The sequence below is a fragment of the Virgisporangium aurantiacum genome (assembly GCF_016863635.1).
Taxonomy (GTDB): domain Bacteria; phylum Actinomycetota; class Actinomycetes; order Mycobacteriales; family Micromonosporaceae; genus Virgisporangium; species Virgisporangium aurantiacum.
Window position 1 is genome coordinate 1 of sequence record NZ_BOPG01000029.1, and the last position, 57671, is coordinate 57671.

52 protein-coding genes (1 of these 52 running past the window's edge) are annotated in these 57671 nt (G+C 72.0%); 34 read left to right on the top strand and 18 right to left on the bottom strand.

The window, feature by feature from the left end; all coding sequences use genetic code 11:
• Positions 1-823 precede the first annotated feature (823 nt).
• From Vau01_RS23025 to Vau01_RS23055, 7 genes are all read left to right on the top strand, one after another.
• Positions 824-1054 (top strand): hypothetical protein, encoded by a 231-nt coding sequence (locus Vau01_RS23025; RefSeq protein ID WP_203996215.1) that lies wholly within the window; start codon positions 824-826, stop codon positions 1052-1054.
• A complete protein-coding gene (gene lanKC / locus Vau01_RS23030; RefSeq protein ID WP_203996220.1) occupies positions 1051-3681 on the top strand; it encodes a class III lanthionine synthetase LanKC in 2631 nt (876 codons plus the stop codon). The genes Vau01_RS23025 and lanKC overlap by 4 nt, the downstream gene beginning before the upstream one ends.
• Before the next feature lie 6 nt (positions 3682-3687).
• Positions 3688-3816 (top strand): SapB/AmfS family lanthipeptide, encoded by a 129-nt coding sequence (locus Vau01_RS23035; RefSeq protein WP_203996222.1) that lies wholly within the window; start codon positions 3688-3690, stop codon positions 3814-3816.
• Positions 3817-3895: 79 nt separating this feature from the next.
• Complete coding sequence (locus tag Vau01_RS23040) at positions 3896-4024, top strand: SapB/AmfS family lanthipeptide (protein WP_203996226.1); 129 nt, start codon at positions 3896-3898, stop codon at positions 4022-4024.
• A 165-nt stretch (positions 4025-4189) separates the two neighbouring features.
• Positions 4190-6265: a prolyl oligopeptidase family serine peptidase gene (locus Vau01_RS23045; protein ID WP_203996227.1), complete on the top strand. Its 2076-nt coding sequence runs from the start codon at positions 4190-4192 to the stop codon at positions 6263-6265.
• A complete protein-coding gene (locus Vau01_RS23050) occupies positions 6262-7941 on the top strand; it encodes an ABC transporter ATP-binding protein (protein WP_203996229.1) in 1680 nt (559 codons plus the stop codon). The genes Vau01_RS23045 and Vau01_RS23050 overlap by 4 nt, the downstream gene beginning before the upstream one ends.
• Positions 7938-9713, top strand: a complete 1776-nt coding sequence (locus Vau01_RS23055; protein ID WP_203996231.1) for an ATP-binding cassette domain-containing protein — start codon at positions 7938-7940, stop codon at positions 9711-9713. Before Vau01_RS23050 ends, Vau01_RS23055 begins: the two co-directional genes overlap by 4 nt.
• Before the next feature lie 46 nt (positions 9714-9759).
• Here Vau01_RS23055 and Vau01_RS23060 read toward each other — a convergent pair whose 3' ends face one another.
• A complete protein-coding gene (locus Vau01_RS23060) occupies positions 9760-10362 on the bottom strand; it encodes a response regulator transcription factor (protein WP_203996232.1) in 603 nt (200 codons plus the stop codon).
• Positions 10363-10539: 177 nt separating this feature from the next.
• The gene (locus Vau01_RS23065) at positions 10540-12018 is read right to left on the bottom strand and encodes a pyridoxal phosphate-dependent decarboxylase family protein (protein ID WP_203996234.1); all 1479 of its coding nucleotides are present in this window, start codon (positions 12016-12018) and stop codon (positions 10540-10542) included.
• Between the two features lie 73 nt (positions 12019-12091).
• Here Vau01_RS23065 and Vau01_RS23070 point away from each other — a divergent pair, with 73 nt between their 5' ends.
• The 3 genes from Vau01_RS23070 (at position 12092) to Vau01_RS23080 (ending at position 14232) form a co-directional block, all read left to right on the top strand.
• A complete protein-coding gene (locus Vau01_RS23070; RefSeq protein ID WP_203996236.1) occupies positions 12092-12991 on the top strand; it encodes a LysR family transcriptional regulator in 900 nt (299 codons plus the stop codon).
• On the top strand, positions 12988-13545 hold the full coding sequence (locus tag Vau01_RS23075; RefSeq protein ID WP_203996237.1) for a hypothetical protein: 558 nt from the start codon (positions 12988-12990) through the stop codon (positions 13543-13545). Before Vau01_RS23070 ends, Vau01_RS23075 begins: the two co-directional genes overlap by 4 nt.
• Positions 13546-13623: 78 nt before the next feature.
• The gene (locus Vau01_RS23080; RefSeq protein ID WP_203996238.1) at positions 13624-14232 is read left to right on the top strand and encodes a hypothetical protein; all 609 of its coding nucleotides are present in this window, start codon (positions 13624-13626) and stop codon (positions 14230-14232) included.
• A gap of 9 nt (positions 14233-14241) precedes the next feature.
• Here the strand turns inward: Vau01_RS23080 and Vau01_RS23085 are convergent, their stop codons facing one another.
• Complete coding sequence (locus Vau01_RS23085; protein ID WP_203996239.1) at positions 14242-15807, bottom strand: hypothetical protein; 1566 nt, start codon at positions 15805-15807, stop codon at positions 14242-14244.
• 136 nt (positions 15808-15943) lie between these two features.
• Here Vau01_RS23085 and Vau01_RS23090 point away from each other — a divergent pair, with 136 nt between their 5' ends.
• A complete protein-coding gene (locus Vau01_RS23090) occupies positions 15944-17749 on the top strand; it encodes an ABC transporter substrate-binding protein (RefSeq protein WP_203996240.1) in 1806 nt (601 codons plus the stop codon).
• 14 nt (positions 17750-17763) lie between these two features.
• Here Vau01_RS23090 and Vau01_RS23095 read toward each other — a convergent pair whose 3' ends face one another.
• Positions 17764-18852, bottom strand: a complete 1089-nt coding sequence (locus tag Vau01_RS23095) for a peptidoglycan recognition protein family protein (protein ID WP_203996243.1) — start codon at positions 18850-18852, stop codon at positions 17764-17766.
• A gap of 186 nt (positions 18853-19038) precedes the next feature.
• Here Vau01_RS23095 and Vau01_RS23100 point away from each other — a divergent pair, with 186 nt between their 5' ends.
• From Vau01_RS23100 to Vau01_RS23120, 5 genes are all read left to right on the top strand, one after another.
• Entirely contained in the window at positions 19039-20244 is a 1206-nt protein-coding gene (locus tag Vau01_RS23100; protein WP_203996244.1) for an FAD-dependent oxidoreductase, read from the top strand.
• Between the two features lie 76 nt (positions 20245-20320).
• Positions 20321-21604 carry an NAD(P)/FAD-dependent oxidoreductase gene (locus Vau01_RS23105; RefSeq protein ID WP_203996245.1) on the top strand — a complete coding sequence of 428 codons (1284 nt, stop codon included), beginning with the start codon at positions 20321-20323 and terminating at the stop codon, positions 21602-21604.
• On the top strand, positions 21601-22350 hold the full coding sequence (locus tag Vau01_RS23110; protein WP_203996246.1) for a DUF1365 domain-containing protein: 750 nt from the start codon (positions 21601-21603) through the stop codon (positions 22348-22350). The genes Vau01_RS23105 and Vau01_RS23110 overlap by 4 nt, the downstream gene beginning before the upstream one ends.
• On the top strand, positions 22337-23614 hold the full coding sequence (locus tag Vau01_RS23115; protein ID WP_203996247.1) for an SAM-dependent methyltransferase: 1278 nt from the start codon (positions 22337-22339) through the stop codon (positions 23612-23614). Before Vau01_RS23110 ends, Vau01_RS23115 begins: the two co-directional genes overlap by 14 nt.
• A complete protein-coding gene (locus tag Vau01_RS23120; RefSeq protein WP_239151791.1) occupies positions 23611-24930 on the top strand; it encodes a class I SAM-dependent methyltransferase in 1320 nt (439 codons plus the stop codon). Before Vau01_RS23115 ends, Vau01_RS23120 begins: the two co-directional genes overlap by 4 nt.
• A 73-nt stretch (positions 24931-25003) precedes the next feature.
• Here the strand turns inward: Vau01_RS23120 and Vau01_RS23125 are convergent, their stop codons facing one another.
• Entirely contained in the window at positions 25004-25411 is a 408-nt protein-coding gene (locus Vau01_RS23125) for a DUF2690 domain-containing protein (protein WP_203996248.1), read from the bottom strand.
• A gap of 161 nt (positions 25412-25572) precedes the next feature.
• Here Vau01_RS23125 and Vau01_RS23130 point away from each other — a divergent pair, with 161 nt between their 5' ends.
• Complete coding sequence (locus Vau01_RS23130; RefSeq protein WP_203996249.1) at positions 25573-27228, top strand: helix-turn-helix transcriptional regulator; 1656 nt, start codon at positions 25573-25575, stop codon at positions 27226-27228.
• Positions 27229-27250: 22 nt separating this feature from the next.
• On the opposite strand, the gene Vau01_RS23135 is transcribed toward Vau01_RS23130, so the two are convergent.
• Together Vau01_RS23135 and Vau01_RS23140 are read right to left on the bottom strand one after the other, a co-directional pair.
• Positions 27251-27913, bottom strand: a complete 663-nt coding sequence (locus Vau01_RS23135) for a hypothetical protein (RefSeq protein ID WP_203996251.1) — start codon at positions 27911-27913, stop codon at positions 27251-27253.
• 10 nt (positions 27914-27923) lie between these two features.
• Complete coding sequence (locus Vau01_RS23140) at positions 27924-30080, bottom strand: glycoside hydrolase domain-containing protein (protein ID WP_203996252.1); 2157 nt, start codon at positions 30078-30080, stop codon at positions 27924-27926.
• Between the two features lie 195 nt (positions 30081-30275).
• Here Vau01_RS23140 and Vau01_RS23145 point away from each other — a divergent pair, with 195 nt between their 5' ends.
• Together Vau01_RS23145 and Vau01_RS23150 are read left to right on the top strand one after the other, a co-directional pair.
• Positions 30276-30740 carry a hypothetical protein gene (locus Vau01_RS23145; protein ID WP_203996254.1) on the top strand — a complete coding sequence of 155 codons (465 nt, stop codon included), beginning with the start codon at positions 30276-30278 and terminating at the stop codon, positions 30738-30740.
• Between the two features lie 10 nt (positions 30741-30750).
• Positions 30751-31185: a DUF2690 domain-containing protein gene (locus Vau01_RS23150; RefSeq protein WP_203996256.1), complete on the top strand. Its 435-nt coding sequence runs from the start codon at positions 30751-30753 to the stop codon at positions 31183-31185.
• Positions 31186-31259: 74 nt separating this feature from the next.
• On the opposite strand, the gene Vau01_RS23155 is transcribed toward Vau01_RS23150, so the two are convergent.
• Positions 31260-31925: a Tat pathway signal sequence domain protein gene (locus Vau01_RS23155; RefSeq protein ID WP_203996257.1), complete on the bottom strand. Its 666-nt coding sequence runs from the start codon at positions 31923-31925 to the stop codon at positions 31260-31262.
• 277 nt (positions 31926-32202) lie between these two features.
• On the opposite strand from Vau01_RS23155, the gene Vau01_RS23160 reads away from it, so the two are divergent.
• Complete coding sequence (locus Vau01_RS23160) at positions 32203-32928, top strand: TetR/AcrR family transcriptional regulator (protein ID WP_203996258.1); 726 nt, start codon at positions 32203-32205, stop codon at positions 32926-32928.
• 93 nt (positions 32929-33021) lie between these two features.
• Here the strand turns inward: Vau01_RS23160 and Vau01_RS23165 are convergent, their stop codons facing one another.
• The 4 genes from Vau01_RS23165 to Vau01_RS23180 form a co-directional block, all read right to left on the bottom strand.
• Positions 33022-34269: an ATP-grasp domain-containing protein gene (locus Vau01_RS23165; protein ID WP_203996259.1), complete on the bottom strand. Its 1248-nt coding sequence runs from the start codon at positions 34267-34269 to the stop codon at positions 33022-33024.
• 64 nt (positions 34270-34333) lie between these two features.
• Positions 34334-35584: an MFS transporter gene (locus Vau01_RS23170; RefSeq protein ID WP_203996260.1), complete on the bottom strand. Its 1251-nt coding sequence runs from the start codon at positions 35582-35584 to the stop codon at positions 34334-34336.
• Positions 35581-37056, bottom strand: a complete 1476-nt coding sequence (locus Vau01_RS23175) for an AMP-binding protein (RefSeq protein ID WP_203996261.1) — start codon at positions 37054-37056, stop codon at positions 35581-35583. Before Vau01_RS23175 ends, Vau01_RS23170 begins: the two co-directional genes overlap by 4 nt.
• 6 nt (positions 37057-37062) lie before the next feature.
• Positions 37063-37632, bottom strand: coding sequence for an acyl carrier protein (locus Vau01_RS23180; RefSeq protein ID WP_203996262.1), 570 nt, complete (start codon positions 37630-37632; stop codon positions 37063-37065).
• 352 nt (positions 37633-37984) lie between these two features.
• Between Vau01_RS23180 and Vau01_RS23185 the strand changes: the two genes are divergently transcribed.
• Genes Vau01_RS23185 through Vau01_RS23215 form a run of 7 tightly spaced genes read left to right on the top strand, consistent with a single transcriptional unit; the run spans position 37985 to position 45429 of the window.
• Positions 37985-38797: a DUF6282 family protein gene (locus tag Vau01_RS23185; RefSeq protein ID WP_275423953.1), complete on the top strand. Its 813-nt coding sequence runs from the start codon at positions 37985-37987 to the stop codon at positions 38795-38797.
• An 11-nt stretch (positions 38798-38808) separates the two neighbouring features.
• On the top strand, positions 38809-40080 hold the full coding sequence (locus Vau01_RS23190) for a KamA family radical SAM protein (RefSeq protein WP_203996265.1): 1272 nt from the start codon (positions 38809-38811) through the stop codon (positions 40078-40080).
• The gene (locus Vau01_RS23195) at positions 40077-40400 is read left to right on the top strand and encodes a cupin domain-containing protein (protein WP_203996267.1); all 324 of its coding nucleotides are present in this window, start codon (positions 40077-40079) and stop codon (positions 40398-40400) included. Before Vau01_RS23190 ends, Vau01_RS23195 begins: the two co-directional genes overlap by 4 nt.
• On the top strand, positions 40397-41479 hold the full coding sequence (locus tag Vau01_RS23200; RefSeq protein ID WP_239151792.1) for a MupA/Atu3671 family FMN-dependent luciferase-like monooxygenase: 1083 nt from the start codon (positions 40397-40399) through the stop codon (positions 41477-41479). The genes Vau01_RS23195 and Vau01_RS23200 overlap by 4 nt, the downstream gene beginning before the upstream one ends.
• Entirely contained in the window at positions 41476-42819 is a 1344-nt protein-coding gene (locus tag Vau01_RS23205) for a lysine N(6)-hydroxylase/L-ornithine N(5)-oxygenase family protein (RefSeq protein WP_203996268.1), read from the top strand. The genes Vau01_RS23200 and Vau01_RS23205 overlap by 4 nt, the downstream gene beginning before the upstream one ends.
• On the top strand, positions 42816-44261 hold the full coding sequence (locus Vau01_RS23210; RefSeq protein ID WP_203996269.1) for a class I tRNA ligase family protein: 1446 nt from the start codon (positions 42816-42818) through the stop codon (positions 44259-44261). Before Vau01_RS23205 ends, Vau01_RS23210 begins: the two co-directional genes overlap by 4 nt.
• Entirely contained in the window at positions 44254-45429 is a 1176-nt protein-coding gene (locus Vau01_RS23215) for a saccharopine dehydrogenase family protein (protein WP_203996272.1), read from the top strand. The genes Vau01_RS23210 and Vau01_RS23215 overlap by 8 nt, the downstream gene beginning before the upstream one ends.
• On the opposite strand, the gene Vau01_RS23220 is transcribed toward Vau01_RS23215, so the two are convergent.
• Positions 45367-46044, bottom strand: a complete 678-nt coding sequence (locus tag Vau01_RS23220) for a thioesterase II family protein (RefSeq protein WP_203996274.1) — start codon at positions 46042-46044, stop codon at positions 45367-45369. The two genes, Vau01_RS23215 and Vau01_RS23220, sit on opposite strands and share 63 nt — an antisense overlap.
• 30 nt (positions 46045-46074) lie before the next feature.
• On the opposite strand from Vau01_RS23220, the gene Vau01_RS23225 reads away from it, so the two are divergent.
• The 4 genes from Vau01_RS23225 (at position 46075) to Vau01_RS23240 (ending at position 49979) form a co-directional block, all read left to right on the top strand.
• Positions 46075-47313, top strand: coding sequence for an ATP-grasp domain-containing protein (locus Vau01_RS23225; protein WP_203996276.1), 1239 nt, complete (start codon positions 46075-46077; stop codon positions 47311-47313).
• Between the two features lies 1 nt (position 47314).
• On the top strand, positions 47315-48520 hold the full coding sequence (locus Vau01_RS23230; protein WP_203996277.1) for a GNAT family N-acetyltransferase: 1206 nt from the start codon (positions 47315-47317) through the stop codon (positions 48518-48520).
• 71 nt (positions 48521-48591) lie between these two features.
• The gene (locus Vau01_RS23235) at positions 48592-49305 is read left to right on the top strand and encodes an SDR family oxidoreductase (RefSeq protein ID WP_203996279.1); all 714 of its coding nucleotides are present in this window, start codon (positions 48592-48594) and stop codon (positions 49303-49305) included.
• Positions 49287-49979 (top strand): hypothetical protein, encoded by a 693-nt coding sequence (locus tag Vau01_RS23240; RefSeq protein WP_203996280.1) that lies wholly within the window; start codon positions 49287-49289, stop codon positions 49977-49979. Before Vau01_RS23235 ends, Vau01_RS23240 begins: the two co-directional genes overlap by 19 nt.
• A gap of 24 nt (positions 49980-50003) precedes the next feature.
• Here the strand turns inward: Vau01_RS23240 and Vau01_RS23245 are convergent, their stop codons facing one another.
• Genes Vau01_RS23245 through Vau01_RS23260 form a run of 4 tightly spaced genes read right to left on the bottom strand, consistent with a single transcriptional unit; the run spans position 50004 to position 53037 of the window.
• Positions 50004-50813: an IclR family transcriptional regulator gene (locus Vau01_RS23245; protein ID WP_239151794.1), complete on the bottom strand. Its 810-nt coding sequence runs from the start codon at positions 50811-50813 to the stop codon at positions 50004-50006.
• A complete protein-coding gene (locus Vau01_RS23250) occupies positions 50768-51721 on the bottom strand; it encodes a PDR/VanB family oxidoreductase (protein ID WP_203996281.1) in 954 nt (317 codons plus the stop codon). Before Vau01_RS23250 ends, Vau01_RS23245 begins: the two co-directional genes overlap by 46 nt.
• A gap of 21 nt (positions 51722-51742) precedes the next feature.
• Positions 51743-51982: a hypothetical protein gene (locus Vau01_RS23255; protein ID WP_203996282.1), complete on the bottom strand. Its 240-nt coding sequence runs from the start codon at positions 51980-51982 to the stop codon at positions 51743-51745.
• Positions 51979-53037: a Rieske 2Fe-2S domain-containing protein gene (locus Vau01_RS23260; protein WP_203996283.1), complete on the bottom strand. Its 1059-nt coding sequence runs from the start codon at positions 53035-53037 to the stop codon at positions 51979-51981. The genes Vau01_RS23255 and Vau01_RS23260 overlap by 4 nt, the downstream gene beginning before the upstream one ends.
• Positions 53038-53138: 101 nt before the next feature.
• On the opposite strand from Vau01_RS23260, the gene Vau01_RS23265 reads away from it, so the two are divergent.
• Together Vau01_RS23265 and Vau01_RS23270 are read left to right on the top strand one after the other, a co-directional pair.
• Positions 53139-53840 carry a DUF6928 family protein gene (locus Vau01_RS23265; protein WP_203996284.1) on the top strand — a complete coding sequence of 234 codons (702 nt, stop codon included), beginning with the start codon at positions 53139-53141 and terminating at the stop codon, positions 53838-53840.
• A gap of 184 nt (positions 53841-54024) precedes the next feature.
• Positions 54025-55131, top strand: coding sequence for a serine hydrolase domain-containing protein (locus Vau01_RS23270; protein WP_203996285.1), 1107 nt, complete (start codon positions 54025-54027; stop codon positions 55129-55131).
• 23 nt (positions 55132-55154) lie between these two features.
• Here the strand turns inward: Vau01_RS23270 and Vau01_RS23275 are convergent, their stop codons facing one another.
• Entirely contained in the window at positions 55155-56447 is a 1293-nt protein-coding gene (locus Vau01_RS23275; RefSeq protein WP_203996286.1) for an MFS transporter, read from the bottom strand.
• Positions 56448-56759: 312 nt separating this feature from the next.
• On the opposite strand from Vau01_RS23275, the gene Vau01_RS23280 reads away from it, so the two are divergent.
• A protein-coding gene (locus Vau01_RS23280; protein ID WP_239151795.1) for a family 43 glycosylhydrolase crosses the window boundary here: on the top strand, positions 56760-57671 show its 5' portion. 597 nt of this gene lie beyond the right edge of the window; the window shows 912 of its 1509 coding nt (coding positions 1-912); its start codon is at positions 56760-56762; the stop codon falls past the right edge of the window.

The following is a 57671-nucleotide window of genomic DNA, read 5'->3' on the forward strand; positions in this document are numbered from 1 at the left end:
TCGGCAGGGGCAGTGGTGCGCGCGGTGTTTGCCGACGGCGCTCGAACAGTGCCCGCCGGCGTCGGCTGTCGGGTGGGTCCTGCTGGGCCGACCACCTGGTCGACGTCGACGGGAACCGTTGCGGGGACGGCTGTGGGTGGCGTCGATGGCCGCGGCTGGGCCGGGCCTGCTCGCGCATCGTCGTCGAGTCCGCTCAATGCCAGGTAGACCGCGAGGGCCGCACCGATCAGGACGGCAACGCGAGCGACAAGCCGGACCGCACGATCACGTAATTCGGTTCCGCCCGCGTGATATGCAGCGGGACGGGCGCGAAGTCGCGGTTCCGGACACACCACTCCGTGGCGACCTTTCTCGAGGATGTCCGTTTGTGGGGCGCCCCCCGTCGCCATGCTCTCTGCGCCGGGACCGACCCTAACACCGCCATTAAAAGATCGCAGAAATGAGCGCGCGTCGCCTCGGGTGGCGGTAATCGGAAATGAATCAAGTACCGCGTGTCGGCCTGTCTCGTAAGTCGATCTTTCCGGACTTACCTTCACGAGCATGTCAATCGAGATGCCTACGAAAAGCATCCAAACCAGCCACATCCCGGCACCACAACTGCAAGATCGGCGCCGGCGTGTGGAACACGCATGGCGAAACTTTCTGCTCGCGGGTGTGCTGACCCAGAGGCTCGGACGCGCGCGTTGCCCATCGACCCAGGTGTTCAAACAACGCTCTTGTCATCAGTTTCGGATGACAGTCATGAACCGTGATGTGACATTGACGTCTGTCGTGACTGGGGTGACCGGCCCACGATGAATCCAGCCAATCGAGGGGGGAGACCGTGGACCAGTACGAAGACGTTCTACGCACAGCCGACCGGCTGTTCTTCTCGCCCTTCTGCGACCTGTGGCCGCGCGGCGACGCGCACTCCGGACGTCATTCCGGCGCCCCTCGCTGGGAGCCGGCCTTCTGCGTCCTGCCCGACGGCGCGGCACCTGACGGCGCACCCGACGGCGCGGTACCGGGGCGCAACGGCCGGCACGCCGAGCCCGTCGACGGAGGTCTGTGGTGATCGAGCGCTACGAGGTCTACTGCCTCGCCGACCGGGTCTTCTACGACACGCTGGACCGCAGCCGTGAGCACGTCGATTTCGCCCAGTGCGGCCGGCCGGTACCGGACGGATGGGTGCGCGAGACCGACGAGACGTGGACGCACCTCGCGCCGCGCGACGCCGGCGTGCCCGTTCAGGGATGGAAGGTCCACCTGTCGGCGCGGAGCGAGGACATCGAGCGGGTGCTCGGCACGGTCTGGGACTACTGCGTTCCGCGAAGTATCGCGTTCAAGTTCCTGCGCAGCCGACCGGTCGCGGTCACGTACAACGCGAAGTCGGCCTTCCGCGGGTCCAGCGGCAAGCTCGTGACCATCTACCCGACCGGCGAGGACCAGCTCGAGCTCGTACTCAAGGACCTCGACGCACTGCTCGCCGACGTTCGCGGACCCTACATCCTCAGCGATCTCCGGTACGGCGACGGCCCGGTCTTCGTCCGCTACGGCGCCTTCGTGCCGTTGCACTGCATCGCCGACAGCGGCAAGCGGGTGCTCGCCCTCCAGGACGCGGAGGGGCGGCTGGTACCGGACGTCCGTGGGCCGACGTTCACGTTGCCGCCCTGGGTCACGCTGCCCGTGTTCCTCGAGTCGCACCTGGCGGCCCGCAACTCCGTCACGGTCACCGATCTGCCCTACGAGATCGAGAGCGTGCTGCACTTCTCCAACGGCGGCGGCGTGTACCTGGGCCGCGACCGGCGTACCGGCGAGCGGGTCGTGCTCAAGGAGGGTCGGCCGTACGCCGGGCTCGACGTGGCCGACCGCGACGCGGTGACCCGTCTGCGGCACGAACGCGATCTGCTGGACCGGCTCCGCGGCCTGGACGCCGTGCCGCGCCTGGTCGACTACTTCACCCTGGGCGACCACGAGTTCCTGGTGCAGGAGTTCGTCGATGGCAACCCCCTGCAGCGGATGCTGGTCCACCGCTATCCACTGACCAAGGCCGACTGCACCGCCGACACGCGCGCGGAGTACACGGCGTGGGCGCTCGACATGCTCGACCGGGTCGACCGGGCCGTCGAAACGCTGCACCGGCGCGGTGTCGTCTTCGGCGACCTGCACCCCGACAACATCCTGGTCACCGCCGACGGTCGGGTCGTGCTGATCGACTTCGAGGTGTCGACGCTGGCCGCGGACCGGGCCCGGTCGGCGCTGGCCCACCCCGGCTTCGCGGCGCCGGCCGACCGCCACGGCGTCGACGTGGACCGGTACGCGCTCGCCTGCCTGCGGTTGAACCTGTTCGCGCCGCACACGACGGTGCTGCTCCCGCTCAACCGGGCCAAGGCGGTTCACCTCGGCCGGCTCATCACGGCCGAGTTCCCCGTCCCGGACCCGGTCGTGGACGCCGCGGTCGCGACCATTCTCGGCGTCGGTCCGGAGCAGGACGCCGCGGTGCGGATGTTCGACGACATTCCGCCGCTGCGCGCGGAACCCGATGCGTGGCCGCGGATCCGTGCCGCGATCCGGCGCGCGATCCTGGCCGGTGCGACGCCGGACCGCGACGACCGGTTGTTCCCCGGTGACATCGCCCAGTTCGAGCCGGGCGGCGCGGTCAACCTCGCGCACGGTGCCGCCGGCGTGCTCTTCGCGCTCGCGGCGACCGGCGCGGAGATCGTCCCCGAGCACGTGCACTGGTTGCGCGTCCGCGCCCTGGACCGCACCCGCGCCGCAAATCCGGGTTTCTACGACGGTCTGCACGGCGTGGCGTACGTCCTGGACCGGCTCGGGCACCGGCAGGACGCCCTGGACATCGTCGCCCGGTGCGGCGGGCAGCAATGGGACGCGCTGGAGTCCGGCCTGTTCGCCGGCCTCGCCGGCATCGGGCTCAACCTGCTGCACCTCGGCGCGGTCGCGGCCGAGCCGGAGCTGACGGCGTTGGCCGGCCGGATCGTCGACCGGTGCGCCGACCGGCTCGGCGGGCCGGACGACGTCCCCGAGATCAGTGGCGGCGACCATCCCCGCGCCGGTCTGATGTACGGCTCGTCCGGGACGGCCCTGCTGTTCCTGACCGCGTACGAGCACACCGGCGACGCCGCGCTGCTCGACCTGGCCGCCGTCGCCCTGCGGCAGGACCTGCGCCGGTGCGTCCCCGGCGGCGACGGCACGCTGCAGGTCGACCAGGGTTGGCGGACGTTGCCGTACCTCGACGAGGGCTCGGCCGGCATCGGGCTGGTGCTCGCCCGCTACCTGGCGCACCGCGACGACGAGACGTTCGCCGACGCGCTGCGCGCCATCGCCCGCGTCACCACGGCCGGCTACTACGTGCAGTCCGGCCTCTTCACCGGCCGCGCCGGCATGCTCGCCGCGGTGGGCATGGGGCTGGGCACGAAAGCGGCCGCACACGTGCGGCGGCTGGCCTGGCACGCGATTCCGTACGGCGGTGGGCTCGCCTTCTCCGGCGACCAGCTCCTGCGGTTGTCGATGGACTTCGCCACCGGGACCGCCGGCGTCCTGTTCGCGCTGGGAACGGCGCTGCACGACGTCCCCGTGTCCCTTCCGTTCTTCCCGCCGGGCGGGGTGACGGGCGTCGCGACCGCGACGACCGCCGCCGCCGCGACGGGCGGGACCGTTCCGACAGCCAGCGAAAGGAGGTGACAAGCAATGGCACTTCTGGACCTTCAGGGCATGGAGGCTCCCACCGGCGGGCACGGCGGTGGCGGTAGCACCCTGACCGTGGCGACGTGTGCGTCGATCACGCCGAGCAACCTGAGTGTGGCGCTCTGCCACTGATCCACCCGGTCGGACGCCGATCGGCGCCGGCATCCCATCCATCCGTGTAACGGCTTCAGCAAGGAAGGACGTGACCATCATGGCGCTTCTGGATCTCCAGGGCCTCGAGGCTCCCACCGGCGGGCACGGCGGTGGCGGCAGCACCCTCACCGTGGCGACCTGTGCCTCGGTGACCCCGAGCAACCTCAGCGTGGCGCTCTGCCACTGATCTGCGCGGACCGGTGAAACGGCCGAATTCCGCCCGCCCCACCACGGTGTCGGTGGCGGGGACCGAGCGGTGGCCCGGCGGTTCCACCCGCAGCAAGTGATCCCAGGGTCCCGGACGGCGTATCGACCGCCGTCCGGGACCCGCTCCACGGAAGGGCGGCAGGCGATGAGGTACCCGGAGGCGGTACGCGAACCGGTCGTCGACGATCTGCACGGCCACCTCGTGCCCGATCCGTACCGCTGGCTGGAGGACGCCGACGCCGCACCGACGCGCGCCTGGCTGGACGCGCAGGCGGACCTCTGGCGGACCTACGCAGACCGGCTGGCGGACCGGGAGGCGTTCCACCGCCGGGTCGCGGAACTGGCCGACGTCGGGCTCGTGTGCGCACCGGTCTGGCGCGGGAACCGGCGGTTCTGGTTGGGCCAGCGGCCCGGGCAGGAACACGCGGTCGTCCGCGTGGCCGGTGCCGGCATCGCCGACGCGGCCGGGGCGACCCTGCTCGACCCGATGGCCCTCGACCCGACCGGACTCACCACCCTGGACGCCTGGCACCCGGACCGCACCGGCGAGCGGGTGGCCTACCAGGTGTCGCGGCACGGCGCCGAGCGGGCCGAGTTGCACGTGCTCGACGTGGCCACCGGCCGCCGGCTCGACGGTCCGATCGACCGGTGCCGGTACTCGCCCGTCGTGTGGCAACCCGGTGGCGGGAGCTTCTTCTACGTCCGGTCGCTGCCCGGGCATTCGGCCCGGCACCGGCGGGTCTACCTGCACCGCGTCGGCAGTCCCGCCGGCAGCGACACGCTGGTGTTCGGCGCCGGCCACGACGAGACGACCCGGTTCGGGCTGGGCGGTAGCGACGACGGGCGGTGGCTGGTGATCTCGGCCGCCGTCGGTTCCGCGAGCGGCAACGAGTTGTGGCTCGTCGACGTGTCCACCGGTGGTCTGCGCCTCGTCCACCGTCATCCGGACGCCCGCGCGGTCGGCCACGTCGACCGGAACGGGCGTCTCTACGTGCTGACCAACCTCGACGCGCCGCAGGGCCGGCTGTGCGTGGCCGATGCCGCCGACCCGCGCCCGGCCGGCTGGCGCGATCTGATCCCGGCCGACCCGGACGCGGCGCTCTCCGACTTCGTCGTCCTCGACGGTCCGCGGCTGGACCGCCCGGTCCTCCTCATAGCGCGGATCCGCCGGGGGGCCGCCGAGCTGACCGTCCACGATCTCGCCGACGGCCGACTCCGGGAGCCGGTGCGGCTGCCCGGCGCCGGCCACGTCGGCCAGGTGACCGCCCGCCCGGACGGGCACGAGGCGTGGTTCACCTACACCGACAGCGTGACGCCGCCGACCGTGTACCGCGTCGACGCCCGCACCGGCGCGTCCGGCGTGTGGGCCGCCCCGCCGGGGACGGCCGACCTACCGGCCGTCGAGACCAACGAGCTGACCTGCGCCTCGACCGACGGGACGCCGGTGCCGGTGACCGTGATCTCCCGCGCGGGCGGCACGGGTCCCCGGCCGACGATCCTCTACGGGTACGGCGGATTCGGCGCGCCGACCACGCCGACCTACTCGGCGTACGTGCTGGCCTGGGTGGCGGCCGGCGGCGTGTTCGCGCTGGCCCACCTGCGCGGCGGCGGCGGCCACGGCGCGCACTGGCACCGCGACGGCCGGCTCGATCGCAAGCAGAACGTCGTCGACGACTTCGTGGCCGTCGCCGAGGGGTTGATCCGGACCGGGTGGACGACGGCCGGGCTGCTCGGCGCGTGCGGCGAGTCCAACGGCGGGCTGGTCGTCGGTGCGGCGATCACCCAACGACCGGAACTGTTCGCCGCCGCCGTGTGTTCGGCCCCGCTCCTGGACATGGTGCGCTATGAGCGGTCCGGCATGGGGACGGCGTGGCGGGCCGAGTACGGGTCCGCCGCGGACCCCGATCAGCTCGGCCGGCTGCTGGCCTACTCGCCGTACCACCGGGTCCGGGAGCGCGTCGGCTATCCGGCGGTGCTGTTCACCGTGTTCGACGGCGACACCCGGGTGGACCCCATGCACGCGCGCAAGATGTGCGCGGCCCTGCAATGGGCGACGAAACGCACCGCTCCCGTGCTGCTGCGTACGGAGGGCGGGGTCGGGCACGGTGCCCGGGGCGCCGGCCGCGCGGTCGGTCTCGCCGCCGACATTCTCGCGTTCACCGCCGCTCAGACCGGCCTCACACTGGCCGGCGAAGCCGGGAAAGCCGGGGACGCGTCGTGACCACGTTCGGCGCGATCGCGCGACGGGGCGGCGGGTGGCTGCCCGTGCTCGGCGCCGCGACGCTCGCGGGAACGCTCGCCACCCTCGGGCTGCCCACCGTACTCGGCCGTACGGTCGACGCGCTGGTCGCCGGTGCGCCCAGCGGCGGGTGGATCGCGCTGGTCGCCGGGTTGATCGCCGTGGGCATCGCGTCCGATCTCGCCGAGACGTACGCGTCGGCCGTGTCCGTCGCCGGAACCACCGCGTGGCTCCGCGAACGGTTGGTGCGGCACGTGCTGGCGGTCAGCCCCGACGCCAGCCGCCGGTTCGGCGCCGGTGACCTGGTGAGCCGGGTCTCCGGCAACGCCGCCGAGGCCGCACAGGCGGGCGTCGGGGTGGTGAGCGCCGTCGCGTCCGTGCTCCCACCGCTGGGCAGCCTGCTGCTCCTCGCCTACATCGACCCGCGGCTGGCCGTGGCGTTCCTCGCCGGAGCGGCGCTGTGCGGCGTCGTGCTGCGGGCCTTCGCCCGGCGCACCGCCGCGGTCGTCACCGACTACCAGCGGACCCAGGGCCTCATCGCCGGCCGGCTCGCCGAGTCGCTGTCCGGCCGGCGCACCGTCGCGGCCGCCGGCACGCTCGACCGCGAGCGGAACCGGGTCCTCGAACCGCTGGCGGACCTGCACGCACAGGGTCGGCGGATGTGGGCCGTGCTGGCCCGATCGGTCGCCGAGGCGACCGTGGCCGGCCCGTTGGTGCTCGTCAGCGTGCTGGCCACCGGCGGGCTGCTCCTGGTGGACCGGCAGATCAGCGCCGGGGAGCTGTTCGCGGCCGGCCAGTACGCGGTCATCGGCGCGGGTCTCGGCAGCCTCACCGGGATCTTCGCCCGGTTGGCCCGGGCCCGCGCCGGCAGCCGCCGGGTGGGGGAGGTGTTCGCCGTCGGGCCGGTCCGGTACGGCGTCCGCGATCTCCCGGACGGCCCGGGCCGGCTGGAGTTCCGCGGCGTCACGGTCCGTGCCGGCGACACGGTGCTGCTCGCCGCCGTCGACCTGGACCTGCCCGGCGGCGCGGCCGTGGCGGTCGTGGGCCGGTCCGGCGCCGGCAAGTCGGTGCTGGCCGGGCTCGCCGCCCGGCTTCGCGATCCCGACCACGGCACGGTGCGGCTCGACGGAACACCCCTCACCGACCTGTCCCACGCCGCCCTGCGACGCGCGGTCGGCTGCGCGTTCGAGCGGCCGGTTCTGGTGGGCACGGCGGTCGCCGACGCGATCGGCCCGGCGGTCGACCGGCGACGGGTGCGCGCGGCGGCCCGGGCCACGCACGCGCACGAGTTCGTCAGCCGCCTGCCGCTGGGCTACGACACGCCGCTGACGGAGGTGCCGCTGTCCGGTGGCGAACTCCAGCGCCTCGGGCTGGCCCGGGCCTGGCCCGCCGACCGGCTGCTGGTTCTCGACGACGCCACGTCCAGCCTCGACATGGTGACCGAGATGCAGATCGGGCACACCCTCACCGACGACCACCGCGGCCGCACCCGGCTGATCGTCACGCACCGCGCGGCCACCGCAGCCCGGGCCGACCTCGTCGTGTGGCTGTGCGACGGACGCGTCCGGGCGGTCGGTCCGCACGCCGAGCTCTGGCGCCGGCCCGCGTACCGCGCGGTCTTCGCGGCGGCCGAGCCGTCGGGGGAGAGTGTCCCGTGAGGCGCGAGATCGGGTACGGCGTGGCGGCGCTGCGGCGCCGTCCCCTCTGCGCCCTCCTCGCGTGGTCGGTTCCCGAAGCGGTGCCCGCGGCCGTGTCCGGGCTGGTCGTGGCCCGTGCGGTGGACGCCGGGTTCCTCGCCGGCCGCCCGGTGGTCGGGCTCGGCTGGTTGGCCGTCACGCTGCTCGCGGCCGGTGTGGGCGCCGTCGGCTCGCGTCAGGTGTACCGGCGGCTGGGCGACCTCGTCGAACCCTTCCGCGACGGCCTGGTCCGCCGCGTGGTGACCGGCGCGTTGCGCGCCGGTGTGGCCGGCCGGCCGGACGACGGGGCGCTGGCGCGGCTCACCCGCCAGGTCGAGATCGTCCGGGACACGTACGCGGGGTTGCTCGTCGTCCTCCGGGGCTTCGTGGTGACGGTCGTCGCCGTGGTCGCCGGCCTGCTCAGCGTCGCGCCGGTCGTGGCGCTGCTCGTGCTGCCGCCGTTCGTCGTCGGTGTGGGGCTGTTCGTGGCGACGCTCGGCGTGGCCGCGACCCGCCAGCGCGCCGCGGTGCACGCCGACGAGCGGCTGGCCACCGCCGCCGGCGCGGTGTTCGCCGGTGTCCGCGACGTGGTCGCCGCCGGCACCGAGGAGCACGCCGCGGGTCTGGTGACCGGACCGGTCCGGGCCCAGGCCGACGCCGAGCGGGCGCTGGCCACGGCGACGGCGTTGCGCACCCTGTGCTTCGCGGTCGGTGGCTGGCTGCCGCTCGTCGTCCTGCTCGCGGCCGGCCCGTGGCTGATCGCCCGCGGCACGACGGCCGGGCAACTGCTGGGCGGGCTGACCTACGTCCTGGTGGCCCTGCACCCGGTGCTGGGCACGCTCATGTCCGGCCTGGGCGGCAGCGGCCTCCGGTACGTGGTGACGCTGGGCCGCATTCTGGACGCGTCCGGCGAACCCGCGCCTCACCGCGATCCGGCCCGGCCCGGCTCCGGGTTGTCGGCGCCCGGCCTTTCGGCGGACGGCCTTTCGGTGGACGGGCTCAGCTTCGCCTACGGACCGCACGCGGAACCGGTACTGCGCGACTTCACGCTCACCGTGCCCCGGGGCGACCACCTCACGATCGTGGGCCCCAGCGGCATCGGCAAATCCACCCTCGCCGGGCTGCTCTGCGGCCTGCTGCGCCCCGACACCGGCACCGTGTGCCTCGACGGGACGCCGGTGACCGCGCTGACCCCCGCCGACCTGGCGGACCGGCGGGTCCTGATCCCGCAGGAGGCGTACGTCTTCACCGGGACGGTGTGGGACAACCTCGTCTACCTGCGTCCCGACGCCCACCCGGTGGCCGTGCTCGACGCGATCGACGCGCTGGGCGCCGACGCGCTGGTCGCCCGGCTGGGTGGGCTGGGTGCCGAGGTGCATCCGGGTGACCTGTCGGCCGGCGAGCGGCAGATCCTCGCGCTGGTGCGGGCGTACCTGTCGCCCGCGCCGCTGGTGGTGCTCGACGAGGCGACCTGCCACCTCGACCCGGCGGCGGAGCGTCGGGCGGAGGAGGCGTTCGCCACCCGGGGCGGAACGCTGGTGGTGATCGCGCACCGGATCAGTTCGGCGCTGCGCGCGTCACGTGTTCTTGTTCTCGACGGAAACACCGCGACCTGCGGTGACCACGCCGCCGTGACCGCGGCCTCGCCGCTCTACCGGGAGCTGCTTGGCCACTGGGACGCCCGGCCCGAACAAGCGACGATCCCGGGCGGGTGTCGGTCGTCCGGGATCGCGCTGGTACCTCCAGGATACTGAGCGATGCCCCGGGGCCGGCTCGTCCGATCAGGTGGTCCCCATCGACTCAGATCCATCCGTCCCGGCGGGCCCGGTTGATCGCCTGGAGGCGGTTGCGCGCTCCGGTCTTGACGTTGATGCGCGACAGGCAGTTGCGGACGGTCCCGACCGCCAGGAACAGCCGGTTCGCGATCTCCCGCGCCCCGGCACCCTCGGCGGCGAGCGCGAGCACGGCCCGCTCGCGGTGGGTGAGCGGGTTTCCCGGTTCGGTGAGAACCGACAGCACGAGTTCCGGGTCGATCACCGGATGTCCGTTGGCGAGGCTCCGCACCGCCGAGAGCAGATGTTCGGGGGACGCCTTGCGGGTCACGAATCCCACCGAGCACAGCACTTCTCTGTCGGCTTTCGCCAGCAGGTCGCACCGGGCGTTCTCGAGCACGATGAGCGAACGGCAGTTCGGCAGCGTCCGGCACAGGTTGATCGCGTCCTGCAGCGGGTCCGCGTCGGGTCCGGTGTCCGGCGCCGTGCCGGCTGTGGCGCCCGGTTCGGGACGCAGCACCGCGAGATCGAGCACGTTCACGTCGGGACGGCGTGAACGTGCCGTGCGCACGACAGCCCGCCGGTCGGACACCTCCGCGATCACCTCGATGTCCGCTTCGCGCTGCAACAACGCTGCGATTGCACCGCAGAACAGGGGCGTGTCCTGTGCGACGAGTACGTGTATCACGACGTTTCCTCGGCGGTGATCGGGGTATTTCTCGGCCAGAGTGTGTTTCGTGCCCGCACGTACCCCAACCACGCTCCGCCCATCCGTCCTGGAATTCCCGCGTGACGCGCATCCCGGCAATCACCCTGCGAAGCCGATATCGGACGCGTGTGCGGCCGTGCCTTCTTCCTGGAGCAGGACGAGGAGTTCGTCGATGTGTTCGGCGCGGGTCAGCACGCTGTTGACGTTGATCCGCAGGACCCGCCGACCGTCCAGCACGGTGGTGGCCAGCCAGGCTCGACCGCCGCGTTCGATCCGCTGCTGCAGCCGTTGCTGGAGTTCGTCCTGCACCGGACCGGGGGCGTCGCGCAGGCGGCCGGGAAGGAACCGCGCGCAGCACACCGCGGTCTGCACCGCACCGAGCACCTCGAAGTCCGCCATGGCGGACAGGCGGGTGGCGAGGCGACGGGTCAGCGAGACCTGCCGGTCGATGATCTCGGCGTAGCCGCGCCGGCCGAGCCGCGACAGGGCGGCCGACAGTTTCAGCGCGTTGCCCCGGCGCGTGCCGAGCTGGCCGTAGCGGAAGAAGTCGAGGCCGCCGTCGTCGTCATCGCGCCGCTCGTCCAGATACTCGGGCGTGCAGTCGAACGCGGAGCGCAGGCCGGCTCTGCCGTGCCGGGTGAGCAGGGCGCCGCAGGAGAACGGCACGAACAACCATTTGTGCGGATCGAGGGTGACCGAGTCGGCCCGCTCGATCCCGTGGAGGAGCGCACCGTGCATCGCCGAGAACGCCAGCGCGCCTCCGTAGGCCGCGTCGACGTGGTACCACAGGCCGTACTCGGCGGCGAGGTCGGCAAGGCCGTCGAGCGGGTCGATCGCGCCGGTCGAGGTCGATCCGGCGATGCCCACGATCGCGGCCGGACGGTGACCGCGCGCGAGGTCGGCCTCGATCGCCGCGCGCAGCTCGTCGAGACGGATCCGGAAGGACGTGTCGGTGTCGACGGTGTGCAGGTTGTCCCGGCCGATGCCGAGGATGTCCACGCCGCGCCGCAGTGAGTAGTGCCCCTGTTCGGAGGCGTACACCCGGATCGGCGCACCGGACCCGGCGAGACCGGCGTGCGCGGCACGTCGCACCGCCCGGTCCCGGGCGCACTTCAGCGCGATCAGGTTCGCCTCCGAGCCGCCGCTGGTCAACGTGCCGAAGCCGCCCTCGGGCTGGCCGATCACCTCGCCGAGCCACCCGAGCACCACCGACTCCAGCGCGCTGACCGACGGCGACTGGCGCCATGCCGCACCGTTCTGGTTCAGCGCCGCGCACAGCGCGTCCACCCACACCGCGACCGGCAGCGGCGCCGGATTGAACAGCCCGAAATACCGTGGACTGGAGATGGTCATGGCGTGCGGCACGACCTTCCGCCGCAACGCGTCCAGTACGTCCATCGGATCGCTGCCCTCGACCGGCATCGCGGCGCCCAGCAATGTGGTCAACTCTGCCGGCGTCGCCGGCGGACACACGGGTGCCTCGTCGAGGCCACGCACGTAGTCGCTGATCATTCCGGTCATCGCGGCGCCGAGGTCGGCGTGCTCGTCGGCCATGGCCGAGGCGCTGAACTCCACCATGCCGCCCAGCCTCGCCGCGACCACGACCATCGGGTAGCGGGCAGCTGCCGATGCCCGGCCATAGGATCCTCCGATGGGTGTGTCTCTGGAGGACCTGCGGGTGTTCCGCTCGGTGGCGGCGGCCGGCAGCTTCGGCCAGGGCGCGGCCCGGCTGCACCTGAGCCAACCCACGGTCAGCGACCGGATGGCCCGGCTGGAACGCGACCTCGGCGTCCGGTTGTTCCTGCGCGGCAGCCGGGGCGTGCGGCTGACCCGGGCCGGCGTGCGGTTGCTTCCCTACGCGCAGCGCTGCCTCGCGCTCGCCGACGAGGCGGTCGCCGCGGTCCGGGCCGAGGACGCGCCACCCGCGGTCCGGGTAGCCATGCACGCCAGCTTCACAGCCGGCCTGCTCCCGGTGGTGCTGGCCGCGCTGGCACCACTCGAACGCGCGATCAGCAGCACCGACGCGCACAGCGAGGAGATCATCGACCGGCTCACCGACGGAACCCTCGACGCCGGAATCGTCGTGCCCGTCGCACACCCGAGCACGATCGCCGTCGTACCGTTCCGCACCGACCCGATGATCTGCGTCGCGCACCCCGACCATCCACTCGCCGGCCACAGCGAGCTGACCGTCGCCGACCTCGCCCGGACCACGATCGCCCTGACGGCCTGGGGCCACGGCGCCGAACGGTTCCTCACCCTGTTGCGTACCGTGCCCATTCCCGCGCATCACCTGCACACCGTCTCGACGGCCGAGGCCGCGGCCGCGCTGGCCCGCCGCCGCTCGCACGTCGGCGTGCTGCCGCGCGTCACCATCGCCCCCGACCTGGCCGCCGGCACCCTGGTCGAAGTCCCAGTGGGCGACCTGCCGGACTGGCCGGTCACCCTCGCACTGGCCTACCGCGCGGCCGAGGCATCGAACCCACCGATCCACGCACTGCGCACCCACCTGTTGCCCATCGACGTCGGTAAGATTGCGGAGTGTCGATGAAGCGCGTGTTTTCCGTTGCCGCGATGGCTGTTCTCCTGCTGACTTTCGCCGGGCCGGCGTCAGCTGCGCCGATCGCCCGAGAGAGCTTCGAAGCCGGCTTCGGCCCGTGGGTACCGGACACCGACGGGCGGGCGCCCACGTCCAGCGTCACGCTCTCGACCGACCAGGCATACGACGGCGTTCGCAGCGTCCGGATCTTCATGGACGGCCGGAAGGACGACGGCACGAGCTGGGTGGAGGCGCAGTTCGTCGGCCCGCCGATGAGGCAGGTCCGGGTCAACCTCTCGTTCCAGTTGTGGAGTCCCGGCTCCGGCGCGGCGGGTGGGTGGCTGGTGGTGGGCTTCGCCGGAACCGGCGATCCGGAGGTCGAGACCGACTTCACCCGGATCGGCTACACCGACGTCGTGGCCGGCTGGCGGCCGTACCAGGCGGGCTGGACATTCCGCACCGACGCCACCGGGCGGTTCCGGGTGGCGCTCGGCACGTCGGTGATCTGGGAAGTGCAGAAGGCACACCACATCGACGCCGTCAGGGTGGACCTCGTGACCGTGTGAACGGCACGGTGCAATCGGTCTGCAATCACCGCTCGTAGCCTTCGACCGACCGTAGCAGCGGCGAGTCGAGGAGGCCGGGTGTCCAGGTACAGGTCCGCGATGCTCATTCTGGGTGCGTTCGTCAGTGCGGTGCTGTCCGCGCCGGCCACGGCCGCCGTGTCGGCTCCGCCGGCCGCCGTGCCGGTTGCCGCAGTCGCGGTGCCGGAGAGTTTCGAGACCGGCTTCGGCGGCTGGGTGCCCGACACCGACGGCCTGGCTCCGGCCTGGAGCATCAAACGGTCGACCGATCAGGCCCACGACGGCGCCTACAGCCTCCGCTTCTTCACCGACGGCCGACAGGACGACGGAACGACGTGGGCGGAACGCAAGTTCGCGGTGACGCCGGGAACCACCGTGCGGGTGACGGTCACCTTCTGGCTCTGGAGCGAACACCGGGCGGACTTCAACAACTGGAAGGTCGTCGCGTCGGCCGGCGTCCGTGATCCCGAGATCGAACGCGACTTCGTGCAGATCGGTCTCACCGACCAGGTTGCCGGCTGGAGCCCCTACCGCATGACCAGCACGGTGACCGCCGACGCCAGCGGAACGATCTGGGTCGCGGTCGGCACCAGCGTCCTGTGGGAGTCGGTCCGCCAGTACTTCGTGGATTTCGTCGGCGTCGAGATCCTGTCAGTCGGCGTGTCGTGACCGCGACGGTCACGAATGGATCATGTCCCTCTGCAGCAACCAGGCCGCGGTCCGGCGCGCCGAGACGGGCATCTCGAGCGAATCGCGGATCTGGGTCAGGATCTGCCGGTGCCCGTCCGTGCCGATGCCGTAGGTGAGCCCCTGGATGATGCCCTCGCCGAGATCGGTCCGGGTCTGTCGCCAGGTGGCGAGCTGAGTGTTGACGATCTCGAGCCAGTCCTTCGCGGGGTAGCGCCCGGGCATATGGGGCGTGGCCCACGCCGCATCGTGCCGGATATTCGCGTTGAACCCGGGTTCGGCGAGGATGTGGTGGATCAGCGGCCGATGGATGTCGACGTTGAGCTGCGTCAGATTGCGCAGTGCGGCGGTCGTCGGATAGTTCCGACCCCGCCGGGTCAGATCCGCCTTCGTCTCGTCGAGCAGCACCCGGGCGACCGGGAGCTGGTATGGCGACGCCGCGATCAACATGCTCGCGACCATCCGCTGGTCCGGGTTGGCGAGGAACAGCGACTCCTCGACGAGGGTCGCGAGGATCTCGTCGGTCCCCGGCTCCTCGCAGGTCAGTTGGCTCTGCGCGCGGTTGGCGATACGCCGGCTGACCGACCGGGCGGCGGTCGGTTCGGAGGTCCGCCGGACCGTCCAGATCAGCCGAGCGACCGAGCTGGCCGGCAGCGCGCGCCGGAGCTTGTCGGCGTGTGACGGCACACCCGTCAACCGGTGCGCCAGGTCGACGACCAACGGAAGCAGCGTGTGGCTGAACTCGAAGTCGGTCATCGCCGCACCGACGCAGCGAACCAGTTCGCCCCACTCCTCGTCGCGGAAATGCGCCTGGCCGACCTTGCGCACCGCGGCCAACAACGCCCCGTACATCGCCCGCTCGTTGTGCGGGCGGGTGAGCTGGTCCAGCACGTACCGGTTGGCGTCCGGATGGGCCGTCACATCGAGCAGGGACAACGGCTCGATGACGGCCGGCGCCGTCTGGTCGTCCGCGAGCGCGACGCACGCCGCGACGGCGTGCCGCTGCGCGGCCGGGTGCTCCAGCAGCCGGCTCATCGCTTCCTGCCGCTGTAGCCAGGCCGTGTTCACCGCGATCACCAGTTCGGCCAGCAGCCGGTCGGCCAGCTCCCGCCAGAGGCGGGGCGGATACAGCTCGAGCTGCGGGCGGGCCGCGACCAGTTCGGTGAGCCGGCCCCAGTCCCCGCCGGAGAGAACCCCGTCGCCGGTGGCGCGGTCGAGCAGTTCGTACAGCTGATTCCGGTCGACGTCCGGATCGCCGCGCCCGGTGTCCGGGGTCGCGACGTCGAGCAGCTCGGAGCGCCGCACGGCGTCGTGGACCGTCACCAGCGAGTCCGCCGGCAGTCCCAGCAGATGCTCGTACCGGCGGATGGTGGCGCGGCTGGCGGCCAGCGTGCCGTTCTCCCAGCGGGTGATGTGCGACGGCGCGAGCGACGCCATCCCGTCGCAGCGGAACGCGGCGGCGAACGTCCGACCCGAACGCAGCGCCTCGTTGCCGCCCAGCCGCCGGTTGACCCGCAGCAGCCAGCCCACGTACTGCGTAGCCCTCGTGGCGGCCATGCGCCCCACGGTCCGGCAATCGTCGAGATCAAATCAACGTGCCCCCGCCGGCATGACCGAAATCGGATAGTGGCAGGAGCGTCGGTGACCGATACATTCGGTGCGCATTCGTGTTCGCACCGTGAATAGGGGGCCTATGAGAGCCCGCCGTCGCGTTGTCCGCCTCGCCGCCGCACTCGTCGTCCACGCGGTCGTGCTCCTGCCGGCGTCCCGGGCTCCGGCCCGCGCTCCCGCCGAACCGCGGGTGGTCACCGTGGCCACCACCGGCACCGTCGACTCGCTGAGTCCGTTCCTCGCGCAGCGGGTGCTGCCGACCAGCACGCACCGGTTGATCTACGACTTCCTGACCAACTACAGCGCCGCCGACAGCACGCCGATCGGCGGCATGGCGACCTCCTGGACCACGTCTCCGGACAAACTCACCTGGACGTTCACCATCCGGTCCGGCATGACCTGGTCCGACGGGCGCCCGGCCACGGCGCGCGACATCGCCTGGACCTACCGGCTCCTGATGACCAACGCCGACGCGGCCACCGCCAACGGCAACTTCGTCGCGAACTTCCGCGAGGTCACCGCCCCGGACGAGGCCACACTGGTGATCCGGCTCGCGACACCTCAGGCCACCATGCTGGCGCTGGACATCCCTATCGTCCCCGAGCACGTCTGGCGCGCCCGGGAGGCCGAGATCGGCACCTTCCACAACGACACCGCCCTGCCTGTCGTCAGCAACGGGCCCTTCGTCCTCACCGGGTACCGGCGGGACCAGTACGTCGAGCTGTCCGCCAACGAGCGCTACTGGCGTGGTCGTCCCAAGTTCGACAAGGTCGTGTTCCGGATGTACCGCGACCTCGATGGGGCCGTCACCGCGTTGCGCAAGGGCGAGGTGGATTTCGTCAGCGGCCTGACCGGCGCCCAGTTCGACGCATTGGCGGGAGAGCGCGGGATCACCCGCAACAAGGCCCAGGGTAAGGGGTTCTACGCGCTGAACATCAACCCGGGCGCGACCACGACCGACGGTCGGCGGTTCGGCGACGGCCATCCCGCCCTGCGTGACCGCCGCGTCCGTCAGGCGATTCTGCACGCCATCGACACCCAGGTCATCGTGCGCAAGGTGCTCGACGGCCACGCCGAGGTCGGCTCGGGCTACCTGCCACCGATCTTTCCCGCCAACGACTGGACGCCGGACCCGGCGACGACCTACGGCCACGACCCGGCGCGGGCCAACCAGCTACTCGACGACGCGGGCTACCGGCGTGGCGCCGACGGGGTGCGCCGGGCGGCCGACGGTCGCCCGCTCACGCTGCGGCTGGCCGGCATGACGCGTCGGGCCGCCGACGCGCCGAACGCCACGTACGTCTCCGAATGGTTGGCGGCAGTGGGTGTGCGGGTCACCACGAGCGTCGTCGAGGAGGGCGCGCTGGCCGACCTGGTCGCCTCGGGGAACTACGACCTCGTGTTCGACAGCTGGCTGACGAACCCGGACCCGGACTACGTCCTGTACATCCAGACCTGCCGGACCCGGCCGACGGCACCCGGGCAGCCCTTTCCCGGGGCCAACTTCATGTGCGACGCCGAGTACGACGCGCTCTACGCGAGGCAGCTGGCCGAGTACGACCGGACCGCCAGGTCGGAACTGATCAAGGCGATGCAGCGGCGGCTGTACCAGGACGCGTACGTCAACGTGCTGTATTACCCGAACGTTCTGGAGGCGTACCGCGGCGACGCCATCGCGTCGATGCTCAAACAGCCGCAGCCCAACGGCATGTACAGCAACCAGGATGGCTACTGGAGCTGGTGGTCGGCGGTCCCGGCGACGTCGCGACCGGTGTCGAAGGGTCCGCCGGTCGCGGTTCTGCTCGGGGTCGCGGTTGCGGTGGCGGCGGTCGTGCTGGTGGTGGTCGTGGTCCTGCGCCGGCGCGCCACCGCGGGCGACCGGGAATAGGCCGCGTGGACCCGCTACCGCAGCAGGCGGGCGACGTCCCGACGCAGTGACGGCAACTGCGGGTAAAAGCGGTTGCCCGGACACTCGGTCGCGAGCCAGTCGCGGTGCCCGGAGATCGTGTCGACGGTGGCGGTCGCGCCGCTGATCGGATTGACGTAACGGGTCGTCCCCGACGGGTTCAGCCGCTCGACGCCGGCCAGCACCGCGAGCAGGGCGGCCAGCGACCGGCGCGCCGCCGTGGTGGGCAACCGGTCGGTGAGGTCGCCGAGGATCGCCACGCCGATGTTGCCGGCGTTGTACCCGCCGACGTGACCGGCGTTGACCATCGGTGGACGACCGTCCGGTCCCACGTCGACGCCCAGCGCCGGCACCGGGTCCGGACCGGACCAGCGGCCCTCGTACACCCGCCCGGCCTCGTCGATCAGCAGGTGGTATCCGACGTCTCCCCAGCCCAGCGTCACGGCGTGGTAGTAGTAGATCGCGCGCATCGTGGCCGCGGGATCGGGATCGTCGTTGGTCGTCGCGGTGTGGTGCACGGTCAGCGTCTGCACCGGGAAGTACTCCGCGGGCCAGGTCTCGCTGCCGTCCGAGCCGAAGCGCAGCGACTCGTCGGCTCGCCAGGCGGCCCGGTTCAGGTACCGGACGCCGCCCGGATCCCGGCCCGCCACCCGCAGCGGCTCGGCGGTGGGGTTGATCGGCCCCGTACCCGCGTTCAGCTCGACGACCGCTGTCGTCCCGGATCCCGGCGCCGAGGCGATGTCGTAGCCGACGGCACCGGGCGCCGCGAGGAGAGCCGACCCCGTCGCGTCGGCCTTGTCGTCGCGGCCCGCGCCGCACGACCGGACCGCCGTCCAGTCGCCCCATCCCGACGCGAACCGGGCCCGGAACGCCGGGCGGTCCGGCCCGCGCCACTGCACCGTCAGGTGGCTCAGCGGAAACGCCGTGGCGTCCACACGCACGCCGGCGGCCGACACCGCGCGCCGCCGGGCGAGGACACGCGGGCCCACGGTCGGGCCGCGCCCGGCCGCGGCGGACGGTTGCGCCAGGGGAAGGCCGGCGGCAACGGCGCCCGCAGCGGCTAGGACGGTTCGTCTGGTGATCACGGCAGCTCCTCGGTTCGCCAATTCGTGCACGGGCGGTCCCGCCCGACTTCACGATCGCCGATGGCCGGGACGGCCCGGGTCGCTGTTGCACCGGCGGTCGCCGCGTGCAATCGATCCGCATCGGTTCCGGATCCGGTTCTAGCGTCGTGCCGCACGGTACAGCCGCGGACGACTTCGGAGGGACGCGTGAACGACACCGCACGGGTCTGCATCGTCGGCAGCGGGATGTCGGGACTGAGCGCCGCGTTCCTCCTGTCCCGCCACCGCGACGTCGAGATCACCGTCTACGAACGCGACGGCGTCTTCGGTGGCCGGGCGAACGTGGACGCCGGGGGCGAGCACTGCCCGCGCGTCTTCCTCGGCGACTACGTCCTGCTGTTCGACATGCTGCGGGCCATTCCCGACGGCGACGGTCGAACCCTGTTCGACGCCCTCCACCGGCCACGGCGATATTTCCGCACCGCGCGCCACGGCTGGCGCGAAATCTCGCACATGTACGCCCTGCTGTCCAAGGAGCTGCCACTGAGCGAGAAGCTCAGGATCGTGCGGCGGGTCCGGCGCTCGCCACTGGTCGCCGAGCAGGGGACGCGCGCCAACACCAACAGGTACGGCTCGATGCGCAACTACTCGTTCCGGTCGCTGACGCGGTTGTCGGCCAGCGTGTTCCGATCACGGCGGGCGTACGTTCTCGACGGGCCGACCGATACGTGCCTGACCGGGCCGTGGGTCGACCATCTGGCCGACCGGGGCGTCACGTTGCACCGCGACGCCCCGGTCGAGGCCATCCACCCGGCGGCCGACGGGGTCCGGGTGCGCGTGGGCGGGCGCTGGGAGCACTTCGACGCCGTCGTCGTCGCGGCGTTCGTGTCCGACACGGCCGACCTGCTGACCGCGTCCGGGATCGGGCACCGGCTGCGGCGCCTGGAACACATCCACTGCAAGAGCTTCACACTGACACTGGACCCGGCGGAGAAGATCCTGACGACGGCCGACCGGCCGGCGGTCTACTGCTACGAGGGCGTCAATCTGCTCCTCCAGCCGCGCCAGCGCCGGTGCGTGGTCCTGTGCATCAGGTCCGCGAGCACCGCCGAGGACTACGTGCTCGGCCAGGTGCGTGAGCATCTGGGTCTGGAACACGACCTGGTCGACGTGCACGTGCGGGACAACCAGAAACCGCGGGAGGCCGTGTACTCCGCCGACTACGTCGATCGGAACCGGATCCTGCGGCACGCGCACCCGCGCCTGTACTTCGCCGGCTCATACCTGCGCAACAGCTACCCCGTCGACTCGGCCGAGGCCGCCGCCCGCAGCGCGTTCGACGCGGTCCGGCAGCTCCGGCACGACCTCGCGCTGGCGGACACGTCGACCGACCGGAAGGCGGCGCGGCCATGACCGAGCACTTGTGCGAGGGCATCAGTAAGCAGAGCCCGCCCGGTCAGGGCGGGTCACCACGAAGTGGGGACCCGGCATGACCGCGGGCCGTCGGCGGGTGGCCGTGATCGGCGCGGGTGTCTCCGGCCTGACCGCCGCGTACCTGTTGCAACGCACCGCCGACGTCACCCTGTACGAGGCCGACGACCGGCTCGGCGGCCACGCGCACACCCACGACCTCACCGTCGCCGGTCGTCGACTCGCCGTCGACTCGGGGTTCATCGTCTGCAACGAGTACACCTACCCGACGCTGCTGCGGCTGTTCGCCGAGCTCGGTGTGTCAACCCAGCCGGCCCGGATGAGCATGTCGGTGCGCTGCGAGGGCTGCGGGCTGACCTACGCCGGCGCGAACGGGCCACGCGGGGTGTTCGCCCAACCGACGAACGCCGTGCGGGCCCGGTTTCTCGCCATGATCGGGCAGGTGCCGGTGTTCCACCGCCGCGCCCGGGCGCTACTGGCGCACGGCAACGGGGTCGTGGCGGGCGACGGCGGGGAGCCGACGCTCGGCGAGTTCCTCTCCGCCGGGCGGTACACGACGTACTTCGTGCGGCACTTCGTCGTCCCGTTGGTGTCGGCGGTCTGGTCGTGCGGCCCGCAGCTGGTCGCCGAGTACCCGGCCCGGTACCTGTTCACGTTCCTTGCCCATCACGGCATGCTCGGCCTGGGCCGGACCTTCGGGTGGCAGACGGTGCCGGGCGGCTCGCGCCGCTATGTCGATGCGGTGACGGCGCGGCTGTCGGCGGTGCGCACGGCGAACCCCGTGCGCGCGTTGCGCCGCGACGCCGACGGGGTGGAGCTTCGCGACGGGTCGGACACCGTCGTGCGGTTCGACGCCGCAGTGGTGGCCACGCACGCGGACCAGGCGCTGGCGCTGCTGGCCGAGTCCAGCCCGCAGCAGCGCGCGGTGCTCGGCGCGTTCGCCTACTCCCGCAACGAGGCGGTGCTGCACTGCGACGGATCGGTGCTGCCGGACCTGCCGACGGCGCAGGCGAGCTGGAACTACGTGCTGCCGGGGTGCGCGCCCAGTCCCGGCCGGGTTCAGGTCAGCTACGACATGAACCGGTTGCAGCGACTGGGAAGCGAGGTTCCGCTCGTGGTCACCGTCAACGGTGACGGCCGGATCCGGCCCGACCACGTGCTCGCGAGGATGGTCTACGAGCACCCCATCTACACCCTCGCCGGACTTGCCGCACAGCGACGGCTGCCGGCGATCAGCGACGCGACGGTGGCGTTCGCCGGTGCCTATCACGGCTGGGGTTTCCACGAGGACGGTTGTGTGTCCGGTGTGATGGCCGCCCGACGCCTGGGAGCGGTGTGGTGAGCGCCGCGGTGATGTACGAGTGCGTGCTACGGCACATGCGGATGATGCCGGTGCGGCACGATTTCCGGTACCGCACCTACCAGTGGCTGGTCGACCTGGACGATCTCCCGCGGCTGCCGGCGCTCCTGCGCCCGCTCGCGCGGTTCGAGGCACGCGACCACCTCGGCGACCCGCGCGCCACCATCCGGTCCAATGTGGACAGTTTCCTCTCCCGGCACGGCATCGACCTCGCCGGCGGTCGGGTGCTCATGCTCGCCAACGCACGCGTGTTCGGCCACCACCTCAACCCGCTGACGCTGTTCTGGTGCCGCCACGCCGACGGCACCCCGGCCGCCGTGATCGCCGAGGTCCACAACACCTACCGGGAACGGCACTGCTACCTGCTGTTGCCCGACCACACGGGCCGTGCGGAGATCGTGAAGGACTTCTACGTCTCGCCGTTCTTTCCGGTGGACGGCGCGTACCTGCTGCGGGCTCCCGAGCCGGACGGGCGTCTGGCGGTCAGCGTGGTGCTGCGCCGCGGCGACGGAACGGCGTTCGTGGCGAGCCTGCGGGGTCGCCGGCGTACCGCTCGCACCGCGACGCTGGTCCGCCTCGCGCTGCGTTACCCGTGGGTGACCCTGCTGGCCAGTGCCCGAATCCGGTTGCACGGCGTCCGGCTGTACCTGCGTGGCCTACCGGTGCAGTCCCGACCGTCCGCACGCGTGGACGTGCGGCGAGAGAGGAGCGGCAATGACGACCAATGAGAACCGGGCGGCCGCGCCGCCCGTGGATCCGTGTCGCTGGCCGGATCTCGCCGACGTGCCGTGCGCGCCGGTCCGGGGCGCGCTCACCGCCGCCGTGGTGCGGCCGATGGCGCGGCGGCTCGGGGTCCGCGTCGAACTGCCGGACGGACGCGTGGTCGGGTACCCGGATCCGCAGGCTCCCGTGATGCGGCTCCACCGGCCCGACGCGGTGAACCGGCGCTTCGGCGCGCGCGGACCGGTCGGACTCGGCGAGTCCTACCAGGCCGGCGAGTGGGACGCCGACAACCTGCCGCGGCTGCTGTGTACGGTCGCCCTGCGGCTGGAGCCGATGCTCGGCGGCCCGCTCGGACGGCTGCGCCGGCTGCCGGGCCGCCGGTTGGCCGTCACCACGGTTCCCGCTGGCGCCCGACGCGACGTCCAGCACCACTACGACCTGTCCAACGACCTGTTCGCGCTGTTCCTGGACGAGACGATGACGTACTCCGGAGCGCTGTTCGACACCGACGCGGACGGGCGGCCAGTGGCGTCGCAGGCCCTGCTCGCACCGGCACAGCGCCGGAAGATGGACGAGATACTCGACCGCTCCGGAGTGGGGCCGGAGACCCGGATGCTGGAGACCGGGACCGGATGGGGCGAGCTCGCCATCACGGCGGCCCGCCGGGGCGCGTTCGTCGACACCGTGACACTGTCGCGGGCACAGTACGAACTCGCCCGGCGACGGGTGGCCGACGCGGGGGTGGCTGACCGCGTGTCCGTGCGGTACGGCGACTACCGCGACGTCGAGCCGGCGCCGGCCGGCGGGTACGACGCGATCGTCAGCGTCGAGATGGTCGAAGCGGTCGGCGAGCGGAACTGGCCGGAGTACTTCGGCTTCCTCGACCGGCTGCTGGCTCCCGGCGGTCGCGTCGGGTTGCAGACGATCACCATGTCGCACCGCATGTTCCTGGCGACCCGCGGCGTTCGCACGTGGATCCTGGAGTACATCTTTCCGGGAGGTCTGATCCCGTCCGTGCGCGCGATCGAGGAGGTCTGCCGCGCCCACACCACCCTGCGGATCCGGTACCTGAACGCGTTCGGCCCGCACTACACCGAGACCCTGCGGTTGTGGCGGGAACGGTTCGACCGGCACCGGGCGGACGTCGTGGCACTCGGGTTCGACGAGACGTTCCTGCGCACCTGGCACCTGTACCTGTCCTACTGCGAGGCCGGGTTCGCCGCCGGATACCTCGACGTCAACCAGTTGGTCCTGGAGCGTGCGTCGTGACCGGCCCGGGCGCCGTGCGCACCGACGTCGCCGGCCAGGTCGCCGCGCTGGCCCTGCGGGTCATCGGCGGCGAGCTTCCGATTCGGCTGCGGGCGTGGGACGGCAGCGAGGCGGGCCCGGCCGACGGGCCGGTGCTCGTGGTCCGCGACCGCACGGCGCTGCGCCGGCTGCTGTGGCATCCCAACGAGCTGGGGGTGGCGCAGGCATACGTCGCGGGTGAGATCGAGGTGGAGGGTGACCTGACCGACGCGCTGCGCCGGGTGCGACGCCGCTTCCCGGCGCGCGCCGACTCCCGGGTCCGCATCCGCGCCGGCGACGTGCTGCGCGCGGCGGTGGTCGCGGTCCGGCTCGGCATCGTCGGCGCCCGGCCGGCGCCGCCGGCGGGCGAGGCCAGGCTGACCGGCCCGGAGCACAGCCGCGAGCGCGACCTGGCGGTCGTGTCCCACCACTACGACCTGTCCAACCGGTTCTACGCCCTGATACTCGATCCCACGATGGCGTACTCGTGCGCGTACTGGCGCGGCTTGGGGCCCGGCTACACCCTCGCCGACGCGCAACGCGACAAGTTGGCGCTGATCTGCCGCAAACTCGGGCTGCGGCGCGGCATGCGGCTGCTCGACGTCGGCTGCGGATGGGGCTCGTTGACCATGCACGCCGCCCTGCACCACGGCGTGCGGGTGACGGCGGTGACGTTGTCGGAACAGCAGCGGGCGCACGTCGCCCGGCGCATCGGCAACTGGGGGCTGGGTGACCTCGTCGATGTGCACCTGCGGGACTATCGCGATCTGCGGGGCGGCCCCTATGACGCGATCGCCTCCGTGGAGATGGGCGAGCACGTCGGCGCCGAGCGGTACGGGGACTTCGCCACCCGGCTGCACGGGCTGCTGCGGCCGGCCGGGCGCCTGCTGGTCCAGCAGATGTCGCGCAGCTGCGGCTCACCCGGCGGCGGCCGGTTCATCCAGACCTACATCGCCGCCGATATGCACATGCGGCCGGTCGGTGAGACCGTCGACCTGCTCGAACGCGCGGGCTTCGAGGTGCGCGACGTCCAGGCGATGCGCGAACACTACGTCCGTACGGCCAGGGCGTGGCTGGCGACGATCGAGCAGCGGTGGGCCGAGGTGGTCGACCTCGTCGGCGAGCCGACCGCGCGGGTGTGGCGGCTCTATCTTGCCGGCGGTGCGCTGGCCTTCGAGCATCGACGGATGGGCGTCGACCAGATTCTCGCCGTGCGGCCCGCCGCCGACGGCTCCAGCGGCCTGCCGCTGGACCGCGCCGCCCTCGACCTCTCTCGCCCTGACCCGTGCCGCTGGTGATCAACCTGGATACGATGCCCGGCCGCGACGTGCCCGTCCCACCGCGGCCGGCGGGACGGGCACCGCGATCCGTTTAGACGCAGGCCGTCCGGTACCAGCCCCAGATCCGCGTCTGCACGTCGGCGTACACGCACCGAGTCGGCGAATAGATCATCGCTGACCAGGAGTATGTGGAGTTGCGACCGATCAGCTGCGTCACGCGGGGGAGCCCGTCACCGCGGTCCGGCTGGATGGCGCGCAACCAGGTCGGATCGGTGTCGAGGTACATGCGTGCCCAGTTGCTCTGGCAGCGTGGTGACCAGCGCAGTTCCAGTCGTTGCTGGACGGCCGGAAGCTGCACGTGGGCGACCGTGACGGCGTCGGCCGAACAGCCCGTGGACTCCGGGTTCTGGTACGTGCAGGCGGGGCCCGAGCAGGTCGCGGCCTGCGCCGGCGCCGCCGTGGCGGTCAGACCCGCCGCGACCAGCACCGCCAGCAGCATCGAGGAACATGCTCGCTTCATCCATCCCGGCATTGGATACCTCCTGGTGTCATTCGTTTCGGGGACGAGGTGGCAGCGTAGGAGCGGTCCGGCGGCCGCTACGGCTGCTTTGCACCTCGACGCGGACGGTGCAACCGGGCTTGACCCCTACACTGGACGGCGTGCCCAGGGCGCGCGTGACCAGCGTCGGGCGGGACCGGCCGGACGCTGATCGGCTGCCGGGCGACCTGCCGCGGCGCGTGGCGTGCGAGGAGCGCATCGCGTGGATGCTCAGGGTCAACCGGCGGTACGGGGCGCAGCAGCGGTTCCAGCGGCTCGGGCCGTTCGCCGAGGCGTACGCCCGGGCCCAGCGCCGGCCGATCTCGGTCAGCCAGCTGAGCCGCTGGGAGAGCGGTCACACCCAGGTCCGCCTCGACGTCGTCCGAGGCTACGAGAAGACGCTGGGATTGCCGCCCTTCACGCTCGTGGGCGTCGCCGACGCCGTGTTTCGCAACGAGAGCAACGGCCTCGCCCTCACCCGGCTGGCCCGACCGGACCGCGACCCGGTCGAGGCGGAGCGGCGGATGAACCACCTGCTCGACCGGGTGCTCAGCGCCGACGTGATGACGGGACTGGACTGGGACGAACTCACCTGGGCGCTCACCTCGGCGGGCCGCGTCTTCCTCCGCACGTCGGACTGGCGTGCCCTGGTCAACCGGCTACTCAGCGAACAGTTGATCGCCTCCGGAGGCGCATGGCGGTTCCGCAACGAGTCCGCCCAACGGCTGCTGTGGCTGGGGTCGAGCCGGCCGCACGTGATCGGCGCGTGCGCGGATCTCGTCCGCGACCGGCGGAGTCAGATCGTCATCGAGCCGCTGGTGATCATGGATGTGGTCGATCATCCGGAGGCCAGCCGGCTGCTCATCGAGCAGGTGCTCGACCCGGCCAGCGACCAGGCGTTGCGGGGGGCGCTGCTCGGCAGCGCCGCCCACGTGCGTCTCAACCTGTTCCGGCCGGAGCAGCTCGACCGGTTGGGTTCGGCGATCGCCGACCGGTTGCTGGGCCTCGACGCCGACGCCGGCATCCGCCAACTCGCCGGCGAGGTGATCGCGGAGCTGCCGGTGCCGGTGCGCACCCGCGTCGTGCGGCGGATCCGTCGGCTCCTCGACGACGACCTCGATCTGCGCCACGTGCTGACCGCCCGGCGCACCGCCAGCATCGAGGTCGGCAACGCGCTGGCCGCACGTGTGTCGGCGAGCGTCGTGGCCCGGCTCCCGGACGACGTCGACACGCAGGTCGAGGACGTCCTGCGCCAGTTGGTCACGGAGATCCTGTGCAGCCCGAACCCCGAGGCCCGGTTGCACGCCGCGCAGTTGCTCGGGGCCACCCCGCTCGCCGATCCGATGGCCGACGTGTTGTGCGACGAGACGGCGCGCGCTGCGCGGACGCAGGATGGCTCGACGATCGCGGCGGTGCTGACCGCGTTGCCGTTCCTCGGCTCGGCGCGGCACCGCCGGATCGTCGAGCACATGGTCCTGGCGACCGGCGTGCCGCCACTGGTGCGCAACTCGGCCGCGTGGAACATCGGCCACCTGCCCGGACGGAGCACTGACCTGTTCTGGCGGCAGGCGATCGCCCGCCACAGCGACGCGGCACACCGGCGGCCGGGCCGGGACTCGACCGCACTGCGCGGCCTGGTGTACTCGTTGGGCATCACCGGGCACGAGACCCTGCTCGCCACGATCGCCGCCGATCCGACGATGCCGCCCGGTGCCCGCTCCGCCGCGCAGTGGTGGCGCGACCTCCCCGGTGTCGTGTCCACCAGCGCGAAACTGTGAGGTGGACACCGGAGCCACGCCGTCAGCGTCTGCTGGGCACGCGTCGGGCCAGTTCCCGTCGCGCCGGTGCGGCGGGATCGGCGACGGCGCCCGCAGTCTGTGCGACGACCGCGGCGTGGCGACTGGCGTCAAGCCGGGCACCGACGCGGGCCAGGGTCCTGTCGTCGGGGCCGTGGGCGATGTGGAAGTGCGAGGCGGCGACCGGGGCGAGGTGGCCGCCCCAGACGACGGTGCCCGCGCAGTCGACGAGGATGTCCGCGACGATCGCCTCGTGGTGTGGCGACAACGGTTCGCTGCCCCCGAGCGGGTAGGCGGTGGGATGCATCGCGACGGCGGTGCCGGAGAGGTAGTTGGATTCGAAGTCGGCGCGGACCGCCCGGTTCGCCATGTACCCGGCGACTCCCCCGCCCTCGCCGGTGTCGAGCCGGGCGATCTCGTAGTGCCACCGTCGGGCCACGTGCAGGAGCACCGCCGCGACGGCGCCCCCCCGCAGCAGCACGGTGGCGGCGGATCCGGCGACGCGGTGCGCCGTGATCTCTGCCGGATCGATACGCCATCCGTTGGCCGACACCGGACCGGTCCGTCCGCGTGGCGGCCTGGCGCCGGCGGTACCGGGCATGGCCGGTACGAGGGCGAAGGCGCCCGCCGACGCGGCGCCGGCAAGCAGGCCTCGTCTGGTGATCATGGTGTCTCCCTCACTGTGCGTCGAGGACGTGCACGCCGGGATCGGCGGCGGTGCGCCAGACGTCGTGGTCCAGCCCCCAGCCGGGCGCGAACTCGTACTCCCTGATCTGGTTCAGCGACCAGTTCTCGGGAAGCGGAAAGCCGAGATTTCCCGAGTAACCCCAGGACATGCCCGACACCAGCGACCAGCGGGCGCCCACCTCGCGGGAGATGCGGATACACACGTTGCGGGATCCGTAGACGCCGAACGCGTAGCGGTTGCCCAGGCCGGCCAGAGCCGCCCTGACCCCGTCGAAATACGGCTTGATGTTGCTGTCGATGTCGATGTCGAGGGCGTCGTAGTCGACCGCGAAGTAGATGCAGACACCGGCGGGCAAGCGGTGCTCGACCGCTTTCAGGTGGGCGCGGTTGCCCTGGTCGAGCCCTTTCTGATGGGTGAAATTGCCCAGCTGTGTGCCGTTGTACTGGAAGATCGGAAACAGCCTCAGCCCCGCGTTCAGGATCGTCTGGGGCTCACCGGGCTTGAGCGCCTTGTTGAGGAAGTAGGGATCGGTCGGCGGGAGGTGCTCGTCGAGGTAGCGGCCGACGATCCGGTATCCGGCGGCCCAGAGCTGGTTGCCGCGTTGGGGGGTGATCTCGGTGATGCAGTCGCAGCCGCCGGCCGGTCTCGCGCTGTCACCGGTGGAGACGAGCAACTGCGCCCACGTGGTGTAGTTGTTCGCTCCGGTGACGGGTATCTGCGAAAACGCCTGGAAGGCCTGGACCCACGCGACGTGGGTGGCTGTCTGCGCGTCGGTCACGATGTCCGGCGGGTGGTAGCTCAGCGGGGTCTGTGGCGGGCCCGGCAGCATCGTCGGGGAGTTGAAATGGCACGCGGCGCGGAACAGGCAACGCAGGTTGCCGGTGAGAGCCCCGGACCCCACCCCGGCCAGGCCGGCCTGTGTGCCCGGGCCGAAGTATCCGTTGATGGAGCCCACCGGGATGCCGATCTCGTACTGGATGGCCATCATCAGGCCCTGCTGGACGTCACGGGAGTAGTAGCCGTCGCAGGGAACCAGATTCATGGCGGGGATACCCACCTGGGCCACGTAGCGCGTGTTCAGCCACTGCTGGACCGACCTGGTCGTGGCGTTGCCGCCCGGCACCAGCCGGAACTGATCCATGCGCAGCAGCCCTTTGACGACGTACGGCCACATGTCATGGCGCTGCACCGGGTCGCCGTAGGCCAGTCCCGCGTCGCAGTACACCTGCTCCAGGGCGATCTGCGAGTCGTTGTTCCAGGCGCCGTGGTTGGTGGAACACCAGTAGCCTTTGCACCAGAGCGCCGCGTTGTAGATGCGCCGGAGGTTCGCGTTCGGCTCCTGCGCCGGCAGCGTGTTACGCACGCAGACCGCGTTGAAGGTGCCGGGGCCGAAGTTCTGCACGGTGGGAGAGATGCCCAGTTCGTGCTGGAGCCCCTGGGTGAGTGAGAGGACCGTGCCCCAGCCGGTGCGGCCGTTCTCCGGGCACGGCACGAAGCCGGGCACGCCGGCGTATTCGTCGTTGACCCAGCGCTGCGCCGTGAAGACCTGGATGTCGGCGAGTCCCGTCCACGGTGCGTCGGGATCGATCGTCGAGCCCGGCTGGGCGTACATCGTCAGGTTTCCCGGACACTCGGTGTCGAACCCGTGGGAGTGCGGAAGGATTCGGGGACCGGCCGGCCGGGAGGCTTCCGTGCGCAGGTGCCGGATCAGCGACCGGTACGCCTGTAGCAGCGGCTCGCTGGCGAGATGGTCGGACCGCATCAGTCCGCAGATCGAGTAGAAGCCGGCGTTGCGTCCGAGGCCGTCGACGTAGCCGGGCGCGTTGGCCTCCCCACGCTCGTACCCTCGGCCCTGGTAGATGTTGCCGTGCTGACAAATCAGAAAGTTGTAGGCGATGTCGCCGTCGAAGGTCTCCTCGTCGGAGCGATGTTTCTCGTAGATCGACGCGATGTCCTTCAGGCAGTCCTCTTCCGACGCGTAGCCCCCGCCGATGATCTGTTCCCCGCCCCGATGGTGGATGAACACTCCGCCGTCCGGATCCCAGTTCGGATTGGTGCTGGGCGCCGGATCAGCGGCGGCGTGTCCGCGCCACGGGGGGACGACGTGGACGGCCCAGTCCGCACGTGGGTGGATCGTGATGCTCACGACTCTGCCCGCCTCCTCTCCTTCGATCAGATGGAGGTGACGCTAGGCGGGAACATCCGCGTCCTGACGGCTCGTTGCAGCCCGGGCATCGTCGTGCAATCGCGAGGCCGTCGGCCCCATCAGGGCGCAATCTCGACGACGACCTGACGTCCCGCTCGCGACATACCGGGCGAACACACCGGAGGGATCAGCACGATGCACGATAAGAAAGCGACACGACTCACCCGTTGGGGGATCCGGCTCGGCGCCGTCCTGCTGGGCACGCTCGTCGCCACAGCCGGCGGCGCATCCTCCGCACAGGCGGGGACGGCCGGGATCAACCCGTCGTCCTGCGGTACCGGCGAAACCTGGCGGCTCGCCGATTTCAACGTCAACGGCGCCATCATGAGGCAGGAGGTACGACACGCGTACGGCTGCGGCGGCGTCGGCTGGGGACGGCTGTCCCGCATCGGCGGATCCGGTCCAGGACTCGTCGTGATCCAGTCTGCCTGGAACCCCGGTGGCCCCAGCCAGGACGGCGTATCCGGCACCAACTGGACGTACACCGTCGACGCCAGTCCGGGCAAGGAAGTGTGCGCAGGCTTCCAGGCCTACTCCGTCGACGGCCTCGGCAACTGGCACTACATCAACTGGTTCTTCGGCGGCTGCTACCGAGCCTGAGAGGACAGACATGTCAACACGTACCCGACCGATCAGCGCGGTCCTCGTCATGCTGCTTGTGGCGGTCGCCGTGCAATTCGCCACGGCCCCGGCCCGGGCCGCCACCTGTTGGGGCGACTACTGCTCCGGGCAGGACCCGGAGGCCGCCGGCTGCAGCGCCGACGCTTCCCCGGTTGCTGCGGCTCGCATCCCCGGCACCTACTCGTACGTCGAACTGCGTTGGTCACCGTCCTGCAAGACGAACTGGGCCCGGGTGCCGGCCGCGTGGGGTACGGCATACCCGTGGCAGTTGCGGGCCACCCAATGCGCCACCGGCTACCAGCAGAGCGGGGTGGTCGGCAACAACGCCAACTACGCCTGGACCCGGATGATCTACTCGCCGACGCTGCGGGTCCGCGCCGAGTGGAACGGCCAGCCCGGCAGCGTCTGGACCGCGTGCGGATAGGTCGGGCTCGATCGCTCCACGATGGGCGCCGCGGCGGCGGGTCGTTTCCCGTCGCCGCGGCGTGTTCACGGGATCTACTGGACGAACACCGCGGGGCTTTCCGGCGAACTGGTGACGATCACCGGGGCGTAGGCGGCGCTGAGGTAGGTCTCCGTCGGGCACAGCGTCGACCCGGTCACCCAGGTGAACTGCTGGTTGGTGAAGGTGATCGAGTTGTCCTCGTTGGCGGCGACGCCGGTGAACCCGGCGGCGGCGGCCTCGAAGGTGCAGTCCACGGTGCCGATGATCGTGTTCAGCACGACGGTGGCCTGGATCGGCCCGACCTCGGTGGCGGTCACGGTGACGGCCTTGGTCGTTCCGTCGACCGACGCCAGGTAGGGCAGGTTGCCGACGGTGAGGCTCTGCACGCCGGTCACCCCGAAGGTGTTGGACGTGCAGTCGGCGAACGTCTGGCCGGTCAGCGACTCGGTCGCGATGCCGCCGGCCGCCGGGTTGGTGAGCACGGTGCCGGTGAAGCTGGACGTCGTGCACGTGACGCCGGTGGTGCTGTCGGGGGCGTTGAAGAACGTGGCGGACGTGCCGGTTCGCAGGCTGGCCGCGATCTCCGCCCCGACGGCCACCGCGGGGCCGTCGAGCGCGCCCTCGACGAGGACGTTCTGGTCGGCCGCCCGGGCCGGACCGGCGACGAGCAGACCCGTCGAGATGGTGAGCAGGACGGCGGCGTACCGGATGATGCGCATGTGGATTCCTTCCTCCAGGGGGACGGCACGGTCCCGCACGGTGCCGCGTCCCGGCTCCACCGAGGGCTGGGGGTTTCGGTGGAGCCGGTGACGGGCGGCACGCGGGGGTGTGCGGCGGGGATGCCGTGCCGCGCGGGGGTGGGTGTCGGGCCGCCCGGTGGGCGGGCCGGACCGGTCTTCCGCAGTGAGGCCGGACGTACGCCCGAAAGGGCGTTGAAATCAAAACCTCTCGAAGTTATAAACCTCAGAGGGTCTTAACGTCAAGTGAAGGATGTCGATGGATGTAATCGAGCCCGGGCCCCCGACCGGCGTCCGGGACCTGCGTCACCTGCCCGGCGCCCGCGCCGGCCGCGACCCGTCCCGGGCGATCAAGCGCGGCCCGAGTCGGCTGCCGCCGGAGGTCGTCGCCGCCACCCAGCGGGAGCGGCTGTTCGACGGGCTGGTCCACACGGTGGCGCAGAAGGGGTACGTGAACGCCCGCGTCGCCGACATCTGCCTTGCCGCCGGGGTCACCCGGCCCGCGTTCTACACCCACTTCGAGGGCAAGGAGGACGCGTTCCTCGCGACCTACCGGTACGGCACCGACCTGCTCTGGGCCCTCGTGGAGGCCGCGTACCGGGCGAGCCCGGAGTGGCCGCTCGCCGTGCGGGACGGCCTGCGGGTGCTGGTGAAGGTCCTCGCCGGTGTGCCGAACTTCGCCCGGATGGCGATCGTGGAGATCGACGCGGTCGGGCCCGGCGCCCGCGGCGAACGGGACCGCCTGCTGCGCCGGTTCACCGGGTTCTTCGTCGACGCGCCGGCGCCGTTCCCCGCCGGGGTCGACCGCGCCGAGATCGTCAACGCGGTCGTCGGCGGCGTCTATGCGACGATCCACCGGCACGTCGCCGCGGGAGGGCACGACCGGTTGCCGGACCTGCTGCCGTCGCTGACGTACTTCGCGCTGGCGCCGTTCCTCGGTCCCGGGGCGGCGGCCGAGGTGCTCGCCGCCGCCGACCGCGCCTAGGTCTTGAAATGACCTTCCAAAACCGGTAAGTCTGGATAAGAAGTCAAAACCTTCGATGAATCGGGACCGGTCCATCCGCAGGGACCGGTCCCGTCACACCGACCATTGCGCGACATCCGTGTCCAGGCGCACGGTGAACTCCACGGCGGTGACGGCCGCGCGCGCCGCGCGGATCGCCTCGTCCGCGGTCGACCCGTGTGCCCGCGCGTAACTCAGCCGCGAGTCCGACGAGTCCAGGGGCGTCACCCGGTCGCCCGGCGCGACCTCCACCACGACCTCGTCGACCACCCCGGCGACCGGGGCGGGCACCGACACGTCGGCGAGGACCCCGCCGACAGCCGAGCCCGCGTACCAGATCGCGGCGTACCGCCGCGGTGTGTCGGTCAGTGCGGTGCGGATCTCGTCCAGCAGACCGGTGGCGCCGAGCACCTGTCGCACCGTCAGCGTCACGAGGTCGACGCCGAGCGCGTCGTGGACGAGGTACGGCAACCGGTCGCCGCCGAGCCGGGTATGCGTCTCGATGAGGCGTGGCCCGTCGGCGGTGAGGACGATCTCGGTGTGCGTCGGCCCGAACGAGATCTCCAGCGCGTCGAGCACCCGGCCGACGTAGCGCGCCACCGCGTCACGGTCCTGTGTGGACAGTGGCGCCGGCAGCACGTGACCGATCTCCACGTGTCCGCGGACGGAGGAGTACTTGCGGGTCACGCACACGACTTCGTGCTCCCCGTTCTCGGAGAACGCCTCGACGCTGTACTGCGGCCCCTCGTGGAGCCGTTCGACCATGGCGCCGCCGCGGGTCCACGCGCTCTCCGCCGCGGCGTGTCGCAGCGCCGTCGCCAGGTCGTCGGCGCCGGTGAGCCGGCTGATCCCGATGCTTCCGGCCCCGACGGCCGGTTTGAGGACGGCCGGGTAGCCGTGCCGGTCGAGGAACCCGCGCAGCTCGGCGACCGAACCCACGAGCGCGTACGGGGTGTCGTCGACTCCGGTCTCGGCGAGCCGGGCCCGCATGGAGGGTTTGTGGTGCACCCACCCGACGGTGCGGCTGCTGTGCATGGCCAGGCCGAGGTGCGCACCGATCGCGGCGGCGCGGTCCTGGTCGCGCTCGGCGAACGACGCGATGTGGGTGAAGGGGTCGGCGGCGTGCAGCGTCGTCGCGAGATCGAGCCACGTCACCATCGGCGCGTCGGGTGGCAGGCCGATCACCGCGGCGTTGGCCGTCGGGTCCCGGAGCTTGGGGACGATCGGCAGTTGGCACATCACGGTCGTGCGCGCCCCGCCGGTACTGCGCAGCAGGCCGGGCAGCTCCATGCCGCCGCCGACAACCAGAACGTGCGCGCTCACGCTGATCTACCTTTCAACACAGAAAGAACATTGCGGTGTGAGCGTTGGAGCGAAGCGGAAGCGCTCACACCGCCCTCCCGCGGAGAACCGTTGTCAGAACGAGGAACCCGGCGGCCGCGGCGACGAGGACCGCCGCCAGCGCCAGCCAGCCGGCCGCGCCGAGACCCAGCACCAGGGCGGTCATCAGCACCGGGCCCAGCACCCGTTGAATGGCGTAACCGAGGCCGAACACACTGAGGTAGTCGGCGCCACGGTCGGCCGGCGCGACCGTGTACGAGACCTCCCAGGCGGCGATCGTGTGCAGGTTCTCCCCGACGGTCAGCAGCACGGCGATCGCGAGGCAGCCCGCCGCCAGCGCGGCGACCCCCGCACCGGCGTCGGCCAGTCGCTCGACGCCGATCCCGGCCACACAGGCGAGTACCAGGAACGCCACCGAGACGACCAGCCCCCGGCGGGGCCGCTGGGTGAGCCGCCGCATCCGGCCGAACACCAGTTGCAGCACCACGCTGAGACCGGTGTTGACGGCCATGGCCACCGACGCCACCACCGGTGAGAGGCCCAGCGTCGTGACCGTCCACAGAGGAAGGAGGATGAACAGGACCGAGTCGTGCAACAGCAGGACGCCGTTGGCGACGGTCAACCCGAGGAACGCGGGCTCGCGCAGCGCCGGCCGGGACCGCGGCTCGGCGGTCGACTCTTGCTCCGGTGGCGGCGCGGCGGCGGCCACGTCGTGACGCATCGAGAAGACCACGACCGCCAGGACCGCGAACGTGACCCCGTTGAACGCGAGCAGCGCCGCCACCGCCCAGCCCGGCGCGATGGTCAGGGCGAGACCGGCGAGCAGCGTGCCGGCACCGAGCGCCGCGTTGCGCGCCGCCATCACCAGCGACATGAGCCGCACCCGGGAGTCGGACCCGAACAGCCGCCCCACCAGCGCCTGCTGCAGCGGCGGGGTGGTGGTCTCCAGCCCGATCACCGCCCAGGTGAGCACGAGGAACGCCGCGAACCCGGTGGCCAGCGGGTAGACCAGATACAGCGCCGCGCGCAGCACGAGCAGGCACACGTAGACCCGGGTCAGCCCGTGGCGGTCGGCCAGCCGGCCGGAGACGAGCGGGGTGAAGATCGCCAGCACCGCACCGGCGGACAGGGCCACCGCCACCGACGCGGCCGAGAACCCGCGCACGGTGACGAAGTACAGGATCGCCCCGGCCGCCGCGATTCCGGTGCCGAGCGAGTCGACGGCCGCACCGGCCACGAACCGGCGCATCAGTTGCGCCGGGCGGCGTCCGGCCGGCGCCTCGGCCACGACGGTCATGTTCGCACCGGCCCGTCGACGAGGGCGGTCAGTGCCGCCCGGTCGACCTTGCCGCGCGCGTCGACCGGCATGCGGTCGAGCTCCCGGACCCGGTCGGGCAGCTGTTCCGGCGCCAGCCGGTCGAGCAGCACGGTCCGCAGCGCGCGCGGGTCGACGGGTGCCGCCGTCGTGTAGAACAGCACGATCCGTTCGCCCGCGCCGCATACGGCGACGGCGGTGACGACGCCCGGATAGCGCAGCGCCGCGGCCGCGACGTCGGGCAACGAGACCTTGACCCCGCGCCGTTTCACCATGTGGTCGACGCGTCCGACGATCTCGATGAGCCCGTCGCGGGTGCGGCGGGCCAGGTCGCCGGTGCGCAGCCGGCGCCGGCCCGCGGTGTCGTGGTCGAAGACCGTCGTGCCGCCGACGGCCCGCAGGTAGCCCAGCGCGAGATCGTCGGAGACCAGGCACAGTTCGGTGGCCGCACCGTCCACTGTGGGCAGTAGTTCCACGGCGGCGCCGGGAATCGGGCGCCCGACGGGAACGGTGACGGCATCGGCGTCCACATCGGCGTCCACAGTGGACCCGACGGTGTGGCAGAGCTTGATGACGGTGGACTCGGTGGGCCCGTAGAGGTTGAGCACCGTGGGCTCCGGTGCCACCGCCCGCCACCGCTCCAGCAACGCCACCGGGAACGGCTCACCCGACACCAGGAGCAGCCGCAACCGGTCGAGCCGGGGCGCGCCGGGGCGCGCCAGCGCCTCGACGAGCATGGCCAGCCGCGACGGCAACAGGCACAGCACCGTCGGCCGGAGGTCAGCAAGCCGCCGGAGCAGCGCGCCGCCGGTGGCGAGGGCGGCCGGCTCCACCACGGCCACGGTCGCGCCGGCCACCACGGCGCCGAGAGTCTCCTTGAAGGAGAAGTCGAACCACGGGTCGGCGGTGTTCGCCAGCACGTCGTCGCCGGTGAGCGCGAGGTGGTCGCGCTGCCAGGCGAGGTAGCGCGCGAGCGCCGGCCCGGACCCGCGGACCGTCTTCGCCGCACCGGTGGTTCCGGAGGTGGTGAGCAGGTATCCGCAGTCGGGGTCCGCGACGCCGGCCGGCGGAGCACCGGGCCCCTCGCCGTGCCACCACCCCGGGGCCGCACCCTCGAAAATCATCGTCTCGACGCCGGCGTCACGGCAGGCCGCCGCGGCGTCGACCGCCGGGTCGACGGGGAAGAACGGCCGGCCCGCGCGGACGCACGCCACCATCGCGGTGAGCGCGGCCGCTCCGCGCGGCAGCGCGACGGCGACCGGTTCGGACCGGCCGGCGGACCCGCTGGCGGACCCGCTGGCAGACCCGCTGGCAAGGCGATCGGCCAGCGCGGCCGACCGGCTGTCGAGCTCGGCGTAGGTGGTCGCCCGCCCCGACTCCACGATCGCCGGGCGGCCGGGATCGGCCTGCCGGAGGGCGTCGGTGAGGAGGTCGGCCAGGTCACTGTCCATCATGGACACTCAGTCCACCGGCTCTTCCGTCAGCAGCACCTCGGGGCCGGGGGAGTGGGTGATCCGCACGACCCGGTCGTGCCGCCGGAGCGCCACCCCGGGACCGGTATCGCCCACCACCCGCTCGCACCCGCCGTTGCCCCGGGCCCGGCGCAGTTCCGCGATCCGCGCGGCGCCGCCGATCGGCGGACCCGCCGTGGCACCCAGCGGAGCGAACCGGACGGTCGCGTCCGGTGGGAGCAGGGAGCCGGCCGCGGCGGGGCCGAGGTCGGCCAGCGCGGTGGCGAACGCGTCGAGGCTCCACACCCGGTCGCCGGCCTGCTGGCGCAGGTCGGTCAACCGCTCGGCCAGGCTCCGCAGGTAGCCGGCCAGTTCGTCGGGCGTGGGCGCCAGGTACAGGTCGCGCAGTTCGAGGGGCAGGCCGGTGCGGTCGGCGAGGTCGGCGACGATCGCGGCACCGAGCAGCGAGTTGCCACCCAGGTCGAAGAAGAAGTCGTCGGTGCCGGTGACGGGGTGCCCGTCGAGCCGGCGGCTCCACGCGGCAGCCACCTCCGCCGCGTCGACGGTAATTGCCAACACAGTGATTCCGATCGTTCGGGAATGGCCGTTCGAATTGACGGGTGGCCGCCACCGTACCCGACGAATGAATGCGACGGTAGTGACGATTGCAGTGGCGTCGGCCAATGATCAACGAGGTCGCAAGACGTTTACGGAAAACTGACACCGGACGTGACAGGGTTGATCCGCAACGCCTTGGATACCTGAATGCCGGGAAATTTACAGCACCGTGTCGAGGCCTTGGCGCGGTGTTAGGCTTCGCCGGCCCGCCGTATCCCGTGCACATTGCTGTGCATTCTTTGCGTCAATTAATTTACAGCGGGGGAATCGGAGAACTGTGACCGCGGGTGAATTCCACGAGCTCGTCAATTGCGTGTGGCGTGGAGCAATCGACATTCATGTGCACGCCGGACCCGACCCGGTGGCCGACCGGCGTTTCGACGCCTACGAGATGGCCGTCGCGGCCCGCGACGCCGGGTTGCGGGCGGTGATCTTCAAGAGCCACGAGTACCCGACGGTGCCGGTGGCCTGCCTGCTCAACCGGCTGGTGCCGGACTTCACCGTGTTCGGGGCCATCTCCCTCGACAACGAGGTGGGCGGGCTCAACCCGGTGGCGTTGGAGGCCTCGGCGAAGATGGGCGCGGCCAAGGTGTGGATGCCCACGTACGCGGCCGACCACTGGAGCACCACGTACTACGGGAAGCCCGGAATTGGGGTTCTGGACGACAAGGGCGCGCTGGTGCCGGTCGTCCACGACATCCTCGACCTCGTCGAGCAGTACGACATGGTCCTCGGCACCGGTCATCTGTCCACAGTGGAGCAACTCGAGCTGGTGTCGGTGGCGCGCAAGCGCGACCTCAAGACCGTCGTGACGCACGCCGACATGTGGATCCCGGTGGAGGCGCAGGTGGCGATGGCACGCCAGGGCGCCTTCATCGAGCACGCCGCGGTCGGCTGCATGCCCGCGTCGTTCGGGTGGAGCTTCGATCAGGTGGCCGAGGCGGTGCGGGCCACCGGTCCCGGCGCCTCGATCCTGTCGACGGACCTCGGCCAGACCGACAACCCGGCACCCGCCGAGGGCATGCGCATGTTCATCGCGGCGATGCTCCGGGCGGGGTTCACGAAGGACGAGGTGGAACTGATGGTCAAGGTAAATCCCGGACGCCTGCTCGGTCTGGGCGATTGAGAGCGGAAACGGTGACACGGACCTGGCGCGGGACCCGCCTCGCCGACCTCGCGGCCGAACGCGGGCTCGACGAGGCGTACCGGCACGAGATCCGCGTGGTCGCCTCGGTGCTGCCGTTCAAGGTCGACCGGTACGTGGTCGACGAGCTGATCGACTGGTCGGCGGTGCCCGACGACCCGATCTTCCGGCTGACGTTCCCGGCCCGCGGCATGCTGCCCGACGACGTCTACGAGCCGGTGTCGAAGCTGATCCGCGACGGCGCCGGCGAGCGGGAGGTGCGGGCGGCGGTGACCGACCTGCGGCGGCGGCTCAACCCGCACCCGTCGGGCCAGGCCGACAACGTGCCGCTGCTGAACGGCGACCCGGTCGGCGGGCTCCAGCACAAGTACCGGCACACCGTGCTGGTGTTCCCGTCGCCGGGCCAGACCTGCCACTCCTACTGCGGCTACTGCTTCCGCTGGGCCCAGTTCGTCGGCGAGCCCGGCCTGCGCTTCGCCAGTTCCCGCCCCGAGGACATGGTGACGTATCTACGTCGGCACCCGGAGGTCACCGACGTGCTGCTGACCGGCGGCGACCCGCTGGTGATGTCGACGCCCGTGCTGCGCCGCTGGATCGACCCGCTGCTCGACATCGGGCACGTGTCCACCATCCGCATCGGCACCAAGGCGCTCGCGTACGCGCCGAGCCGCGTCACCGACGATCCGACGTTGCTGCACCTCGTCGAGCGGTGCGTGCGGGCCGGCCGGCAGGTGGCCGTGATGATGCACGTCTCGCACGCCCGCGAGCTGGCGACGGACTCCGCCCGACGGGCGATCGCGCTGCTGCGCGGGGCCGGGGCGACGCTGCGGGCGCAGGCGCCGATCATCCGGCACGTCAACGACGATCCCGCCGCGTGGGCCGACATGTGGCAGGCGATGGTGTCGCTGGGCATCGCGCCGTACTACTCATTCGTCGAGCGCGACACCGGCGCGATGGCGTGGTTCGAGGTGCCGCTGGCGCGGGCGCTCGCGGTCCACACCGAGGCGCAGCGCCGGGTCGGCGGCCTGGCCCGCACCGCGCGGGGGCCGGTCATGTCGGCCACGCCGGGAAAGATCGTGATCGACGGGGAGACGACCGTCGGCGGCGAGCGGGTGTTCGTCCTGCGGATGCTACAGGCGCGCGACCCGGCGCTGACCGGTCGCGTCTTCTTCGCCCACCACAGTGCCGACGCCACCTGGATCGACGGGCTACGTCCCGCGTTCGCCCCGCACTGGCCCTGGGAAACCACTGGAGGATCAGAATGAGCACGCCGCAGTCCGGTCTGCAACCGCCGTGGAACATGCTCGACCGTCCGTCCGGCGCGAAGCTCGGCATCGTCGACCTGCCGGCGACCTTCACGCTGGCGCGGATCCACGTGCCGGTCGGCGTCACCACCGCGGAGGACCACCACGAGGTGCGCGAGGTCTGGCTCGTCCAGTCCGGCACGGGCGTCCTCGCGCTCGACGGGGTGAAGCAGCGGATCTCCGCCGGCGACACGCTGTTCTACGACAGCTTCCACCGTCACCAGCTCCACAACGACGGCACCGAACCGGTCGACATCATCTCGATCTGGTGGCAGCCGTGAGCGCGACACCGGCGTTGAGCGTCATGTTCTTCGCCAGCGACGCCACCGCACCCGGCGCGGACCGGTACGCGCTCGTCCGCGACGCGTCCGTTCTCGCCGACGACCTGGGCTACCAGGCGGTGTGGCTGCCCGAGCGGCACTTCGACCCGTTCGGCGGGCTGTTCCCCAACCCGTCGGTGCTCGCGGCGGCGGTGGCCGCGCTGACCCGGCGGTGCCACATCCGCGCCGGCAGCGTCGTCGCACCGTTGCACGACCCGCTGCGCATCGTCGAGGAATGGTCCATTGTGGACAATCTCGCCGGGCCGGGCCGCGTCGGCCTGTCGATCGGGTCGGGGTGGAACACCAACGACTTCGTGCTGGCGCCCGACCGGTACGAGGGCCGCGTCGAACGGTCGCGGGCCGCGGTGGACGAGCTCCGCGTCCTGTGGTCGGGGGGCCGTGTCGAGCGCGTGAACGGCTCGGGCCGCACGGTCTCCGTGGTGACCCAGCCGCGTCCGGCGTCGGCCGAGCTGCCGCTGTGGCTGACCGCCTCCGGCAACCCGGAGACGTTCGCGGCGGCCGGACGGCTCGGAACGAACGTCCTGACGCACCTGCTCGGCCACGGCTTCGACGAGCTGTCCGGAAAGATCGGTGTCTACCGGGACGCCCGGGCGGCGGCCGGCCACGACCCGGCCACCGGCCAGGTGACGCTCATGCTGCACGCCGCCCTCGTCGAGGGTGACCCGGTCGGTGTCGCCGGATACCCGCCGCTGCGCGACTACCTGAAGTCGGCGCTGCGGCTGGAGATGCGCGCCTCGGCGGGTGGCGGGGCGGTCAGCGGCGGGCGCCGCGTCGCGCTGCCGGACCTGCCGGAGGCGCTGATCGACGAGTTGATCGACGAGCGGGCGCGCCGGTTCTGCACCGAGGCGAGCCTGATCGGTTCGGCGTCCGACTGCCGCCGGATGCTCGCCCGGGTGGCGGCGGCCGGCGTCGACGAGGTCGCGTGCCTGGTCGACTTCGGTCCTCCCGCTACCGAGGTGAGCGGGACTCTGCGTGGCCTGGCCGAAATCATGGCCGGGGCCGGGAGTGCGGCCCGGTGACCCTCGACCTCGCGGGCGTCGGCGCCGGCCCGGCCAACCTGTGCGTCGCGGCGCTGGCCGACGGCCTGCCCGGGGTGCGGTGCCGGTTCTTCGACCGGCAACCGGTGCAGCGGTGGCATCCGGGACTGATGCTGCCGGGGTCGGTGCTCCAGGTGTCGCACCTGAAGGACCTCGTGACGATGGTCGACCCGACGAGCCCGTACACGTTCCTGAACTTCCTGGCGCGCACGGGCCGGTTGTACCGGTTCGCCAGCCTGCCCCGGCAGGTCATCACCCGCCGCGAGTACGAGAGCTACCTGAGATGGGTGGCGGGGACGCTGCCGCAGGTGCGGTTCGGCTGCGCGGTCGAGGAGGTGACGTTCACCGGTGACGCGTTCCGGCTCGCGACCGCACGCGGCCCGTACACCGCCACCCACCTGTCGGTGGGCACCGGACCCGTGCCGCGCGTGCCCGAGCCGGTCGCCGGGATGCTCGGCCCCACGCTGCTGCACTCGGCCGACTTCGGCTACCTGCCGGCCACGTCGGTGCGCGGGCGTCGGGTGGCGGTCGTCGGTGGCGGGCAGAGCGGCGCCGAGGTGGTCGAGCACCTGCTCGGCCTCGCCGGGGACGCGGCTCCGCGCGAGCTGACGTGGGTCAACCGGCGGCACGGCTTCCAGCCGCTCGACGACAGCCCGTTCACCAACGAGTGGTTCCACCCGGACTACGTGCGGTACTTCCACGGGCTGGCGCCGGCCCGACGCAAGGAGCTCCTCGGCGCCCAGCAGCTCGCCAGCGACGGGATCTCCGCCGACCTGCTGGAGCGGGTCTACCGGCGGATGTACGAGAACGACTTCGTCGACGAGCACCGGGTCCCGTGCGCGGTACTACCCGGACGCGAACTGCACCGCGTCGCGTCCACAGTGGACGGCTGGCGGCTCGACCTGGCCCAGTGCGACACCGGCGCGCCCGAGACGCTGCGGGCCGACACCGTCGTCCTCGCCACCGGCTACGAGTTCCGGTTGCCGGAGTTCCTGCGTCCGCTCGCCGACCGCATTCCGGTGGCGTCCGACGGACAGCTCGCCCTCGACGCCGACTACTCGGTGCCGTGGGACGGGCCGGCCGGGAACAAGCTGTTCTTCCTCAACGCCGGCCGGCACTCGCACGGCATCGCCGATCCCAACCTGAGCCTCGCGTCGTGGCGGGCGGCGACGGTGCTGTCGAGCATCGCCGACACGCCGTGGGACGCCGGCGCCACGACCTCGACCAGCCGCTGGGCCTCGACTGTCCCGCACGAGACCGTCCCGCACGAGACCGTCCCGTACGAGACCGCCCCGCACCGAACAGAAAGCGCCGACCGGTGACCGATCCGCATCTCGTCGTCCCCAGCAACCCGACGCCCAACGGCGACCTGCACCTCGGCCACATCGCCGGGCCGTATCTCGGCGCCGACGTGCTGCGCCGGGCGGCACGGGCGCGCGGTGACGACGCCGCCGTGCTCCTGGGCACGGCGTGGCAGAACTCGCACGTGCTCCAGACCGCCCGGCGCCAGGGCCGGGAGTACCTGGACCTCGCGGCGGAGAACGCCCGCCGGATCGAGGAGTCGTTCGCGGCGGCCGGGATCGGCTACGACGTGATGCTGCGGCACGGCGACATCCCCGACATCGAGCGGGCCACCCGCACGGCGTTCGCCCGGTTGCGGGCCACCGGCGCGGTGACGGTGCGCGACGCGTCCGCCTGGTACTGCGTGGAGTGCGACGACTGGCGGTTCCAGGGTTACGTCGAGGGGCGGTGCCCCTACTGCGACTCCGGCGACGCGTACGGCGTCGACTGCGAGGGCTGCGGCCAGTACCACGACGACGCCGAGTTGCGCGACGCCCGCTGCGCCACCTGTGGAACCGCCGCCGTCCTGCGGCCGTTGCGGCGCGCGTTCCTCGACCTGGAGCCGCAACGCGAGTGGTTCGAACGCTATCTGGCCGAGGCGACGCTCGGGCCGCCGGTGCGCGCGTTCGCGTCGGCCGCGCTCGACCGCCCGCTGCCGTCGATCGCGGTGACGTTCGTCGGCGAGGTCGGCTTCCCGGTCGGGGACCACCGGCTCTACCCCGCCTTCGAACTGGCGCCCCGGTACGCGGTGATGGTGGCGCGCTGGCGCGCCGGCGCAATGCCGGTGAAGGCGACGTCGTCGATGGTGTTCGGGTCCGACAACGCGTGGGAGCGGGTGCTGCTGTTCCCGGCCGTGCTGCGCGGCCTCCGCACCGGCGCCGACGACGACCCCCCGCTGCCGAGCGTGCTCCACATGAGTCACTTCTACCTGCTCGACGGCGCGAAGTTCTCCACGTCGCGCGGGCACGTGGTGGGTGTGCGGGAAACCGTTGCGGCGCACGGCCTCGACACCACCCGGCTGTACCTCGCGGTGACCCGGCCCGAGTCGGCGCCGACGAACTTCTCCCGCGCGGCGGTGGCCGGTTCGCCGCAGGCGCGTGCGGTGTCGGCGCTCGAACGGTGGACGTCGGTGCCGCACGCGTGGACGTCGTCGCCCCCGGCCACGGTCGGGCTCGACCACGTCATGGCGGCGGCCGCCGACCTCGACCGCGCCCTGCGGCCGGAGGACCTGTCGTGCGTCCGCGCGGCCGACGCGGTGGTCCGCCTCGCGGCCGCGGCCGGAACCACCGACACCACCGTGCGCACGGCCGCACTGCACTGCCTGGTGAACGGCGCCGGCGCGCTGATACCGGAGACGGCCGAGCGGCTGCGGGCCGCGTTCGACGTCCCGGTCGTTGCGTTCGAAGGGCCGCCGGATGTCTGACCGCTCCCTGCGCTGCGCCGTGGTCGGCGCCGGCCCCATGGGTGCCGCGACAGCGGCGGCCTTGCTGGCCGACGGCCACCGCGTGCTGCTCGTCGACCGTGACGCCGGGCGGCTCGCCGGAGCACCGGCGACCGACCGCCACCACGGCGACATCACGGACCCGGCCACGCTCGACGCGCTCGCCGGATGCGATGCCGTGGCGGCGGCACTGTCCTGGGTGGACACCCGGCCGCTGATCGCGCTCGCCCACCGCGTCCCGGTGCGGCTCGTCACGATCGGCCGCCCGCCGCCGGAGCACGCCGACGAGATCGGATCGCTGGCACCGGGATCGTCCATCGTGGTCGGTGCGGGGCTGGAGCCGGGGCTGACGGAGATTCTGGCCCACCGGCTGGCCGTCGCGGCGGGACCCGATGCCGACCTGCGGCTGTACTGCGGTGGCGTGCCGGAGCGGCCGCGTCCGCCGATGCGTCACCTGTCCTGGTACGGCACGGGCCTGACGATCAGCCCGCGCCCGACGTTCCGGATCGTCGACGGCAAGCTCGACCGGGTCGAGCGGTTCAGCGGGGTGGAACTGGTCGACGTGCCCGGGATCGGAGTGCTGGAGGCGTTCCACGACGGGCTCGCGCCGTGGATCGCCGACGACCCGGTACTCGGATCGGTGCGGCTGATGGACCAGAAGACGCTGCGCTGGCCCGGCTACGCGGCCCGCGTCGCCGCGCTGGCGGAACTGGGCCTGCTCGACGACGCGCCGGTGTCCACGGTGGACGGACCCGTGCGGCCGCGGGCCGTGCTCGACGCGGTGCTCGCGCCGCACGTCACCCCGCGACCGGGCGACAGCGACGTGACGGTGCTGGTGGCCGAGGCGACCGGCCCGCTGGGTACGTACGCCACGGTGGTGCGCGCCGGAACCGACCCGGCGACCGGAACCACCGGGATGGGCCGGCTCACCGGTACCGCGCTGGCGCTGGCAACGTCGCGGGCCGTGCGCGCGCCCGACGGCGTCGTGTACGCGCACGAGTTGTTCGCCGGCGGCGACGCCGTGCTCGTCCGGCTGCGCCGGGACGGGATCACGGTGCGGGAGTACCGGCGGGCGTGGGTCCGCCGGTCATTCACCGATCCCGCCATCGAACACGGCTTCGAGCACGCCTTCGAGCACGGCGATGAGTGACGGCGGCGCGGACCGGGCGGCGTCGTGATCGCCGTCGAGGGTGACGGCCCGGCAGCCGCCGGTGGTGGCGCCGGCCCAGGGCCGCACGGACGCGGCGTCGACCACGCGGTCGTCGGTGTAGGCGATCGTGGTGACGGGTGTGCCGGTCGGTCCGCCGTCCCACCGGTAGGCCGCGCTCAGCGCCAGGTCGGCGCGCAGCGCCGGAAGGAGCATGCCGGCCACCGACTCGTCGGCCGGCCCACCCCACGCCCGGAGGACGGCCAGCAGGGCGGTGTCGTCGAGGTCCGGCGCCGGAGCGCGGCTGGGCTGGCCCGGTGCCTGCCGCGCCGAGACGACGAGCGCCGCCGGCGGGTCACCGACCCAGCGGCGGGTCGCCTCGAACGCGACGATCGCGCCGAGGCTGTGTCCGAAGAGGACGGTCCGGCCTCCCCGCACCCGCGCGACCACGTCGTCGGCCGCCGCGACGAGCGACGACGCCAGCGGCTCGCGCATCCGCTCCTCGTGGCCGGGCCGCGACAGCGGCAGCACCCGCGCCGCTCCGATGGTCCGGGGCCAGGCGCGGAAGTACGAACGCCCGGCGCCCGACGGGGGCAGGCACACGATCGTTGTGTCCATCATGGACATTGTTGTCGAAGGGAACCGTCAGTGGCCACGATCGTCTTCATGGGTACCCGGCGGGTGCCGCTGGAGGTCCACTCCGCGCTGCTGGCGGCGCACGACCTCGGGTACCGGGTCGCACTGGTCGCGCCCGCACCGCCGCGGTTCTGCGCCGACCTGCTCAGCGACGTCGAGGTCGTCGACGTCTTCGACCGGCCGGCGGCGCTCAAGGCGGCCGTCGCGCTGGCCGCGCGCACCGGAGCCGAGGGAGTGGTGTCCTGGACCGACATCGGCGTCGAACTGGCCGCCGCGCTGGCCGGGACGTGCGGCTTCCCGGGGCCACCGGTCGAGGCGGCGCACCGGGCCCGCAACAAGCACTCGATGCGCGCGGCCCTACGACACCGGCCGGATCTGATCCCGCGCTTCCGCCGGGTGCGCAGTCACGCCGACCTGGTCGCCGCCCGTGCCGAGATCGGCGTTCCTGGCGTGCTCAAACCGGCCGGTGGCAGCGGCAGCCGGTCGATCTTCCAGGTCGGGGCCGGCACCGACCTGGCCGCGCTGTTCGCGCAGGCGGTGTCGACGACGGGGGTCGACGTCGCGCCGTTGTTCGGCGACTACCCGGGCGAGTTCGTGTACGAGGAGCGGCTGGGCGGAACCGAGCACAGCGTCGAGGGATTCGTGCACGACGGCACCGTCCACGTCGCCGGGATCACCGACAAGTGGGTGTCCGAGCCGTACTTCATCGAGGTCGAACAGGTCCACCCGACCCGGCTGCCGGCCGACGTCCAGGACCGCGCGCACGAACTGACCCGGGCCACCGTCGCCGCGATCGGCCTCGACCACTGCGCGTTCCACCTCGAACTGCGCGCGTTGCCCGACGGCTCGGTGAAACTGCTGGAGATCGCCGCCCGCCCCGGCGGCGGATACATCACCTCGCACCTGATCCCGATGAGCACCGGCATCGCCTTCCACCACGACCTGATCCGGATCGCCACCGGCGCCGCGCCCGAACTGGCCCGCGGTGCCGACCGGTTCGCGGGCAGCCGTCAGGTGGTGAGCCCGGTCGCCGGCCGGTTCGAGGGCCTCGACGGCCTGCCCGACGTGCTGAACCTGTGGGGGCTGGAGCACGTCGTGCTCGAACGCGAGATCGGTGGCCGGATCACGCTGCCGCCGGGCGACGTGCTCAGCGCCGTCGTGGCGTCGGCGATCGTCCGCTCGGTCAGCTACGACGACGTCCGCGACACGTTGCGGCGCGCCGTCGACCTGTCGCGGCCGCGGGTGGTGTGAAATGCTTCTCGGTGACGGGCTGAGCGGTGATCTCGTCCACACCGTCGACGAGCTCGTGGCGATGGGCCTCAAGGAACCGTCCGACACTCCACTGTGGACGTCGGAGGCGTGGTGGCGCTTCGTGGCCGCCGATCCGGATCACGAGGTCGTGTTCCTCGTGATCTCCGACGGCACCGGGCCGGTCGCGGTGGCCCCGGCGATCGTGGCCCGCGGGCCGGAGAACCTGTTGTTCTACAACCCGCCCCGGATTCTCGGCGACTTCTCGGCGATCGGCGCGGAGCGGCTGTTGACGGCGGACGAGCGCGCCGCGGTCGACGCGGCGGCACCCGCGGTCTCCGCTCTCCGCGAGGCGTTGTATCCGTCGCTGGCCGTCGGGGTGTTTGGGTCGAACCTCGGGCTGCGCGCGTTCGACGGTCACCACTCGGTCGACCGCGCCCGCCTGGTGCCGGCGCTCGCCCGCCTCGCGGGCGAGGCCGCCGCGCGCCGGGGCTGCCGCAGCCACGCGTTGCTCTACCTCGACCCCGACGAGGACGCCGCCCTGCGCGACCCGTCCGCGCAGCGCCTCGTGTTCGGCGGCGAGGGCATCCTCGACCTGCCGCCGGGTGGGCTCGACGGCTACCTCGGGTCGCTGCCGAGCCGCCGGCGCATCGCGGTCCGGCGGGAGATCCGGCAGTACGCCGACCTCGGCGTGCACACGACCGTCCACTATGGACCCGACGCCCTCACCGACGAGCACGTGCCGCTCCGCGCGGCCCTGCGGGCCCGGTACGGGCACGCGGCCGGGCAGCGGTGGGTGGAGACCGAGTTCGCCACGCTGCGCCGCACGCTCGGTGACCGCCTCGTGGTCTTCAGCGCCCGCCGAGGCGAACGGATCATCGGCTACCTGATGGCGGCCCGCTGCGGCGACGTCCTGTACACCCGCGCCGCCGGGTTCGACTACGCCGCGTCGGCCGGCGCGTTCTGCTACTTCAACCTCGTGTACTACGACGTGGTCCGCTGGGCCGAACGGGCCGGTGTGCGCCGGGTCCACTACGGTCTCGGCACCTCGGCGGCGAAACACCACCGCGGCTGTGCGCTGCTGCCGCGCTGGGCGTACCTGTGGCTACCGGGCGGGGAATCTGCCGACGCGGTGCGCACCACGCTCACCGCCCAGCACGCCACCGCCGCCCGCCTGCTGACCGGGCTGGGCGTGACCCTGCCGGCCTGAGCGCGCCACACCTGTCACACTCGGCTCCCCGCCGTTGTCCTCCTATAGTGTCGACGAGGAGGACGGTCGCGATGAGGATGGCGGTGGCCGGCGGAACCGGCTGGGTCGGCAAGCTGGTGGTCGAGCGGGCGCGCGAGCGCGGCCACGACGTCGTGGTGATCTCGCGGTCGAGCGGCGTCGACCTGATGACGGGAACGGGCCTCGACGACGCGTTGCGCGGCGTCGACGTCGTGATCGACGTGGCGAACGTGACGGCGCTCAGCCGCAAGGCGTCGGTGGCGTTCTTCGAGACCGAGACGCGCAACCTGCTGGCGGCCGAGGAACGGGCGGGTGTGCGGCACCACATCGTCCTGTCGATCGTCGGGATCGACCGGGTCGACTCGGGCTACTACATCGGCAAGCGCCGCCAGGAGGAGCTGGCGCTGGCCGGTCCGGTTCCGGTGACGATCCTGCGGGCGACGCAGTTCCACGAGTTCGCGGCGCAGATGCTCAAGAAGGTGCCCGGTCCGGTGAAGGTGGCGCCGTTGATGCGCAGCCGACCGGTCGCCGCGTCCGAGGTCGCCGACGAACTCGTCCGCCTGGCCGAAGGCCCCGCCCAGGGCCGGGCGACCGACCTGGCCGGCCCCGAGGTGCTGACGATCGCGTCGATGATGCGCCGCCTGGCCAAGGGCAAACTGGTGCTGACGGTGCCCGTCGGCCGGGCGATGGCCAACGGTGGCGTGCTGCCGACGGGCGACTTCCGCAGCGGGCGGATCACCTTCGAGCAGTGGGCGGCGTCGCGCTGACCGCCGCGGGGTCATCTGGCATAACCACGCGTGCGGCGGTTCCGTTGCTGGAGACTGGCACCATGGACTGGCTTTCTCCCGTCTCCGGATTCGTCGGCACCGTGGTGGGTGCTGGCGTGTCCTACTTCGCGACGCGCCAGGCGCAGGCGAACACCGTGGCGGACGCCCGCCAGGCACGCCTCCAGGCCAAGCAGGACCAGGCCGTGACCGCGCTCGCGGCGGCTTTCGGCGCGCTGCACCAGCACGCCCGCCACGTCCCGAACGACCGTGAGCGGTGGACCGGCAACGAGGAGGCCGCCGCGCTCAGAGCGACGTGCGACACGTGGAACGAGCAGCTGCAGAACCACATCGCGCCCGCCCGGATAGCCATCGGCGTCATTCGCGACAGCCACCTCCGGCACCGCCTCGACGAAGCCATGAAACTCCTGGAAACCTGGAACAGCGGGCTGGAAAACGCCTTCCACGGCCGGGATCGCGTGTGGTTGCTGCGCGGAATCATCGCCCACGCCGTGGACTGCGTGGGCGCGTGGCAGCGAGAGGAGCCGCTTCCGGAACCGAACCACGCGTTCGCCAGGGCCCGGGATTCGCTGGCCACCAAGGAGGACGAGTGGGAGGCCGAGGCAGAAGCCCGGGAGGAGGAGCGGCAACGGCGCGCCGCCGCGCCCGGTGACTGACCGGTTCGCGCGCCGGCCGGTCGGCTACCCGGGCGGGTTCAGCAGCCGGGAGATTCCGCGGGCGGCGGCGCGAACGGTCGGTGTGACGCCGCGGACCGCCGCCGCCGAGGTGCCGCGCACCACCACCGACAGGGCGGCGACGACCGTGTCTCCGGCGGTGACCGGCGCGGCGACCGACACCGCGTCGTCGGTCACCTGGCGGTCGCTGACGGCCAGCCCGGTACGGCGTACGTCGGCCAGTATCCGCCGCAGTCGCCGTGGATCGGTGATGGTGTGCGCGGTGAACCGGGTCAGCGGCGCGGCCAGCACCCGCTCCTGGACGTCGAGCGGTGCGTGGGCGAGAAGCACCAGTCCGACGCCGGTCGGCGGCATCGCGAACCGGCCGCCGACGCGGGTCAGCACCGTCACCGCGTCGCGGGCGGCGAACCGTTCGACGAACACGACCTCGTCGTGGTCGCGCACCGCCAGTTGCACGTTCTCGTGCGTCACCTCGTAGAGGTCCTCCATGAACGGCAACGCGGCCTCGCGCAGGCCGAGGCCGCGCGGGGCGAGGGCGCCGAGCTCGAACACGCGCAACCCGATGCGGTAACGCCCGTCGGTGTCGCGTTCGAGGCCGCCCCAGGCGGCCAGTTCGGCGACCAGCCGGTGCGCGGTCGACACCGGCAGGTCGACCGCGCGGGCGATCTGCGACAGGGTGAGCGCCGGGCGATCGCGGGAAAACGCGTCGAGGACGGCGAGCAGCTTGCCGCCGGCCGTCGGGCGGCCCGGAGCTCCGGCGGTCGGGCGGTTCAGAGGTCCAGCACCAGCCTCGGTCCCGCCGCCCGGGACACACACACGAACATCGTGTCGTCGGCCTCCCGCTCGGCCGGGGTCAGCAGCGAGTCCCGGTGGTCGACCGCGCCCGCCAGCACCGGCGTCTCGCAGGTTCCGCACGTTCCCTCCCGGCATGACGAGAGCACATCGACCCCGGCGTCCTCGAGGGCCTGCAGCACAGACTGGTTCGCGGCCACGGTGAGCGTCAACCCGCTCCGGGCCAGTTCCACCTCGAAGGACCCGCGCGGACCGGCCGGACGGGGGGTGAACCGTTCGACGTGCAGTGCGTCGGCCGGCCACGCCGCGCAGTGTTTTTCGACGGCCGACAGCAGGGGTTCCGGCCCGCAGCAGTAGACCGCCGCGTCCGGACGTGGACGGCCGAGGATCCGGTCGAGGTCGATGAGGCCCACCTCGTCCTGCGGGTACAGGGTGACGCGCCCGCCGATGTCCGCCCGCAGCTGGTCCAGGAAGGCCATGGACCGGCGGCTGCGGCCGCCGTAGTGCAGTTCCCAGTCCGCGCGGCTGTTCCCGACCGCCGCGACCATCGGCAGGATCGGGGTGACGCCGATGCCGCCGGCGATGAACACATAGCGTGGCGCCGCAACCAGGGCGAAGTGGTTGCGCGGCCCACGGGCATCGACCTCGACACCCGCGCGCAGGGCCTCGTGCACGTACGCGGACCCGCCCCGTCCGTCCGGTTCCCGCAGCACACCGATGCGCCAGACGCGGCGGTCCGCCGCGTCCCCGCACAGCGAGTACTGCCGGACCATCCCGCCGGGCAGGCGCAGGTCGACATGGGCGCCGGGCGTCCAGGGCGGGAGTTCCGCTCCGGTCGCGTCGGCGAGGTCCAGGACGACGACGCCCTCCGCACCGGTCACCCGGCGGATGACGCGCAACCGCCGGTCGGCCTCGTCGGGGGTGCCGTGCACGCGGACGCTCCGATCGACGGGTCAGGCCGGGACGGTCGGCCGGCGGCGGATGAGCGCCGGATCGGTGACCCGGTGCGCCGGTGCCGGCGCCGGAATCCGCGACTCCGGCCGACCCGCGTCGGCGGACGGGTGGACGGGGTGCGCCGACAGCCACTCCCACATGAGGACGGGATCGTCGGCCTCGGTCTGCGCGCCGCAGTGGCACCGTCCCCGCAGCCGGTCGGACCCCGGGAGCCAGCCGACCCGGGTGCGCCGGTTCACCGGGCGCCGGCCGCGACGGTGACGTCGCCCGCCGCCAGGCGCGCGATCATCCGCCGGGCGGCCAACCCACCGGTGTCGATGTTGATCGACAGTTCCTGGTAGCCGTCCGGCTCGCCGGTCAGAACCCGTTCCAGCACGGTCAACGCCGCGACGTCCTGAAGGACGACGGTGCGGTTGCTCTCCCGCAGGAAGTCCGACACCCGCTCGTCGTCGAGGGCGAAGTCGCGGGCGACGGCCCAGAAGTCGTGGGTCGACGACTCGGTCTCCGGGGTGATCGCGTACACGACCTCGACGTGGAAGGCGTCCGGGTCGGTGCCGTCGGCGTGGGGGAGAACGCCGACCGGCGCGATCCGGCTGTGGAGCGTGTACAGGCACGGCGGGGTGAACTCGATGTCCTGCCAGCGGGTGATCCGTCCGGTGATGCCGGTGCTCGTGGCGTAGAACGGTGGGCAGGCGGCGTCGGCCATGCGTCGGGAGACGTAGACGATGCCGGCCTCGTCGTCCACTTCGGTGGTGATCGGCGTCTCGGCCACCTCGGGGGTGCCGATGTACCCGCCGTGCAGGTACGTCTCGTGCGAGAGGTCCATCAGGTTGTCGACGAGCAGGCTGGCCCGTGCGGGAAGCGGCTCCATCCCCGACACGGTCGTCCAGCCGGGCAGGTCCAGCCACGGCGCCCGCGGAATCGGCGTTTCCCCGGCCCGGCCCGGATCGCCGATGAACACCCACACGAACGAGTCCTGCTCGACGACCGGGTAGGACCGCAGCCGCGCGGTGCGCGGGACCCGGGTCTGGCCGGGAACGGCGACGCAGACGCCGTCGGCGCCGTACGTGAAGCCGTGATAGCCACACACGACGGTGTCCCCGACGAGATGGCTGGGCGGCTCCGACAACGGGAACCGGCGGTGCACGCAGCGGTCGCTCATCGCGGTGACCCGGCCGTCGCCGGTACGCCAGAAGAGGATGGACTCGCCGCAGACCGTCCGGCTGAACAGTTCCCGGCCCACCTCCCGGCCGAACGCCGCGACGTACCACTGGTCCCGCACGATCGACGTCATGGCGCCAGTGTCGGCGCGGTCGCGAACCGGCCGATACGGCCTTTCCGCGTGATGGAAAGATTCTGGGACCGCGCTGTGCCGGGACGGCAAGGATGGTGGACATGGGCGTGAAGGTAGGCATTCTGGCGTTCGGTGACGACATTCCGGTGCGGCTACGCGGCGGCCCGGTCGCCGACGAGGACCGCACGCTGGAGTTCGTCAGGAGAGTCCATCCCGGGTACGTTGTCGAGCCGATCGAAGGCTGCGCGCTGAAGTACGCCACCTATCCGCCTGACGATGTGGTGTTCGCGTCGAGTTCTGCGGGCCTGGACATCGTGTGCGACCAGCGGCTGACGCTCGTTCAGCCGTCAACGCTGTCCGGGCACCTGTGCCGGATCGGCGACGGCCGGCGGATGGCGGTACTCGGCATGCACTCGGTCACGGACTGGCTCTCCTACGGGACCTGGTCCGACGGAGTGCTCGTCCGCTCGCTCAACCTGACCCCGGACAGCGGCATCATCGAGAGCGTCGGCGAACCGCTGCCGTTCGAGGCGCCGTACTGGGCCGGCGGACATCCCGTGGAGGACCCGTACCCGCTGCCGTTCCACCCGCTCGACCTCGGACAGACGGCGCTGCGTCACCTGTTCGGCTTCGCCACCGACGGCCCGGACCACGCCGATGACCGGGCGGCCGGCGAGGTCGACCTTCTCGGCTTCCGGGTAACCGATCCGACCGGTGCGGAACAGGCCGCTCGCGACGCAATCCGCCAGGAGGTACTCCAGATGGTCCGGGCGGCCACCGGACAACCAGCAGGGCGTGAATGATCACCGCTTGGGCAGTCGCTGGTCGTGTGCGCCGACGTGCTCGCCCGGAAGGCTCAAGCGGAGCAGTGACTGTCGCCGATGCGTCACTCCGACTTCGTGCGGCGGGGCACTACAGCCGGCTGTAGTAGCCATCGGGCAGTGGGCTGTATCGATACCGGTCCCGATCGTTCCTAACGTTGCCGCCATGTTGAGACACCTCATCGCGACCGCCGCGGTGGCAGCCACCGTCGGTGCCGTACCGACGCCCGCGCCGGCGCGGTCGATCGAGCTGCGCCGCAACGCCGAAGCGGTCCACGCGTTGGGCGTCCCCGCGGTGCAGGCATGGGCGAGCGACGGACGCCACGCGGCGGTGGTACGCGTCGGCGTCGCGGACATCCGCACGGGACGGCCGGTCCCGCCGAACGGCGCGTTCCGGATCGCCAGCACCGCCAAGACGTTGACCGCGACGGTGATCCTGCAGCTCGTCGGCGAGGGCCGGCTGTCCGTCGACGATCCGGTGGAGCGCTGGCTGCCGGGTGTGGTGCACGGCCGCGCGATCACCGTGCGGCAACTGCTCCAGCACACCTCCGGGTTGCGGGACGCCCTTCCCGGCTGGGAGACCGAGGCCGAGTACTACCGGATGCGTTACCAGCGCGACCCGATGGCCGAACTCGTCGAGCGGTCGGTCGCCCGTGGCTGGCTGTTCGAACCGGGCGAGGGCTGGTCCTACTCGACGGCCGCCTATCTGATCGCCGACATGATCATCGAACGGGTGACCGGCCGGCCCTGGCACCGCGAGTTCGAGCGGCGGATCTTCGCGCCGTTGGGGCTGCGGCACACCTACTGGCCGGGGTCGTCACCGGAGATCGAGCGTCCGCACGCCCGGGCGTACGAGCTGTTCGACGGCGAACTGGTCGACGTGACGTCACGGTTCACCGCCTACCCGGCCGGCGGCGTCGTGTCCACGACCGGCGACCTGGACCGGTTCTTCCGCGCCCTGCTCGGTGGGCGTCTGCTGCGCCCGACGGAGCTGGCGGCGATGATGGACACCGTGCCGGTGAGCGCCGACGTCGAGCCGATCTGGCCGGGCGGGCTCTACGGCCTCGGCCTGGTCTCCCGGGAACTGCCGTGCGGCGGCCGCTACTGGGGCCACGACGGTGGCGACGCCGGCACCATCACCACCGTCGGCGTCACGGCCGACGGTCGGCGCGGCGCCGTCGTGAACGCGAACCTCGCGCTCGACGACACGGTCGACCACCTGCTCACCCAGCTCCATACGACCGACCGCGTCGTCACCGACGCACTCTGCTGACCGGCGCACGACCGTGTTCGACGTCAGCGAACCGCCTCGCGTACGGGAAGGTCGCGGCGGTGCCGGATCGGGGAGTACACCAGCACCAGCACCGGTAGCAGCAATGCCGCGCACAGCAACCACAGGGCGGTGCGGACCCCGATCGTCGACGCCAGCCAGCCACCCGCGAGAGCACCGATCGGGATCGCGCCGAAGGCGAGCACGGTCATCGTGGCGCCGGTGCGGGCAAGCATGTCGTCCGGCACGTACTGCTGCCGGAAGCTGCGGGTGATGATCGAGCCCGCGGTGACGCCGGCGAACATGACGGTCAATCCGATCGGGAACAGCGCCAGCCGTGGACCCGCTGTGGTCAGCGGGATCAGGAGGCCGAACGGGACGGTGACCGCCTCGACCCCGAGCAGGGCCCGGGCGGTGCCGAACCGGTTGGCGAGCGGAGCGGCGAGCAGCGCACCGGCCAGTCCACCGGCGCCCATGGCGGCCAACAACAGCCCCGCCGTACCGGCCGGTTGCCCGACGGTGCGGAGAAGGAACACGAGAAGCAACGTCTGCACGGCGGCCTGGGTCAGGTTGCCCGTCGACGCGAACAACGCGGTCGTACGCAGGTACCGGTCGTCGAAGACGTACCGCACGCCGGCCCGGATGCGGGAGAACAGGCCGGTGTTGTCGCGGCGGCGGCCCGCGAGTTCGGTGGCCCGGATCCGCCACAGGCACGCGGCCGAGACCACGAAGCTGAGCCCGTCGACCACCAGGACGGACACCGCGCCGAGTGCCTGGGCCACGACGCCGGCCAGGCCCGGTCCCACCACCTCGGAGGCGGACTCGGATCCGCTGAGCCACGCGTTCCCGGCGGTCAGCCGGCCCCGTGGCAGCACGGTCGGGACGTACGCCTGGAACGCGGTGCGGAAGAAGACCCGGGCGACGCCACCGCCGAACGCCACCACGGCCAGGTGCGCGACGGTCAACGCGCCGATCCACGCGGCGACGGGCACGCTGAGGAACAGGACGGCGGAGGCGAGGTTGGCCGCCTGCATGACGGGTCGGCGGCCGACCTGGTCCACCCAGGCCCCCGCCGGCAGGCTGATCAGCAACGCCGGCAGCCACGCGCACGCGGTGAGGACACCCAGCACGAGCGGGGAGGCACCCACGACCGTGATGGCCACCAGAGGCAACGCGACGACGGTCATCGCGCTGCCCGCCTGGCTGACCGTCTCCCCGATCCACAGCAACCGGAAGTCGTGGTCTCGCAGCAACGCCCGGCGGCGGGCCGGCACCACGGTGGGGTTCACGCCGTCGAAATCGGCGACCTTGACGTTCATCCGCGACCCCGATCTCCGGGGTGAACCGGGCGGGCTTTCCGTTACATGGAGCATAGGATCAGCGACAGTCAGTTCCAATGACGTGCGCCGATACGCGCTCAGATGGGCATGAAAGCCTGCAATCTTCCGGGATGCAACCTGGCTGATTGATATCGATAAACTTCCATGTGATGTCATTGACAGCTTGATTGTTATCGATAACAATCAAGCAACCACGGCCAATGGCCTGGACTCCGAGCGCGCCGCCGGGCTGCCGCTGACTCGGGGCCACGTCGTCACAGGTGGCCGTCGTTCGAACCTGGAGGCAGCCCGGTGAAGACCGCTCCGTCCGCGGCCCTGCGCGCCGCTACCGTCGTCGTGGCCATCCTGGCGCTGACCGCGCCGCCCGTCCTACGATCCCAGCCGGCCGCCGCGGCCGTCGCGTTCACCAGCAGCGTGGTCAACCAGGCCGGTGGCCGGTGTGTCGAGGTGCCGGGAGGCAGCACGACCAACGGGTTGCAACTGGTCCAGCGCGACTGCACCGGTGCCGGCAGCCAGAGCTTCGCGTTCAATCCGCTGTCCGCGACGTCGGACGTGTACACCATCGGCACCGTGGCCGCCGGCCGGTGCGTCGACATCAACGGGGCATCCACGGCCGACAACGCGCAGGTGATCCAGTGGACCTGCCACAGCAACACCAACCAGCAGTTCCGACTCCAGCCGGTGACGGTCGCCGGCGCGACGAACACGTTCAACGTCGTCTCGGTGAGCTCGGGCAAGTGCGTGGTGCCGGCCGGCGACAGCACCGCCAACAACATCGGGCTGGTGCAGCTTCCGTGCAGCACCGCGACCAGCCGGGTCTGGCGGGTTCCCAACTTCTCCGGCGGCAACCCGAACCCGCGGACCTTCACCAACCCGCTCAAGATGCAGGGCCCGGACCCGTGGCTCCAGTACTACAACGGCTTCTACTATCTCGCCACGACGACCTGGAACAACACCGTCACGATGCGCCGCGCCACCACCCTGCGGGGCCTCGCCTCGGCCACCGACCAGGTGCTGTACACCATGCCCGCCGGCATGGGCACGATGTGGGCGCCCGAGTTCCATCTGCTCAACGGCCCGAACGGGCAGCGCTGGTACCTGTACTACGTGGCCGGCAACGCGGCGGAGAACGTGAACTCGCAGCGCATCCGGGTGCTGGAGTCGGCGGGCACCGATCCGATGGGGCCCTACACGTTCAAGGCC

What these genes read in the sequence shown, in the direction of transcription:
- Vau01_RS23265 (WP_203996284.1), top strand. Translation starts at nt 53,139, where the DNA reads ATGGGCGTGAAGGTAGGCATTCTGGCGTTCGGTGACGACATTCCGGTG.
- Vau01_RS23065 (WP_203996234.1), bottom strand. Translation starts at nt 12,018, where the DNA reads ATGGTGGAGTTCAGCGCCTCGGCCATGGCCGACGAGCACGCCGACCTC.
- Vau01_RS23195 (WP_203996267.1), top strand. Translation starts at nt 40,077, where the DNA reads ATGAGCACGCCGCAGTCCGGTCTGCAACCGCCGTGGAACATGCTCGAC.
- Vau01_RS23075 (WP_203996237.1), top strand. Translation starts at nt 12,988, where the DNA reads ATGAAGCGCGTGTTTTCCGTTGCCGCGATGGCTGTTCTCCTGCTGACT.
- Vau01_RS23160 (WP_203996258.1), top strand. Translation starts at nt 32,203, where the DNA reads ATGGATGTAATCGAGCCCGGGCCCCCGACCGGCGTCCGGGACCTGCGT.
- Vau01_RS23035 (WP_203996222.1), top strand. Translation starts at nt 3,688, where the DNA reads ATGGCACTTCTGGACCTTCAGGGCATGGAGGCTCCCACCGGCGGGCAC.
- Vau01_RS23150 (WP_203996256.1), top strand. Translation starts at nt 30,751, where the DNA reads ATGTCAACACGTACCCGACCGATCAGCGCGGTCCTCGTCATGCTGCTT.
- Vau01_RS23220 (WP_203996274.1), bottom strand. Translation starts at nt 46,044, where the DNA reads ATGGACACAACGATCGTGTGCCTGCCCCCGTCGGGCGCCGGGCGTTCG.
- Vau01_RS23045 (WP_203996227.1), top strand. Translation starts at nt 4,190, where the DNA reads ATGAGGTACCCGGAGGCGGTACGCGAACCGGTCGTCGACGATCTGCAC.
- Vau01_RS23090 (WP_203996240.1), top strand. Translation starts at nt 15,944, where the DNA reads ATGAGAGCCCGCCGTCGCGTTGTCCGCCTCGCCGCCGCACTCGTCGTC.
- Vau01_RS23235 (WP_203996279.1), top strand. Translation starts at nt 48,592, where the DNA reads ATGAGGATGGCGGTGGCCGGCGGAACCGGCTGGGTCGGCAAGCTGGTG.
- Vau01_RS23155 (WP_203996257.1), bottom strand. Translation starts at nt 31,925, where the DNA reads ATGCGCATCATCCGGTACGCCGCCGTCCTGCTCACCATCTCGACGGGT.
- Vau01_RS23260 (WP_203996283.1), bottom strand. Translation starts at nt 53,037, where the DNA reads ATGACGTCGATCGTGCGGGACCAGTGGTACGTCGCGGCGTTCGGCCGG.
- Vau01_RS23115 (WP_203996247.1), top strand. Translation starts at nt 22,337, where the DNA reads ATGACGACCAATGAGAACCGGGCGGCCGCGCCGCCCGTGGATCCGTGT.
- Vau01_RS23270 (WP_203996285.1), top strand. Translation starts at nt 54,025, where the DNA reads ATGTTGAGACACCTCATCGCGACCGCCGCGGTGGCAGCCACCGTCGGT.
- Vau01_RS23145 (WP_203996254.1), top strand. Translation starts at nt 30,276, where the DNA reads ATGCACGATAAGAAAGCGACACGACTCACCCGTTGGGGGATCCGGCTC.
- Vau01_RS23125 (WP_203996248.1), bottom strand. Translation starts at nt 25,411, where the DNA reads ATGCTGCTGGCGGTGCTGGTCGCGGCGGGTCTGACCGCCACGGCGGCG.
- Vau01_RS23135 (WP_203996251.1), bottom strand. Translation starts at nt 27,913, where the DNA reads ATGATCACCAGACGAGGCCTGCTTGCCGGCGCCGCGTCGGCGGGCGCC.
- Vau01_RS23085 (WP_203996239.1), bottom strand. Translation starts at nt 15,807, where the DNA reads ATGGCCGCCACGAGGGCTACGCAGTACGTGGGCTGGCTGCTGCGGGTC.
- Vau01_RS23040 (WP_203996226.1), top strand. Translation starts at nt 3,896, where the DNA reads ATGGCGCTTCTGGATCTCCAGGGCCTCGAGGCTCCCACCGGCGGGCAC.
- Vau01_RS23230 (WP_203996277.1), top strand. Translation starts at nt 47,315, where the DNA reads ATGCTTCTCGGTGACGGGCTGAGCGGTGATCTCGTCCACACCGTCGAC.
- Vau01_RS23105 (WP_203996245.1), top strand. Translation starts at nt 20,321, where the DNA reads ATGACCGCGGGCCGTCGGCGGGTGGCCGTGATCGGCGCGGGTGTCTCC.
- Vau01_RS23170 (WP_203996260.1), bottom strand. Translation starts at nt 35,584, where the DNA reads ATGACCGTCGTGGCCGAGGCGCCGGCCGGACGCCGCCCGGCGCAACTG.
- Vau01_RS23070 (WP_203996236.1), top strand. Translation starts at nt 12,092, where the DNA reads ATGGGTGTGTCTCTGGAGGACCTGCGGGTGTTCCGCTCGGTGGCGGCG.
- Vau01_RS23215 (WP_203996272.1), top strand. Translation starts at nt 44,254, where the DNA reads ATGTCTGACCGCTCCCTGCGCTGCGCCGTGGTCGGCGCCGGCCCCATG.
- Vau01_RS23275 (WP_203996286.1), bottom strand. Translation starts at nt 56,447, where the DNA reads ATGAACGTCAAGGTCGCCGATTTCGACGGCGTGAACCCCACCGTGGTG.
- Vau01_RS23175 (WP_203996261.1), bottom strand. Translation starts at nt 37,056, where the DNA reads ATGATGGACAGTGACCTGGCCGACCTCCTCACCGACGCCCTCCGGCAG.